Source organism: Methanohalophilus mahii DSM 5219, from assembly GCF_000025865.1.
GTDB lineage: Archaea > Halobacteriota > Methanosarcinia > Methanosarcinales > Methanosarcinaceae > Methanohalophilus > Methanohalophilus mahii.
Map to the genome: position 1 here is coordinate 1,728,416 of NC_014002.1, position 57,157 is coordinate 1,785,572.

Genomic DNA, 57,157 nt, shown 5'->3' on the forward strand with positions numbered 1-57,157 from the left:
CTATCCAGGATGAAATAATAGGGGAATTTGATGGCCTTGAATGGCTTGAAAAATATGACCTCCTAATCCGTTCGGCCAGAGAGCTTGAACCCATGGATGAAGAGTTCAGGACCGATGATAATTCGATAAGCGGCTGCCAATCCAGGGTCTGGATCAGGAGTTATAAAAAGGATGGGAAATTGATCTTTGATCTCGATAGTGATGCCATGATAACCAAGGGTATTATGGCCCTCTTACTCAGGGTGGTAAACAATCGGCATCCTCAGGAAATTGCAAACATTGATCTGTACTTTCTTGAAAAAACCGGATTGAAATCAAATCTCTCACCCGCAAGATCAGACGGACTGCGGGCAATCATCAAGAGGATTAAAGAAATAGCTCAAAATGAGGTTGGCCAGAGCAACTTTCAATAATGACATATAATTTCATAATACCGGTCATACAGAATTTGTATTTACAAAAAGTAGCAATAAAACAGCCAACAAAAATATAAATTATTAATCATTATAGATATCTGCAGACAACAAGAGGTTGAAACAATGGAAGATGACTATGATGAACTCGACGATGTGATTATGCAGAAACAATCAAAAGGTGAATCTGTCAAAAAAGAGCATGATATGTTGAATAAGGCTGCATCGCATCCATTAAGAAGGAAAATCGTCAAAACAATAGGAGCCTTTGGGATCAACACAGATGAATTAGCCGCAAATATCGATGAAGATCCTTCTGTACTGAAATACCACATCGACTTCCTGCTCAACGGGGAACTGGTCAGGATTGAAAATGATGAATACAGGCTGACAGACAAGGGTATTGAGTTACTTTCCGACTGCCAGTCCGGCAAATCAAATCCTAAATGTTAAAATTGGTTTGCAAACTTTCCAGACATAAATTTCCACAAACCTCTTTAACTCAAAAACCAATAGAAAGTATGGAGGAGTATTATGAATTGCGCAATTTGCGGAGCAGAAGCAGACAGTGAATACTGTAAGAAATGTGAGAAAATCCTGGATGAGATCGTCCAGCGTGTCGGTGAAAAGCGCTGGAGTGCAATGGACGATTGCAGCTACATATACCCGATGATCAAAAGGGCTGCAAAGGGGGAGCTCTCGGTCAACGATATAATAAATGCAATGGAAGTAGAAGACTAAATCCTTATGGGGAGTGGAATTTTATGAGAGAATTCACACCGGATGGCCTGGCCAAATACAATGGTAAGGACAGGGATGAAATCTATGTTGCCTATAAAGGCAATGTCTATGATGTTACAAACAGCGAGTTATGGATGGACGGAGATCATCAGGGTATGCATGAAGGGGGTATTGATCTTACAGAAGAAATGGAAGAGGCACCTCATGAGGAAGATGTATTCAATGAATTCGAAGTTATCGGCATACTTGTGAATAACCATTAAAAAGACAGCAGGGATGTTTCCTTTGGAATTATCCCTTACTTTATCCTTAAGCGGAAGTTTTCATGGCTGAAAGGACAAGATATATAAGATCACCATCAAACCCTTTTATATGGACAAATACAGACTCATCTGCCCAAAATGCGGCAAAACTTATGGCAAATATGACATGGTATGTCCCACTGATGGAACTTTTTTGAGATCGGAGTACTCAAAAAGTAAGTTTGAACCATGTGATCTTCCGGGAATATGGAAATTCTACAACTGGCTACCCGTGGAAGGCATAATAAAAAAGGGTACTGGAAAAACATTAACCTATAAAAGTGAGAAACTTGCCGAAAAAGTCGGTCTTGAGAATTTGTATATAAGTTTCAACGGTTACTGGCCGGAAAAAGGGGCTTTTATGAGGACCTGCAGCTTCAAAGACCTTGAATCATATCCTACAATGCAGAGAGTAATCGAGCAGGAAGAAAGAAGTACGATGGTTGTAGCCTCTGCAGGTAATACTGCCCGTGCCTTTGCGCACGTATCCTCTATAACAGACCTTCCTTTGCTTCTGGTAGTTCCTGAAAATGCTATTGAAAAACTCTGGATTCCCGCAGGATCGACATCATCAATCTGTGTTGCAGCAGTACAGGGGGATTACTATGATGCCATATCCATAGCCTCCGAGATTACCGAGAGAGAAGGATTCGTACCCGAAGGCGGTGCCCGGAACGTAGCGCGCAGGGATGGGATGGGAACTGTAATGCTGGATGCAACACTGACCATGAAACATCTGCCTGACCACTATTTTCAGGCAGTGGGCAGTGGTACCGGCGGTATTGCTGCCTGGGAAGCAGCTATGCGCCTGAAGGAGGACGGCAGGTATGGAGATAAATTGCCACAGTTGCACCTTGCCCAGAACCTGCCCTGTGCACCCCTGATCCAGTTACATGGGGGAGTTGCTGTGGACCCTAGATGTCCTGAAGGAATGTACGACACCGTCCTGTTTAACCGCAAACCTCCGTATGCAGTGGGCGGGGGAGTGAGGGATGCCCTTGAAGCCACAGAAGGAGACCTGTACGGGATTACAAATGAAGAGGCAGAGGAAGCCAGGTTGCTATTTGAAGAACTTGAAGGCATCGATATTATGAATTCAGCAGCTGTTGCCACAGCCGCCCTGATAAAAGCTGTCAGGAATGCAAAGGTATCAAGATCAGATCTCATAATGCTCAATATCACAGGCGGGGGAGTAAAAAGGGCTTTAAATGAACTTGCCACCATCATGCTTGTACCTGATCTCGTAGTATCCCCTGATGACAGTGAAGCACCAGCAAATATCATACAAAAAACTGAAGACAAGTTCGAATAAAGGAATGAGACCACATGGACCCGTCTCAGGAAGTATTTAAAGCTATAAAGGAATCAAATATTGATTTTATTGTAAGTGTGCCCTGTGCAAATCTCCAGAAACTCATTCCCATGGTAGACAGTGATCCGGACATCATCCACGTTCCCGCCACCAGAGAGGAGGAAGGCATAGGAATCTGCGCCGGGGCCTACATGGGAGGTAAAAAACCGGCCATAATGATGCAGAATTCCGGGATCGGTAATTCCATCAACGCTCTTGCATCCCTCAATCGTCTATACAATATCCCGTTATTGATAATTATAAGCCACAGGGGAGTTGAAGGAGAGCCAATCTGCGCCCAGGTACCAATGGGTGAAAAAACTCCTCTCTTACTCGAAGTGCTGGATATCCCTGCATACAAACCAAATCTTGTAGAGGCCAAAAAAACTATCGAGAAAGCCACCAGAAAAGCCTTTGAAGAAGGAAAACAAGCAGCTATCCTATTGAGTATAGGTTTCTGGAGGGAATCATGATACGCTATGATGCACTTGAGGTTCTTGCTGAAAAAGAAGGAGATAAAGACACCCTGATTATTGCAAACATCGGATTCCCCTCAAAAGAGTTATACGAAATATGTGACAGAAAGGCAAATTTTTACATGCTTGGTTCAATGGGCCTTTCTTCTTCCATCGGGCTCGGGCTGGCCCTGGCAAGACCGGACAGGAAAGTTATCGCAATTGACGGTGATGGATCGGTCCTTATGAATATGGGAAGCCTGGCAACAATAGCCAACCAGCATCCTGATAATTATCTCCTTGTAATCATCGATAACGGTGCATATGGTTCAACAGGCAATCAAAAAACCGCAACCTCAGGATTGACAGACCTGAAAAAAGTTGCTTTAGGGGCAGGCATACAAAATGTTGCTGTGGTGGCCGATGAGTCAGACCTTAAGAAGAAACTGGATACAATGGAAAATGGTGTCCTCGTAGTAAAGACAAAAGCCCGCAACAAAAAGGTGCCTGTCATCCACCTCTGTCCTGCAGATATCATTGAGCGGTTTATGGAGATATCCTCTCCACCATCCCATTCAGGATGAAACTTCCATTCTTTATACTGTCCCTTAATTTTTCGGCCATTATGAGTGCACGTTTACGATCTGACTGGCGCACAACGATTGGGACATCCATATTTTTCCCTTCATAATCGAATTTAAGACTACCCAGTTCTGCCTTGAATACACTACTGCATAAGGTTGAGCAGAGACCGCAGTTAAAACATGTGTGCCTGTTCAGTACCATTTTGTCACCGTTGAAATAGATTGATTCCATAGGACATCTTTTCATGGGTTCACATACATCACACCCTCGACAATTGCCAGGATTGAAAGCAACTTCAAGGTCTACATCTTTCCAGGCATCTGCATAACTTGTCATTGCAACCTTTATCCTGCGATCAGCATCCATTACAGGCATCGGTACTGCGCTGTCCGTTTGCCTGATCGCATCGAATACTGAATCATCAACTACAGGCACTGCAACTGCCCAGGAAACAATACATTCAGGACCTGCAGAAGTCGCAAAACCTCCCATATGATCAGCCACCATGGAATGCATATCCGCAGTTGCTATAAGATTGGGTTTTTCCGGGCTGCTACGCGTCCCTGAACCCAGGATGAACCCTTCCGCCCCATTGAGAAGAATACGACTTCCCACACCGATACCATGGAGCTGCGGATCATTCTTTACAGGGTTTATTTGCCCACATCCCGACAGGGTGGCTTCAGTGGCATCGGGGGCAAAGGCAGTTGCATGAAAAATAGTGGAAACAGGAGACGGGGAAAAATTCACAAAGGCACTGTAGTTCTTAAATGCATGCCGCGTTGCAAACAGCTGTGCGTATGGCATATCCTCAATGGACACTGTATCTGAATATTTCCTCCCTTCATCGGTAACTACATCCACATCCACAGGATTACCTTCCACAATTTCCCGGAAAAGGTGGCCTCCTCCGTAATTTTCCCTCTCATGGCTGTGTGCTGTACCAAAAACCATCAAGTCCAGTATACCCAGTCTTTCATTGGGACAGGGGCCCACATGGGCATCCACTCCATTTATGGTTACAGTACAAGCGCGGGTGAATTTTTCCACGGTATCTACCGGAAATGAGAGAACCGCATAAGTTCCACTCATAATCGCTCTGGTAGCAGCAGTCACCACCTCTACATCCTCAAAACCAACATTGTCCCCTGCATCGATCATATCACAAAGTTCCTGAGAAGTTAGAACTGTTGCATCTTTACGGTTAATTTTCTCAAGAATGTGCCCTACTGCCCGCTCCATATTATTCCTCAGTATTTTTTGTGTTCTTTTCACTTAGATCCGTGAAAAAGTCCCCTATTTCTTTCATATCTTCATGACTTCCCAGCAACACAAGAATATCTCCCTCCAGAATACGTACATCCCCTCCGGGGTTTGTGATAGTTTCCAGTCCTCTTCTGATTGCCAGGACTGTAATCCCGAATCGTTGCCTGAGGGAAAGTTCTTCAAGGGTCATCCCCACCACATCAGCTCCCAGAGGTACACGGAGGGAGACTATATTCACATCCGGGATATCAAACTGCATCTGTTCAAAATTCAGAGGGTCAGAGGAGACACTGCGAAACATGTCATATCCACCTGCCCTGGCATCTTCAATAAATTTTTTTATCTGGTCCTCCGGAACAAGGTAACGTCTGAGTAGGCGAACAAATATTTCCACAGAAGTTTCAAATTCTTCCGGAATGACCTCATTAGCCCCCTGTTCATAGAGCGGACCCATCTCCTGTAGATAACGTGTTCGTGCAATGATGTGGATATTGGGATTCATTTCCCTTGCAAGCCAGATTACTCTGCGGGTTGCCGTTGCATCAGAAATACCAACAATCATTATTTTTGCTGAATCAATATCCGCCTTTTCAAGTACACTTTCCTGGGTTGCATCTCCATAAAAAATATTTTCTCCTTTTGAAATACCTTCTCTTACACTCTCCGGATTGGTTTCAATAACCAGATAAGGAATACCCGCTGCATTGGCAGCTTTTGCCACTGTTTTACCATTGAAACCAAAACCTACGATGATAAGATGGGAAGACATTTTTTCCTTTTTATCGTACATCTTTGTTACATCTTTACGGGCAAAGCCGCACTTGAGCTTATGTGGCAGAGGAAGTCTGAGAACATTGGCAGCCACAGAGGGAGAATAGGAAATTGAAAAGGAAGTAACTGCCATTGTAAGAATGGAAATATCCAGAAACATTTGATATAAGTAGTTGTCAAGGAGACCATACTCAACCCCGAATTTAGAAAGGACGAAAGAGAATTCACCCACCTGGGCAAGTGCCATACCGGTGAGAATAGAATTGCGAAGGGGATATCCCAGAACCATAGAAACAAAACCACTGACAACTCCCTTGAATAACATAACACCGATGGTCACAAGTAATATCATTAAGGGGTTATCCAGGAAAAATTGTACATTAAGCAACATTCCTATTGATACGAAAAAAATACTCAAAAAAACATCCTTAAAGGGAAGAATATTGTTCAGTGCCTGATGACTGTATTCAGATTCAGATATCACAAGGCCCGCAAGGAAGGCCCCCAGTGCCAGGGACAATCCCGCACTATAAGTGAGCATAGCAACAGACAGGCATATGACAATCACGGAAAGCAGGAACAATTCAGGATTGCGGGTTTTGGCAATATGATATAGGATATGGGGAATCAGCCACCTGGCAAAAAACATTATGAATATAATAATTGCCAGAGATTTCAGAAGGATCATAAAAATTGAGTTTGCATCATTTCCACCAACCCCTGCCAGGAAAGGAGTTGCCACAATCATTGCCACTACAATGACATCCTGGAACAGTAATATAGAAAGGATCGTGCGACCATGCAAACTGTGCAATTCTGCTCTCTTTTGGAGTGTCTTGAGAACAATTGCTGTACTGCTCAGGGATATCAAAAACCCCAGGAAAAGGGATTCACTGAAACCAAAACCAAGATATGTAGCTGCAAAAAGAGTCCCAAGGGTTGTGAAAAGAACCTGAAGGCCTCCTCCCAGTACCACAGAACGCTTCATATCCCAGAGTTCTTTGAGAGATAACTCCACTCCAATGGTAAATAGCAATAGAATAATACCAATCTCGGCAAGAATGTCGATATTATCTGGATTATTAATGAATCCCATTCCATAAGGACCCACTAAGACACCAGTTATCAGGAAACCGACTATAATAGAAATACGAAGTTTGTGACATATATAGAGTACAAAAATGGATATTCCAAAAATAATGATGATATCATTGAGTATAGCCGATTCCATAAAAACGAATTATGTGAAGATATCTAATAAATATATTCATTTCAAGGTGCCTTCTAAACATGGAATCAAAGAAGTCCCGATTATTTCAAAATCACGTGTTTCCAAAAAACAAAAATATCATATAATTTGGAACCATAGATTTGATAGAAGTGTTTTTTATTTATACAACCATGGAGATATGAATGATAGAAGATCTCAAAGAAACTACAAAGGAAGTAATACAGGCAGTGTTGCCTTTAACTGTAGCCGTATTTTTGCTCATGGTCATGATCGAAATGAATCATGACATGTTCCTGTCTTTTTTCGTGGGTTCATTAATGGTCATACTGGGTATGATTCTTTTTCTGCTGGGTGTCAAAATAGGTATGCTCCCTATTGGGGAATCAATTGGTTCTGAATTATCAAAACATAATTCTTTATTGTTCATCCTTGGTTGTGCATTCATCTTATCATTTATGGCAACTGTTGCAGAACCCGATGTGAGGGTACTGAGTTCAATGATAGATTCGGTATCAGAAGATAGTATCCCTCGCAATGTACTGATTCTCTCAATTGCATCAGGTGTTGGGTTTTTTGTGGCCGTATCTATGTTGAGAATCGCCTATGGAGTCCCGATCAAGTACCTATTTACAGCTGGATATCTGATTATTCTGGTACTATCCTTTTTTACAAATCCCGACTATCTGGCCATAGCTTATGATGCAGGGGGGGTAACTACAGGTCCCATGACAGTACCTATAATCCTTGCGCTTGGAATAGGTACCGTGTCTGTACTCGGAGATAAATCTGCACTTACCGAAGGCTTTGGACTGATAGGGCTTGCTTCTATTGGACCCATACTCGCAGTAATGCTTCTGGGGGTACTTGTACCTTGACTGCCGTTGAACACAGCCAGGACCTATTATCCGTGGTCCTTGAAGTTATCGAAGCACTGCTACCACTTGTTATCTTTTTCCTTGTATTCCAGCTATTGTACCTGAAATTTCCCTCCTCATATTTCCTAAAACTTATGACAGGTCTTTCAATAACTGCAATGGGAATGATACTGTTTCTCTATGGAGTTTACAACGGATTTTTCCCGGTTGGCCTGGAAATTGGGAGTTATTTTGGACAAATAAAATCCAATTGGATATTGATACCAATTGGTTTTGTACTGGGATTTCTGGCCACTTTTGCAGAACCCGCTGTTAGAGTATTATGCTATCAGATAGAGGAATCTTCAAGTGGATACATTAAATCAAATTTGATGCTTTATACCTTATCTGTAAGTGTTGCTGCATTTGTTGCCATCGCAATGACCAAACTGGTTTATGGAATACCTTTCCTTTACATAATAGTTCCTGGTTATCTGCTTGTCCTTGTGTTATTATGGTTTTGTGATAAAGATTTTATAGCAATTGCTTTTGACTCAGGAGGTGTGGCAACCGGACCAATGGCTGTGACCTTCCTTATGTCAATGGCTGTAGGCGTGGCCGCGTCCCAACCAGATAGCAATCCCATAGTGGACGGATTTGGAATGATTGCATTGATAGCGCTGGCACCTATTATATTTGTCATGATGTTAGGTGTATATATGAGATACATAGGAGGAACTGACAATGAATAATGATGTGGACGATCTTGTCCTTATAGTAACAATCGTGAAAAAAGGATGGGGAGATACTGTAATAGAGGCATCCCGTAAAGCAGGTTCAAAGGGTGGAACAATTATATTCGGACGGGGCACAGGCGTACATGAAAAGAAACATTTTCTTGGTACTTTAATTGAACCTGAAAAGGAAATAGTATTAACAATTGCCGAGTCCGCAAATGCCGATAATATATTGGAATTTATCAAAAATGATGTGGGTCTCGACAAACCTGGCTGTGGAATGGGATTTGTAGTACCTGTTGACAAAGTCTTTGGAACCGCTCACATATTATGTGAACTGGATCCGGAATGTGAGCATCAATATACAGATACAGAGGATTGAAATATATTTAATAGCAGATCAGTCTGCATTTTATTTTTGCAGCAGCAATAAAGATCATACATAACTGAAAGGAAAATTAATGTGAATCGCTTTTGAAAGACTCAACCCCGAGAATACCCGCAATCTCCAATCCTTCACTGCCAAGTTCAGAAAGCCGGTTGAAAATTTCACTGCGATCCACGTACTTTTCAGTACGTGTTCCGTCTTCTTGCTCGATCTTGATAGTAATTTCACCTTTCACATATCCTCTTTCACGACATTGGGTTATAATGTCTGAATATTGTTCTGCAACGGTTTTTAAGCAGTCAAATATCTCATTACTGTAAATGGCGTTCTCATCACCGCTCATCAGATTGACAAGTTTGCTGGAAGCAATGTTGGAGCGGGCAAATTCCACAAGGTTCTTGACAAGCGAATCAATCTCTTCAAGGGTTATTGATTTAAAAAGCGCAGGGTCTGCAATAATATCAGTATCATCAAAAACCACGGAATACTCATCGCCATCTGAAATGATCTTCAGGGAATGGTCTGCCTTTTTATTGTTGAAAGAGGCTTCCACATGTTCATTGCCATCATACTCAAACGATTTCAGTAAATATTCGGACATATCTTCCATTTTGATCTTTTTTTCCTTGGATATTAATCCGGCCCGTGTCCACGTAGGGATAAAAAGAGTATCAATCAGATCTTTTATCGCAACAGAAGACCTGTTATAACCCAATTCAAAGAAAGATTGCATTGACCCTAAAGTTGAAATCTTCTTGCCGGTTAACTGGCCATTTTCCGCTTCCATGGAATAGCTTTCATGAGAACCGTAAATTCCGCCTTCAAAAAGAGGATTCAACATAGAAAGGACCTGACTGCCAACAGAATTCATAAATTTGTTATAGTCGTTTCTTTCCTTTTCGAGGGAGAGATTTACCTGTTCCAAACCTTCATGTGCAGCTCTGTCACATGCATCCAGGACTGACTTTTTATAATCATTCAGATAGTGCCCGGCGAAATCAGGATCAAGAGATTTGACACATTCCACAACTTTCCCGTTGGAACTGTCCAGTTCCTCCAGTGCCTTTTCAAGAGAATAGATACTTTTCCGATAAAGTTCATTTTTTTCAATAGCTTCCTTCTCTACAGGAAGAACTTTGGAACAGGCATCCACAAAGTTCTTTAAATCCTCAATAAAATCCCGCTGTACAGGCAGATCCGTAGAATCCTGAAATGTATATTTCATGTTTCCCCCAGTTTAATGCTAAATATCTGCCTGCAAACATTATATATGTTATCGTGGGGATTTACAGGAGAACTTCCCTGACAGGTGCAAGTAACAGGCTCATGTATTTTACAGCACCGTTTTTAAGATCCATTGGGTGCAGGGTTCCATCTTCAAAGATTGTTTCAAGTTCTTCGTAGCCATTGCATGTAAGATTGCCCCCAAATTTCTCAGGCCTTTCGAATACGACCTCTTCGTAACGGGGGAATATATGGTAGCGAAAGAGCTGTAACACAGGATTATCAACTATTTCACCAGCAGGACAGAAAGCCTTTTTCATCTTTTTCTTGATGACTGCCTCATCATCATCCACAGAAATATAATTGCCTCTGGAAGATGCCATTTTTTCACCGTCAAGTCCCAGCAGGATGGGAGTATGGAGACATATCGGTGCCCTGTAACCCATTCCAGGCAATCCTTCACGGGCAAGCATGTGTATCTTACGCTGATCAATTCCTCCCACAGCTACATCAACATCAAGCATAGCAATATCAATGGCCTGCATTATCGGATAGACCATCTGGGAAACCCGCGGATCATCCATTGTTCTTCCGACCTCATCCATACTGCGGCGGGCCCTGTTCAGGGAAGTGGTACAGGTGAGTTTGAGTACATTGAGCATGTATTCCTCACCCATCTGGAAATCCGAACCATAAACAAAATTGGTTTTATCAGGATCAAGCCCCAGTGCAAGGAAGCATCTCCTGTTGTAATCAGCAATTTGTTTCACTTCTTCCATAGTACCTTTCTGATTCAGGAAAGCGTGCACATCTGCAAGGAGTACCGTAATATTAAAGCCCGCCTTCTGAAGGTCGATCAATTTGTTGACGGTAAGCACGTGGCCCATATGTATCTTACCGCTTGGTTCGTAACCGGTATACGCAGAAGGCTCTGCTTTTGCTTCCATCAGTTCATCCAGTTCCTTCTCTGTAACAATTTCCTGAGCATTCCTTTTAACAAGATCTATTCTGTCCATGGGGTCACCGCATAAAATAATTAAACTGATAATAAGTCAATAATTGTGCAATCTCTATTCAATCCAGAGATATATGTCTTTTGAGGAAATTATCTCCCTCTGCTGTACTGAAAAGAGGTAAATCCCAATCCTGGGAGATACGTGTACGTGTGGACTGTGTCTTTTCCTCCAGAAGAGGATTATATCCTTCTATTGGATATTTTTCCCTGTATACAGCCACACCTCGCCTTTGCCATGCAGGTTTCTTTGCCAGATTTGTGCCTCTTTCAAACATCATCTCATGTATGTCCTGTGATTTTTTGCCATGCATGACTGAAGCTGCACTCTTTCTGTCAATGCCTTCATCTATAAGAGTGTAATAGCCATAAGAACTGACAAAATTGCGCCAGGCTTCCTGTTGTCGCCAATGCATATATTCAGTAAACTGGTCATTGCATACAGGAATCACACGGCAGTCAAAGGCCACAGGTTCCTCAATTCCTGAAAAAAGGGTAAAAGCACTGCTCAGAAATGAAGGGACAACCGAATCAAGTTTCTCCACTCTTCTGTCAAAGGGCAGATCCGTGAATACAAGGCTTGCCTCATCAGAAAAAGTGTATGCAAAAACCGGGTTCATGTTGCTTTTTTTGAAAAACAACTCTATTGAATCGGCCATACAGGTGGCAAAGAAAATATCATAGGGTTTTTGAAACCCTTCTTTTTTCAGGGCACGCTGGAAGTTCCTGCCATCTACGCGAAGAATTACCGGAGATACACAACGCAAATCTGCATAAATCTCTCGCTCTTTCATGAGATGATCAGTCTTCTACTTGCTCTTTTTTCCTGAATTTGCTGACAACATCCCTGATAAGAACAATGTCCCCGCTTGTGACTACCCAGCGATAGGGAATTATGACACCCTTTGTAGGAACATCGAAAAAATCACGGCTGATGTCAGAAAGAGCAAGACCACTTATTACTCCCTCATCTACGTTCATTACAAGGTCGTCAACTTTACCCACATAAGTACCGAGGTTGGTATATACGTTTAACCCAAAGAGTGATGTAATATCTGCGCGCATGTTATCCCCTGTTATAGTTGTATATTGTATAAGAATTTACGTTGATCATATATATAAATACATTTTCTTAAATGATATATATTCTGGCAAATTTAATTACATGAGCTGAATCCATCATATAAAATATTGGTGACATTAATGCTTACAAGTACTTATATTCACATCCCTGGAATCGGGAAAGAAACCGAGCGGAAGATATGGTCCGGTGGAATTACCACATGGAATGAATTCCTGCAGAATAAAAACGCAATAAACCTCCCGGGTTCCAAAAAAGATAAAATTGCAATGGAAATTGAAAATTCCATGGAAAAACTTGAGATTCGCGATATTCCTTATTTTGCAAAATCGATACCTACATCCGAACACTGGAGAGGATTCCGTAATTTTTCGGACTCTGTAGCCTACGTAGATATTGAAACCACAGGGCTTTCACCTTCATCCTCAAAAATAACTGTCATTGGGGTTTATGATGGCAAAGATGTGAAAAGTTTCGTGCGGGGCATAAATCTGGAAGAAATAGTACAGGAGATGGAGCAATACGACTTCCTGGTGACTTTCAATGGTGCGCGTTTTGACCTGCCCTTTATACAGCGAGAATTCCCCCAGATAACAATGGAGCAAATGCATACCGATCTTATGTATCCTTTAAGGAGAATCGGATTGAAAGGCGGACTCAAAAATATAGAACACCTCCTGGGAATCAACCGCTCCGAAGAAACTGAAGGCATGGACGGTTTTGAAGCCGTGCGCCTGTGGAAGGAATATGAAAAGGGAAATGAAGAAGCCCTTGACCTGCTTCTTGAGTACAACCGGGAAGATATAGTGAATCTGGAAACTATCCTGGATATTACATATGACAGGTTCGTTGAACACTGCTACAAGGGGTGCACACCACAGAAATGAGCGAAAATATTGTGCCGGGAAATCCGGACATATCAGATTTTCCCCATCTGCCTGGTGTATACCTGATGAAGGATGAAAATGAGACCATTATCTACATCGGTAAAGCCAGGGACCTGAAGAAAAGGGTCAGTCAATACTTTCAGGCTGACAAAAACAAGAGTCCAAAAACAAAGGTCCTTGTTAGCAAGATAAGGGATATAGAATACATAGTTACATCCACAGAAGTTGAAGCCCTTATCCTGGAAGCCAACCTTATCAAAAAGAACAGGCCCAGGTACAATATCAGCCTTAAGGATGACAAACGTTATCCCTATGTGAAGGTAACCATCAATTCCAGATACCCGCGCATATATCTGGTCAGACGCAGGATGATGGACGATGCTGTCTATTTTGGACCATACACCAGTGTAAAGCCGGTACGCACCACCCTTGACCTGATATCCCAGATATTCAAAATCCGCAGGTGTCACGGTAATCCTGCACAGAAGAAAAGGCCCTGTCTGAATTACCATATAAATCGCTGTATGGGACCTTGCACAGGAGATGTGGATGCTGAAGAATACAGGGATAATGTGAAGGCCGCAGTAAAGTACCTCAGGGGAGATACCGGTGACCTGCTGGGCAAACTCAAACAGCAAATGCAGGAATACGCAGAAAAACAGCGATATGAGGCAGCTTCGGTTATCCGGGACCAGATAGGAGGTTTAAAGGAACTTGCAAAACAGCAAAAGACAACTGCAGGGATCGATGACCGGGATGTGATCGGTTTGCATGTGGATGAAAAAGACATCTATGTCCAGCTCTTCTATGTGCGAAACGGCAACATGGTTGGGAGAGCGGATTTTGAACTGAACCGGGGGAAAAGTACATCCTCTGAGATCATTGCCGAATTCATTAAGCAATACTACCAGGATTCCCCTGTTCCTCCCGAAATTGTTGTACCAGAGATGCCTCCAGAGGAAGAAGTAATCCTGAAATGGCTGTCTGAAAAGGCTGGCAGGAAAGTCACCCTGAACATTCCCCGGATAGGGGAAAAGAAAAAACTCCTTGATATGGCGATGAAAAATGCCACAATGGCCAAAGAGCGGGCAAATACGGAGAAAGCAAAAATGGAGGGGACACTGCAAGGGCTGGAAACCTTACAGGAAAAACTGGGAATTGGTACACTGCCCCGACACATAGAAGGTTTTGACATATCCAATATATCGGGAAGTGACCCGGTAGCTTCGATGGTAGTATTCAAAAACGGTACACCTTCAAAAGCGGACTACAGGCATTACAATATCAAAAGTGTTGAAGGAATTGATGATTTTGCCATGATGGCCGAAGCTGTTGAAAGGCGATACTCCCACATCAAAGATGATAAACAAGCCATGCCGGACCTTATACTTATCGACGGGGGAGAAGGGCAGGTCAACGCCGCAAGCCGGGAATTACAAAAACTGCAGATAAATATACCTATAATCGGCCTTGCCAAGAAATTTGAGCATATAATTTTTCCAGACACCCATCCCCGTAAACTGCTGATTCTGCCTAAAAAATCACCTGCACTAAAAATGCTCATGCAGGTAAGGGATGAAGCACACAGGTTTGCAGTGGCATCCCACAGAAAAAGGAGATCAGCAAGACTTTCCCATTCCGAGCTTGATGGGATTGAAGGAATCGGGGAAAAGAAAAAGAAAGAACTTCTGCAACATTTCGGATCTGTGGAAAAGGTCAGACAGGCTGAGGAAAAAGAGATCGCAGAAGTTGGGGGAATCGGAAAGGCACTTGCAATGCGTATTGCCGAAAAACTCAGGGAACAAAAATGAGCACGACAGTTATATAAAAAATACTGTCCTAATTTACTGCAAGGGGGATTAGATAATGAGTTACAACAAGATGCTTATTTCCGTTGACGGTTCCGGTTATTCGGAACAGGTGCTTGAAGCAGGGATGGAAATTGCAAAGGATTTGGATAGTCGTATTTACGTTGCTTATGTGATACATCCGGGTTCATCCCTTCTGTCAAACCCTGATTCCTGGAGTCCTTCCCGCCGTGTGCTGGAGGAGATGGGCAAAAACGCATTTCGGAAGGCCATGGTTATTGCAAAAGAGAAAGGTTTGTCCTGCGAGACAAAAATGCTGGAAGGATATCCTGCAGATAAGATCATCGATTTTGCTGAACGAAAGAATGTCGATATGATCGTCATTGGTTCCAGAGGTCAGCAGAGCACCAAAAAATTCCTGCTTGGCGGTGTTGCGGAGAAGGTCATACGCAATTCCAAAAAACCTGTATATGTGGTTCGTTGAAAATATTCTTAAATACTATGCCAGCACGGTTAGTCTCGGGTGATGCAGATAGCTTTGATAAGCAAAGAGCTCGCACAGGCCAGATCAGACCTATCTGACGTAGAGGCATACCCTTTTGAAGAACTGGTTGATATAATCAAAGACGTGGGTTTTGAATGCAGCAGGTGCACACGCTGTTGCACCCGCGATTACAATGATCATGTTTTCCTGCTGGAGAAGGATGTTGAGAGAATCGAGATGATCGATTCCTCAAAAATTACACCTGCACCTTATTTTGATTACTGTGATAACAAGGGCAATTTCTATGTACAGGGGTATGCCCTGACCTACAGGGATGACGGGACCTGTGCTTTCCTGGGGGAAGATGGCCTGTGTACCATATACAAACAGAGGCCCGCCATATGCAGCATATATCCCTATATGCTCAATCGCGAACCCGACACCAGGGGCAAACTTCTGTGGAGACACGTGGCAGGCCTGAATGAACACGGTTACTACCACTGTGAAATGACTGAAAAGGATGCCATGCAGATAGCAAAAGATGTGGTGGAATATGAAACCGGCTTCCTTCAGCACCGAATAGATTTCCTTACTACCCTGCTCTCCTATTTCAGGGAAAATAAACTCAAACCTTCCCAGAGACAGTACGAAAGACAAATGAAAAAATACAATTCAGGAAAAAAAATTCTCGTTAACGTATACCACTGTGGACAATTTCATACTTACCATCTTGCAGATAAAAGTTAAGCCCATTTTCCGGTCAATTTCCCATCCAGTGCCAGTTTGCCCAGAAGCCTATTTACATCCGGTTCGATCGGTGCAGGAACCATATTTTCATAAGGAGTCGAAGGCAGTGGGGTCAGGTAATGAGCCCGCACCTTGCCACCTTTACTGATTATCCAGTTGATCATATCCAGGGTCATTCGCTGGTCCTCTTCGGTCTCACCGGGAAAACCGAATATGAAATCCACCATCGGCACGATAGCTTTGTCCACGCAATGCTCAACGGCATGAGAGATATCTTCACTGCTATGTCCCCTGCGAATTTGCCTGAGTATCCTATCGCTGCCTGATTGGCCACCCAGGCTTATACTTTTGTTTGTGCAGTATTTATTTACCAGTTCCAGAGCATCCTCCGAAACGAATTCAGGACGCACTTCCGATGGGAAAGTGCCAAAGTAGATATTCTTTCCTTCAAACTTTGCAAGGCAGGCAAGTAATTTCTCAACTTTATCCAGCCTCGGATGAATCCCGTCACCCCCGTAGGCAAAAGCATTCGAAGAGGTGAATCTCAGGTCATTGTAGCAGCGTGCATAACGAACAATGGAATCAATACTTCGATGCCGCATTTTGTGCCCGAAAAGTCTGGGTGTCTGGCAATATTTGCAATTCCAGGGGCATCCCCGGCTGATTTCAATTGGTGACCTGGGGCCTTCACAGTCAAAACAGGGATAATCATCGAGGTTTACCGGTTGCCGGGCAGATGTGTGCACTATATTATCGTTTGTTTTGTAGGCGATCCCGGCTACTTTTGAAACATCCCCACCCATTTGCAGGGTATCCACAAGTTGTGGCAGGGTTTCTTCTCCCTCCCCGATAACCACATAATCAAAAAATCCAAGAGTTTCTTCCACTGATCCTGATGGATGCGGCCCTCCTGCTATATAGACAGAATCGGTGTTTGAAGAGGATACTTCCGTAAATATGCTTCTTTTTTGTGCGGTGGAAAAGCTGTACACCATTATGCCGTCAACGGGGTGTCTGACAAAACCTGCATTTTCAAGCAAGGGATAAAGGGTCGCCAGACTGTATGAGTTCTTTCGATTCCAACGGATATTTATATCCATTCAATTCACTTCCTTAAACAGTAACTACAGTGAAAGGAACCGGTGTGAAGCACAGCAGGCCCAGCACAAAGGTAACTATTCCCAGTAGCATCCTTTTACCTCCAAGTTCATGCCTGTCTTCCATTGGACGGGGATGGCCTGCGGCAGCGAAAAGGAAGAGTAAAATCGCCCAGAAAAACCAGATCCCGGCATTCTGGCCCATTACAGTGCCTATATAAATAGCTATCAATCCGAGTATAACAGGCATTGCGGAAGAAATGTATTTCGCTTTTTCACCAAGCATTGCACGCATGGCATGCCCTCCATCCAGCTGGCCCGAAGGTAGCAGGTTGAGCAGGGTCACAAACATGCCCACCCAGCCGGCAAAAGCTACCGGGTGAATGGTTTGGCCACTGGAACCCATCAACCATTGCAGGAAGGCAAATAGGGGAGGCATCTGCAGGTCTATCATAAGGGTCCCGGGTGCCTGAGAGAATTCAACAGGGGGTTGCATCAGACCGATGACAGTTACTATTACTGAAGCCACAAGCCCTACAAGAGGGCCTGAAACTGCCACATCAAACAGGGATTTCCTGTCCGGTATCATTCCTTTGTGTTTGATAACCGCCCCCATTGTTCCGATTATGGAGGGAAAGGGAATGAAATAGGGCAGGGAAGTTTTCATGCCATGCCTGCGAGCTGCGAGGTAGTGTCCCATCTCATGTGAACCCAACACACCCATTATAGCGATAGTAAAGGGCAGACCTTCAAAAACAGAGATCGGATTTGCAATTACATCTGCCCCGAACATGCTTGCACCGGCAAACATGGTTGTAAAAAAAGTGGCTATTGCAAGCACAATATTAATCCAGACCCTGTCTTTTCCTTGTTTGAAAGGAATCGCTGCAATTACCTCTTCCCCTAATTTAGATTCGATAGCAAGGTTGTAACCCCTGGATGCGAACTGTGCCGTGAGGGATTCCTGTATAATCTTTTGGCTAACCCGTGGCATCCCATAGAAATAGACCGAACCAGCATGGTAGTTGACCTCATATACCCTGAAAAAGGGACTTACCTGGAGATACATCCAGTCAATAAGCTGTTTGACCTGAGGGTCTACCGAAGATTTCCGTTTAAAACCCATCTTAATCCTTTATTTCCAGCCAGCCTTCTTTTCCGTCTACATTCACGTTCATACCATCCTTCAGCATCTCAAACGGATTACTTTCCAGACCATCAACCAGAGGGATTTCGGAAATGATCGCTCCCACAGCTACTATCGGTTCACATTCCAGGTTTACCATTGCAACCGGAGCAACACCATTTTTGAAAAGCTGATAAATTACATAGGAACCCACTGTAGAGCCTTTCCCATGAGGAAATACCAATACCTTACCACCTATTTTTTTCCCGAAAAGACAATGATCAGGATCAACGATCTTACCTGTCTGAGGATCTACGTTGCCCAGAAAAGAGATCGGATCTTCAGAAAGCAATACTTCACCGCCAGCACTTCCTTTTGAGATGCCCCTGCCTTTAATCCGAATGGGAACCACCCCCCTTTTCCATGCATTTTTCAATATTTGCAATTGTTGCGGCCACCTTGCACATTCCAGGCAGGTAGGCATAGGCTTTTCCGGAATTTACTGCCATGTGAGATAACTTATCGGTTGCCGGGGAGACCACCATACATGTGTCACAGAGAACCTTTGCACCACTTTTCTCGATACGTTCTACAAGCCTGGGATTGAACTCAGCAACTTCTCTGGAAGTAAATATCCAGACATTGTTATCCACTACTTTACCTTCAAGCTTTGCAGCAACCTCTTCCAGTTCTTCCGGTGAACAGTGAGGACAACCCACAGCAGCGCTGTCACATTCTGTTATTCCATCACCTGATACTGTTTCATAAACTTCATCTATCTGGGTTCTTTCAATCGTCAATTGTTCCGCGGGCAGCTCGAAATCTTTCCTGCAGCTTTCAGGAGTGACACCTTCCACATGATAGAGGGCTACCGCACCCGATGCGGCCATTGCAGCACCCAGCGCTTTGAGCTGGTCCCTGTGAGGTGTGGATCGCATCCTGAACAAGGGCACACGTTTACCTGCTGCTTTGCCTGCGATATAGCCCAGGACTGCATAGTCCGAAGCATCCAGTTCACAGTCCACGGAGATCATAAGTTCAGGTATCCTGTTCTCATCCAGATGATAGCCATAGTTTGCGGTTTTACCCACAAGGGCTGCACAGAGAGCAGAAGGGCCACCCTCACGATTGGTACGGGCTCCAATAACGGAATTGGCGTAGGATACAGCCGAGGATTCACTCCAGGCAAGATGATCACCGTAGGTCGCCGAGAAACTTTGCAGGTAGTAAGGCGTGCATGTACACTGGACCTCTATACCCAGACTGCTATATGCCTGGATGATCTCCTGCTGCTTTTGGGCGAATTCAGCAGATACTCCCATCTCCTGCCATCTTTCAAGATCCATGCCGGCAGGATTGAGGATGGAAGGCACCTGCACCTTGCCGTCAAGATCGGATATCCATTCCAGACCAGCATCACCCATCGTTTTATAGGAAACGCCTGCAATCTGGGCACTTTTAATGGGAATCAGGCGGTCTGCCTCATATATATCACCCAATGCGACCAGGATTTCCATGGCCTTTTGTAGGGTAGGTCCGCTTTCCCCTGACATTATTCGTTCTTCTTCAGGTGTGAGATACATATAAAAACCTTCAAATGTAATCAGTTAATGTTTTTTGGCATCGTGGCTCTTTCGAATTTCTCTTTTTCTGCCAGCACCTTTGTGGCATCAATACCCATTTTAGTAGTTGTACCATCGGATGCCCCGCGGGGATCAAGAGAACTTCCCCGGACGCCGGGAATTATCATAACATCTGAATCCGCCTTCACACGTGTTGCCATGGCAAATTCGATGTCATCACTGTCAAATATATCTATATCCTCATCCACAACAATCACATGTTTGAGACTGGTATGGGCGGCAAACGCTGCCATTATGGCGTTTTTTGCATCTCCCTCTGTCTGCTTTTCAATCTGGACAATGGCATGAAGATAGCAGCAGCCTCCTTCGGTCAGAATTACGTTTCTTACTTTTGTAACTTCCCCGACAGCCTCGTAAATACGGGGTTCATAGGGTACACCCATCATCAGCAGGTGTTCAGGACCTGCGGGCAATATTCCGTGGTATATGGGGTCTTTACGATGCCATATTTTTGTAACAGTTATGACCGGCTCCTGGCGTACAAGATCATAGGTACCCGTGATATCCACAAATGGGCCTTCATCTGTCCTTTCTTCGGGATAGATGTAACCTTCCATGACAATTTCAGAATGTGGGGTCTTTATACCATTGTCACATTCAAAAAGTTCCACGGGATTGCCCATCAGGGCAGCCGCATAATTAAATTCCTTGCCTTCCCCCACCCGTGTTGTGGATGCAAAAGCAATCGCAGGGTGCGGGCCCAGTACTATGGAAACAGGCAATGGATCACCATTATTTTCAGCCTCTTTTTGCAGAAGATATGTATGTCTTGGAGGCACGAGGCGCCCGGCCAGTTTATTTTTCCCCACAACCATCAGGCGATGGATAGAGGCATTTGTCACACCTTCATATTCGGAAACAACTATTCCTGCCGTGATATAGGGACCACCGTCTTTCTCAAAATGAGTCATAATAGGAAGAGAATAGAGGTCCACTTCCTCTACACAAACTTCTTTTGTAGGAGAAGAATCCACAACCCTTATTTCCCCATCCGGCTGTATCCCGGAAAGACTCTGGATAATATCACTTCTATTGACATTAAGCATTGCTCCCAGCTCATCCCTGCTTCCCAGTACGTTCATAATCGCCCGGTAGCCATTAATATTTTCGAAAAGGACCGGTCCGGAGGTATTTTTTGCAATCATTGGTGCCTCGTACTCGGCATTCACCTTTTCTTTGATTACAGTAAGCCTGCCGGAAGTACGGATCCTGTCAAGAAAATCTCTGAGGGTCATTGGTTACTAGTATAAAAGGGGATGATAAATACATATTGCCAATAAAAAGTTGTAAGCTCCCATCAAATAATTGTGGGAAACAGGATAATGGAAAGGAGGTTGACAGGAGCCCACAGATATTCGGCAATTGAGAGAATGATATGACATTATAAATACCATCTATTTTGCATCACATGTGTAATCCAGATAGCTAACAACATCAGTACTCAAATCCATCTGCTTCATTGATATTTTTGAGGACCTGGGCTATCAATAGCTGCACTTCCTCTGAATGAGATTCGGATAATTCCCCGCCTTCAATCTTGAGCAACTCTCCTATATCCCCTATCATGCTATGGATCATGGCAAGCATTTCTTCCTGGCCTATCAGTCCTGCATAATATGCATAAAAAAATGTTGTGCCACTACGCCTGACTTTTTTCTTGAAGGTGGAATGGGCATTGGATACTTCCTGCCTGGAATACGGACCCTCTGCAAATGGTACAATATCCGGCAGGTTTTCACCTATCCAGGTCATTTCAGAATGGTCGGATACATTTTTGAAATCTGCACAGAGGCGGGCTATCATCCATTCACGCGCTGTCAAATGAGTTGTAGATTTAAGGTACCTGTTAACTTCAGAGTATGTCTTGTTTTCCATTTTCTTGAATTTCTCATACCTATTCATGCTGATACCTTCTTTGTATTGCAACCAACATAATACGCATTGCTGTGATGTTTTAATAATTTATTCATAAGAAAAATGAAGCAGAGGTAAAAACTCCCAGCTCTGCACAAAAGGACCCACAGATCAAATCATAAAAAAATTAAAGGAAACGTCTACAGGGAAGGCCCGCATCCCGTAAACTCAGGGAAACATTTCATCCAGTTTATCCCTTCCTGCAATGACATCATCCAGAGAAAAGACTTCAAGATTGAATATTCCGTCAAATCCTGACAATTCTTCGAGTACGGTATAATCGATACAACCCGAACCTGGCCCAAGGTGTGCATCTCCGAAATAATCACCCTTGCATTCCCCGTAATTATCGTGAACGTGTACATGGACAACATGTTCTGCAAAAAGCCGGGCAAAGTGCCTGAGCAGGCCACAGTCTCCCCTGCAGGTCAGGTTGGCATGACCAACATCAAAAGTGATACCAAGAGAGGGAGAATCAACTTCAAGCACTGCCCTTATAACTTCCTCTGCACCACAGCAGAGATTATCAGGAGCTGTATTTTCCTTATTTTCAAGTCCCAGTACCACACCTCTGTCTGAAGCAAAGGCTGCCAGTTCTTTCAGGTTTGCAATCATTTTACTGAAAGATTTTTCATAATCTGCTCTCTGGATACCAGGATGAATGACAACAACATGGGAACCAATCTCTGCGGCAAGATCAATGGACTCTTCCATGAGTCTGAAATCCTGTTTGCCCATGGCTGCTGTATCAACCACAAGATCAGAAGGATAGGTTGGTACATCGGCAAAATAAGGAGCGTGGATCGATGTCTCCAGATCACAGGTGGACAATTCATCAAGTATTGAAAAGAGCCTCTCCCTGTCCAGTGTTTTCCCATTATATACACCAAGCTTGGGAATATAGAGTTCAACAGAATCAACATACTCATCGAGTTCAGGCAGCGGGGCTGCAAAGGAAGATGCACCAATCATATAGAATACTGTTCTGCAAGCAATAAATAATCCTTTTGGTAAGGCAAAGAGACACTGTTCCCAAACTCGAAAAGAATAAATAAATCGATTCCGGGAGACAAATCCGAAAGGTTTATGAATTATATTAAATAATCCAAACCCACCTTAGATGAGTCTATGTTATAATTCATAACATACAGAACAAACCCCTAAAAGTTGTTCTACAACAATACATGGATTTATTATAATTAATTAAAAAAGGAGGATAAAAGACATGGAACCACTCATAGGAATGGGTGTGTTGGCACTAATGGGTGCAGCGGCAACTATCGCCGGTGCATCGGAAGATCTGGAATCCGATGTCGGTTCTCAGAGTAACCCGAACTCCCAGGTACAGCTGGCACCCCAGATGATGTATCCACACAGGATTTTTAACAAAGCCATTTCAGGTGAACCACCCTCCAATGCATTAATTGCAGCGGTCGGAGGTGCATCTGCATCGGTGCTTATGAGCGCCTACAGTATGTCAGTGGTCTTTGCCATAGCAGTTGGAGCTCTCATTGCAGCCGGTATACACGGCACTTACGCAACAACTGCATATTTGGGAAGGAGCGCAAGCCAGAAAAGATTCAGACAGCCCATATATCTTGACATGGTTCGTTCACACGTACCTGTTATGATGGGATTTGCCTATATTACCACATTTTGTATCCTTGTTGTGTCATATCTCATGACATCAGTCCTGGCACATCCCTTCCCGCTTACCCTGCTTGCATTCATATGGGGTATCACTATAGGAGCAGTAGGCTCTTCCACCGGGGATGTGCACTATGGTGCAGAACGTGAATTCCAGAATGTGGAATTCGGATCCGGGCTTAACGCTGCAAACTCTGGTAACATCGTGAGGAAGGCAGAATGCGGACTGAGAAACGGTATTGACAACTCCTGGTTCTGCGCCAAATTCGGAGGACCTCTGACAGGCCTTGCTTTTGGTATGGTAGTATTCCTTAGTGGATGGATCACTACAATATTTGACCCTTCAATGGGAGCCAATATTGGCTGGCTGGCAATTGTTGCCGGACTTGCAATCATACTTATTTTGGTCTTAGGAAACCGCAGACTGGAAGTTTTCGCACGTAAACAGTACGGTCCGTACAAAGAAGATGAAGAGGTGACTGCATGATAGATATTGCAGGAGTACTGGCAGCCAATTTCCTATACGTGATCCTCATCACACTTGGAGGAGTGCTAGTATCCGGAAGTGTCCACTTCGTACCTGTGGGTGGTGCACCCGCAGCAATGGCACAGGCTACCGGAATTGGAACCGGTACAGTACAGCTGGCTGCAGGTGCGGGTCTTACAGGACTTGTAACAGCAGGCGCAATGCTGAACGTGACAGACAGTATCGCCCTGATCCTTGCAGCCGGTATGGTCGGTGCAATGATTATGATCGGCGTAACTATGATGGTCGGAAACCTTGTGTACGTCTACGGTGTCGGTGTCCCCCCGGCTTCAGCAAAGGTAGACTATGATCCGATCACAAAGGACAGACAGGATATCTATGTATCACAGGGTACTGAAGGACACGGTCTTCCAACTGTATCATTTGTAAGTGGTATTATCGGAGGAGGTCTGGGTGGTATCGGCGGTGCACTTGTCTATTATTCCCTGATGAGTATTGCAAACGGTATGGCCTCTGCAGACTTTATAGGTCTTGCAGCTATCTTTGCAGTGGGAATTTTCTTTGTCAACGCTGTGATTCCATCTTACAACATAGGCGGTACAATCGAAGGATTCCATGATCCTAAGTTTAAGAAATGGCCAAAAGCAGTAGTAACATCTTTAATTGTTACATTTATGTGCGCAATTGTAAGTGTAATTACAATAGGAGGTCTGTAACATGTCTGCAGGAGGAAGTGGCGGAGGTGCCGCAGAGGCAATTCCCCAGAATAAACTTATCGCTTTCGGAGCAGCAGGCGGACTTATCGCAATCTACCTGAGTTATTTCATGGTACAACTTGCGGGACCTGCATTTTCATTCATAGGTGCCCTCGGCGCGATTTGCGCTATTGTATGGGGCGCCGCTGCAGTACGCAGGGTGGCCAATTATGGTTTGGGCACAGGTGTACCATCAATCGGTATGCTGTCACTCGGTATGGGTATAGTGGCCGCAATGTTCGGTCTTGCAGTAGGAGGTATTGCCGGACCAGTAGTTGCTTTTGTAACTGCAATGATCATTGGCCTTGTAATCGGTATCCTGGCAAACAGAGTTATAGGAATGGGCATACCGATCATGGAACAGTCCACAACTGAAATAGCAGGTGCAGGTACCCTGGCGATTATAGGACTCAGTACAGCCATGACAGGCACTTTCATGTTTGATGTGATTCTGACCGAGATAGTCGCTACAGGTTACATCGCACTGATTTTCATCGTTGCAGGTATTGCAATTCTTCATCCTTTCAACGCAAACCTCGGACCCGATGAAAAACAGGACAGGACCCTTTCCACTGGATTTGAAAAAGGTGCTATTGCAATGGTGATGGCCGGTATCGTCTCTGCAGTTTCAGCCGGTGCATCCGCTGCCCCCACGATCGTTATCGGACTGGCCATATGGTATGTTTCTTTCAGCCAGTACTGGAACTATGTTCTCAGGGACGCATATGATGTGGTTGGAACAGGTCTCCTGCCAAAGGAAGAGGAGGAATCGGAATGAGCATGGTACATGTTGCCCCTGAAGTACACTTAGTACTGGACCCGATGTCATCCCTGCTTGCCGCAGAACGTGATGATGTCATTGCATATTCCATGGATCCAGTAATGGAAAGAATAGATGACCTTGATAAGATCGCAGATGACCTTGTGAATTCCCTCGCCCCGGACAGGCCCCTTCTCAGTTCCTTCCCGGGAAGAGAAAACACATCATACAGTGCCGGCATATACAGCAATGTGTTCTATGGTGTCATTGTAGGACTGGTATTCTCAGGAATTCTGGCAATTGTGATCTACATGCTTAGCATGACGGGAGGATTGTAAAATGGCAGAAAAAAGAGAACCAGCAGCCGGATGGCCAATCCTCAAGGGAGAATATGATGTAGGAGATCCGGAAAACTGTGTTGCAGTAATTACTCTGGGTTCACACCTGGATGGCGGACCCATGCTGGAAGCAGGAGCTTCAATTACAGGCCCCTGTAAAACAGAGAATCTGGGTCTGGAAAAAGTTGTATCCCACATTATTGCAAACCCAAATATCAGGTATCTGGTCGTAACCGGATCTGAAGTAAAAGGACACATAACCGGTGAAGCATTCATTATGCTGCACAAAAATGGTGTCAGTGATAACAGAATCGTGAATGCCAGCGGTGCTATTCCATATGTGGAAAACCTGACCGAAGAAGCTGTACAGAGGTATCAGGAACAGATCGAATGTATCGATCTTATCGGTACCGAGGACATGGGAACTATCAGCAGCAAGATAAAAGAACTTGCAGCCAAGGACCCTGATGCTTTTGATGCAGATCCCCTTGTGATAGAAGTCGGCGGTGAAGCAGAAGAGGAAGAAGAAGTCGGTGGCCTAAAGCCGATGGCATCCGAGATCTCTGTAATTCGTGGCAGGATTCTTGATATCGAGAGGGAAATGGCCAGGATTGGAGAGTTCAATAAATTCCATGCCGGTGTCCACGCAGGCAAGTTTGAAGGAATAATGATCGGACTTGCCATTACATTATCCCTACTTGGCCTGATATTATTCGGGAGGTGAATGATATGGCGGAAGAAGAATATGGAAAAGGCGTGCCAATGGTCATTGAACCAAAGATGGGCGCCATTGATCGAGTGGTCGAAGATATCCGTTACAGGGCCCAGCTGATATCCAGGAGCCAAAAGCTTGATTCGGGTGTATCAGCCGCAGGAATAGTCGGTTTCACAATCGGATTTCTTTTTGCACTGATAATGGTTATCATACTACCACTATTGGTATGGCAGGTGATTTAAGATGGCTGACGAACAAGCGAATAACAATATTCCAGCCGTAGTGGTGGACTCGGAAGATTTTGACAAAATACTCAAGAAACTCAATGATATCGACGAGAAAATTGAGTTTGCCAACAGTGAAATCACACAGAAGATAGGCAAGAAAGTAGGAAGGGATATAGGAATACTCTATGGAGCAGTTGCAGGCATATTGATGTTCTTGCTCTATATCTCGATATCACCTATACTTTTCTAAAATAGAGGTAATAACATGTTCAAATTTGATAAGAAACAGGAAGTATTCGAGGTCGGAAATGTCAAGTTCGGCGGACAGCCCGGCCAATACCCAACCATTCTCGTCGGTTCAATGTTCTACAACAGGCACAACATTGTAACTGACGAAGATACTGGCGAATTCGACAGACCAGCAGCAGAAAAACTCTGGGACAACATGCTCGAGATGGCAGAAACTACAGGAAACCCCTGTGTCAACCAGATCGTGGGTGAAACCCCCGAAGCTATCAAAAAGTACATAGACTGGTTTGTTGAGTACGATGAAAAGACCCCGTTCCTGATAGATTCTTCAGCAGGGGACGTCCGTGCTGCAGCAGCTGATTATGTTACAGAGATCGGTGTTGCTGACAGGGCGATCTACAACTCCATTAACGCCAGTATCCACGAAGAAGAGATCGAAGCGGTCAAGAGAAGTGACATTGAAGCATCCATCGTACTCGCATTCAATGCGGTTGACCCAACCCTTAAGGGTAAGATTGAAGTACTCGAAAAGGGTGCATCCGGTCAGACACAGGGTATGCTTGATATCGCCAAGGATTGTGGAATCACAAAACCCCTGGTTGATGTTGCAGCAACTCCCCTTGGTGCCGGTGCCGGTTCATCCATCCGTGCAGTAATTGCTGTAAAGGGCCACTTTGGCCTGCCTGTAGGTGGAGGTTACCACAACATGGCATCCGCATGGGACTGGATGAAGACCTACAAGAAACAGTTCGAAACAAAGGAGCAGCGTAAGGCAATCTACATGCCTACTGATATCGGTACAAACCTCATACCACAGATCCTGGGATCCAACTTCCAGCTCTTCGGTCCAATCGAGAACACAAACACCGTGTTCCCGGCAACCGCAATGACCGATATCATCCTTGCAGAAAATGCCAAGGAACTCGGCCTTGAGATCGAAGACGAAAACCATCCAATCAACAAACTGGTCTGATATTTCAGATCGGTTTTACTTTTTCTTTTCTTTTTTAGCACACAAATCTTCTATTGCACAAACCTCACAAGCAGGAGACAGTGGTTTGCATACCGTTTTGCCAAACTGGACAAACAACTCGTTAACTTCTCTCCAGTAAGATACCGGAACCTGTTTTTGTAACTCAATTTCGGTCTGGTCAGGAGTCACGGTATCCACAAGACCCAGCCTGTTTGATATCCTGTGTACATGAGTGTCCACTGCAATTGCTTTTTCCAAAAAAGCATAGGAAAGCACACAATTTGCGGTCTTCCTTCCAACGCCTGGAAGTTTAAGTAACTCAACCATGGAAGCAGGGACCTGTGAATCATATTCATCTATAAGTATCTGAGAAATCTCTTTAATCCTGCCGGCTTTCACCCTGTAAAAACCCACATCCTTGATAAGAATTTCAATCTTTTCTACATCTGCCTCCACCATCTGTACAGGAGTAGAATATTGATCAAAAAGTCTCCGGGAGGCAACTTCTGTAACTTCATCCCTGGTGCGCTGGGAAAGAACAGTTGATATCAGTATATAGAAGGGGTCCCTTTCGGTGGAAAAGTATTCATGAGGATAAAGGGGTTTCAACCTGTCGAATATTTCTTCCGTGTCCATGGATAATTCAATGTTATGCAAAATAATAAGGTTTACCTGATGGAAAGGCTTCAAACGAATTCGAAGTTAAAGGCAATTACTTATAACTGTCATGGCTATTATCTTTTATGAAGCAGAACAAGATGTTACTCTATGCTTTAATGGCAATTGTTGTGCTGTCTGTCGTTTTTTCGGTGGCAACATACAATACACCCGGAAATGGTGATAAGGAACAGTCTGTAAAGCCTTCCGTGGCATCCACTTCAGGTTCCTTTAAAGACCTGATGGAAATGACAGCTATGGAAAATACAAACAATGCTCTCCAGCTGACAATCTACTCCGGCAACTTTGCCCTTGTCAAGGAAAAAAGGCAGGCACAGCTGGAAGAGGGTTATAATAATCTCAGGTATTCGGATGTACCGACCAGGATAGAACCATCATCCGTCATTCTGGAAGATACCGGTGACAATGGCATTTCGATAATCGAGCAGACATACCGCTATGACGTAGCCAGTAGGTCCGGCCTGCTGGAAACTTATACAGGCAAGGAAATAATGGCATATGACACCGATGGAAAACAGTACACAGGAACCCTTCTGAGTTACCGGGACGGGCTGGTCCTGCAGACTACAGAAGGTGTCATAAGCCTGTCCGAGACTTCAAAGATTGAATACCCGGATTCAGCAGACCTGCTCACAAATCCGACTCTCATCTGGCAACTGTATTCTCCCATTTCCGGTAATGTGGAGATGCTCACATCCTATATCACAAATGGAATTGGCTGGGACATGGGCTATGTTATCAAGACTGATGCTGAAGAAAAAACGGCTGATATCGAGGGATGGGTCAATATAGATAACAATGCAGGTACATCATTTGAGGATGCAACAATAAAACTAATGGCAGGCGATATTAACAGGCAGTCTGCACAAAAAGCCTATGATTCTGTGAGATACGAAGTTCCCGCTGAAGAAGCTGCTGCGGGTTCCTTTGACCGGGAAAGTTTTTCGGAATACCACATGTACACCTTGAAACGCCAGTCCAGCCTGCCGGATAAACAATCCAAGCAGATCTCCCTGTTCTCAAAGGACAATGTGCCTGTGGAGAAGGAACTGGTTTACGACAGCTGGAATGGTGACAGGGTCAGTATCAGTCTCACTCTGGACAATTCAGAGGAAGAAGGGCCTGGAGTTCCGTTACCTGCAGGGGTTGCAAAACTCTACCAGCCTGACAGTGCAGGCCATCTCCAGTTTGCAGGTGAGGACAGGATCGATCATACACCGGTAGGGGACAGCATCCGCCTTACAGCTGGATATGCATTCGATGTGACCGGTGAAAGAGAACAGGTCGAATATGAGAGAATTGGTACAAACAGATACAGGACCACAAACAGGATCACAATTTCCAACTACAAGGAAACAAATGAAGAAGTTGTGATAGTGGAACGCCTCTATGGAGATTGGGAAATCACCAAATCATCCCACCCATACACCAAGCAGGATGCAAATACCATCGAATTCAAGGTAGAAGTGCCTGCTGAGGGAGATGTGGAAGTTACCTATACATCCCTCTACAATTACTGAGCACCCTGCGCTCAGTCTTTTTTTAATTCATTAAGTAAATTGCAGAAATCCGAACAGTCCATTTCATTGAGATTTATCCCAACATCTTCTGGAGAATATCCCAGTGAAAGGGCCAGTAACTGGGAATAGTGAATTACCGGGATGCCAAACTCCCTGCCTTTTTCTGCAAGGGATACCTGACCCGCATCGAACTGCATGTGACAGAAAGGACACGCTTCCACGATGCAATCTACATCTGCCCCTTCAATCTTGCCTAGTTTGTGTTCGGTGATTGCAAGAGCCGTTTCACCCAGGGCTGACCTGACACCTCCACCTGCACCGCAGCATTCCATCTTATCGGGATAATCCACACTTGTGCAGCCCAGCACCTCCACCAGTTCATCAAAAACAGAAGGATGCTCCACACTGGCAGTAGCCCTGTTTGATGAGGGTTTGAGCATGTGGCAGCCGTAATGTAAGGCCACTTTCAGATCCAGTTGTCTGACAATTGTTTCTTTTATTTTTTGCACACCTATTTCTGAATACAGGAATTCGATAATATGACGTACATCAATGGTACCATCAAAATGGCGCCCGATTTGTGACAGGTGACTGTTGGTCTGCTCTTTCAGGACAGGGTTGTTTTTCAGTTTGAGATTGGCATCCGCCAGGGATCCATAACAGCCGTTACAGATTGTCAGAACATCTCTCTCATCTGTTTCTGACAATGTGATGTTCCTAGAAGCCAGGGCCAGCCAGGTGGGTTCATCAAAGGAACGAAACACGCCGGGTGCAGGACAGCAGGATGCACCTTCAAGCTCTTTCCAGTCAATACCCAGGCTTTCAAGGCAAATACCTGTGGCTTTTTCAATCCCGGGATAACGGTTGGGCACAAGACAGCCCAAGAAAAGGGATATTTTCATCATTCCTTCCCCCCTGTAATATCCCCGAAACCACAACTTGCAAGCAGGAGCTTTACATCTTTCAGGTCATCAGGATGGCTGTGGACCGTGGATGGCAGGGAATTCAGGCCCAGTTGCATGCGTTTTTCTTTGTGAGCGTCATCAATAGGGACAGCGTGGCCATGTTCCTGAAGCAGATTGGCCACTTGCCTGTGTCGCTCCAGAATCAACCCCTCATGGGCGGCAATACTGCGCACAGCAAGTATGGCATCCACAATTGCAATACCCCGGGGACATCTCTCCTGACAGTTGTAGCAGGTCGTGCACATCCAAAGAGATTCATCAGAGATGGCTGCATGATCCCTGCCTATCTTGCGCACAAGCCGCCTGACATTCAGACTGGCCTGTCTGCCAGAGGGGCAACTACCACTGCATACGCCACACTGCATACATTTCAGGACATTGAAATCCTCTATAACCTCCTCAATTGAAGGAGCACCTGCCATGATTATATTCACCTACCCGAAAGTAGATTTTCATTTGTTATAAAGATGAGGCATGTCCTGTATTTTTGGTTTAATTTATATGAGGAAAATACCCTGGCCAAATGTTTTATATAATACTAATACGGTATATGGTTACTGCCTTCCTATAAAGGGTGAGCGAAATGAAACATAAGCCAGAGATACAGACCAAAGAAGACGTACTTGAAGCGGTCGTCGAAAATGATGTAAAGTTTATACGTACCCAGTTCACCGACACAATGGGAATTATCAAGAGCTGGGCAATTCCTTCTGAGGACCTTGATGAGGCATTCGATGAAGGAGTGATGTTCGATGGATCCTCGATCGAAGGATTCACCCGCATTGAGGAATCAGACATGATGCTCATGCCCGACCCTTCAACATTCCGTATCCTGCCCTGGAGACCAACCGAAGGAGCCGTCGCCCGAATAATAGGTGATGTAAAATTGCCGAATGGCAAACCCTTCGAAGGTGATCCACGTTACATTCTCAAAAAGGCTCTCAGGGAAGCCGATGACATGGGATATTCCATGAATGTGGGACCGGAACTTGAGTTCTTCCTGTTCAAACTGGATGGTCAAGGCAATCCCACAACCGAGCTTACCGATAAAGGAGGTTACTTCGACTTTGCACCCCTGGACATGGCCCAGGACGTGCGCAGGGAAATTGACTATGCCCTGGAACACATGGGATTCAAGATAGAGGCATCACACCACGAAGTTGCCCCTTCACAGCACGAGATCGATTTCAGGTTCTCGGATGCCCTTACCACCGCAGATAATGTAATCACGTTCAGGTATGTGGTCAAATCCATAGCAAACCACCATGGTTACTATGCAACCTTCATGCCAAAACCACTCTACGGTGTAAACGGCTCAGGAATGCATGCCAACCAATCTTTGATGTCACAGGAGGGGGAAAATGTATTCTTTGATCCGAATACTCCAAACCAGCTCTCCGACATAGCCAGGTATTACACCGGCGGACTGCTGGAACATATAAGGGAATTTGCGGCAATAACCAACCCAACTGTCAACTCTTATAAAAGACTCGTACCAGGATATGAAGCTCCCATCTACATAACCTGGTCCGACAGTAACCGCAGTTCCCTGATACGTATCCCGTCAACCAGAGGCAAGGGCACAAGGGTAGAACTCAGATGTCCGGATCCGGCATGCAATCCATATCTTGCCTTTGCAACCATGCTTTCTGCAGGCCTGGATGGAATCAAGAACAAAACCGATCCTGGAGAAGCAGTAACCCACAATATATTCAACCTTTCCGGAAAGGATAGGGAAGACATGGGAATCAATTCGCTGCCCGGAAGTCTCAAAGAAGCGATCGATGAGATGGCAGGCAGCGAATTTGTTAAAAAGACCGTGGGTGACCACCTTTTCAACAATTATCTCTGTGCCAAGAACAAGGAATGGGATGATTATAAGGCGCGGGTACACCAGTGGGAACTGGATACCTACCTTAGCGTACTTTAAGCAGGGATTTCACAGGAAATCCCGCCCCCAAATCTTTTCTATACATACACTTTATACACACTTTTACATATCATAACAGGGTGATGCCGATGTGCGGGATAATAGGAGTTATTGACAGACATAAACAAAAAATGAATGGTTCGGGAATCAAGGAAGCCCTCAGCCTTATGAATGAGCGTGGCAGTGGTGAAGGCGCAGGTTATGCCGCATATGGCATATACCCCGATTTTGAGGACTGTTATGCCCTGCACATATTCTTTGATAACCTTGTGGAACCAAAATCAAAAGTTGATGATATCATCCAGAAGTGGGGACGCATCGTCCATCAGGAAGAAATTCCTACAAAGGAACAACCCAACCTGAAAAGGAATCATGTTCCCTGGAGATACTTCTTCAAACCCTACACAGACCTTATGCCCGGAAGTCTCACACCGGATGAAGATATTGTCAAATATCTGGTCATGGAAATAAATTCTTCCGCTATAGAAGGGGCCCTGGTTTTTTCCTCCGGGAAAAATATGGGAGTATTCAAGGCCGCTGGATGGCCTGAAGATGTGGCTAATTTTTACAAAATAGATGAATATGAAGGCTATATCTGGCTGGCACATAACCGTTATCCTACCAACACACCCGGATGGTGGGGAGGAGCGCATCCGTTTAACCTGCTTAACTGGTCGGTTGTGCATAACGGGGAAATCACTTCCTACGGGACAAACCAGAGATACGTGGAAAGTAATGGTTACCAGTGTACAATGTTTACCGATACCGAAGTTGTTGCATACCTGTTTGATCTTCTCGGCAGACATCACGAATTGCCATCAGAGATTATTGTAAAAGCAATGGCTCCACCCTTCTGGGATGAGATTGATGAAATGGATGATCACGAGCGTGCACTCAACAAGGCAATCCGCCTGACCTACGGCCCAGCTCTCATGAACGGTCCCTTCGCAATAGTTGTGGCCACCCATAACGGTATAGTGGGGTTCACTGACAGGATAAAACTCCGGCCACTGGTAGTTGGGGAACACGGCTCACGATTATACATCTCCAGCGAGGAAGCCGCAATCAGAACCATGGATCCCCAGGTGGAGGACATCCACATGCCGGGTGCAGGAGAACCTGTAATCGGGAGGGTTGTAACATGAGCCTGGGAAGCGTACCCCTGAAATACCGCATCCAGATAGACAGACAGCAATGCATGCAATGTATGAGGTGTGTGGATAATTGTTCCTATGGTGTATTTCGGGAAGAGGATGATGGCAATATCCTTATCGATTCCCGCAAGTGCACAGCATGCCACCGTTGCATTTCAATGTGTCCGCGGGATGCCATCAATCTCAGTGAAAGACCAGTAGACTACCGCAGCCACCCCCTGTGGACTCCTGAGGCCCGAGAGGATGTCATAAACCAATCACGAAGTGGCAGGATCGTGCTGGCAGGGATGGGAAATGCCAAGGATTATCCTATTATCTACGACAGGTTGGTACTGGATGCCTGCCAGGTAACAAATCCGAGTATAGATCCCCTGCGAGAGCCTATGGAATTACGTACCTACCTGGGACAAAAACCTTCAAAACTTGATATACGGAAGCAGGAAAATGGGGACTTTGAACTCAATACCAAACTATCCCCTAACCTGGAATTGCAGACCCCGATAATGATCGGACATATGAGTTATGGTGCTATCAGCCTCAATGCCCAGTTAAGTCTTGCAAAGGCAGCAGCCAAAACCGGCACATATATGGGAACCGGGGAAGGTGGCCTGCATAAGGACATTTACCCATATCAGGATAATATGATCGTGCAGGTTGCCTCAGGAAGGTTTGGTGTGGATATTAACTATCTCGAGAGAGGAGCAGCTATCGAGATCAAGATTGGACAGGGTGCAAAACCCGGCATCGGCGGACATCTGCCCGGGGAGAAGGTGTGCACAGATGTTTCCTGTACACGAATGATACCCGCAGGCAGCGATGCGATTAGCCCCGCCCCTCACCATGACATCTACAGCATAGAGGACCTGGCACAGCTGGTAAGAGGGCTCAAGGAAGCAACCGAATGGAAGAAACCGGTTTTCGTAAAAATTGCAGCTGTACATAATGTCGCAGCTGTGGCGGCTGGTATTGCAAGATCCTCGGCAGATGCGGTAGTAATAGACGGTTTCCGTGGAGGTACCGGAGCTTCTCCAAAGGTATTCAGGGACAATGTGGGCATTCCCATCGAGGCAGCAGTTGCCAGTGTTGATCAGAAACTCAATGACCAGGGCATCCGTAACAAGGTTTCGGTAATTGCCAGTGGAGGGATTCGCAACAGTGCCGATATTGCCAAGTCCATAGCCCTTGGTGCAGACGCCGTTTATATCGGAACCGCAGCCCTGATTTCAATGGGATGCCGGGTTTGTGGGAACTGTTACCGTGGTTTGTGCCCCTGGGGCATTGCCACCCAGAGGGAGGATCTTGTCAGCCGGCTTGATCCGGAAGTTGAGTCCGAACATGTTGCAAATCTAATTAACTCCTGGACCCTGGAACTCAGTGAACTCATGGGGGCAGCCGGAATCAATAGTATCGAAAGTCTGAGAGGTAACCGTAGCAGGCTGCGTGGTTATATGCTGGATGAAGGCACCCTGGATGTGCTGCAGGTAAAACCTGTGGGGGCCTGAGAATATGGAACCAGTACGCATAGATGCAAAAGGACTCCATTACACACCCCTGAATCAGCAGATACGCAAAGCTGTTTCAGAGGGAGCCACTGATATTATCGTGGATAATGTGCTTGGCCAGCGATTCATAGCAGATGGGTTGAAAGGAGAAGTAACAATCCGAATCAACGGTGTTCCAGGGGGCGACCTTGGAATGTTTATGAACGGCCCCACCTGTATCGTGAAAGGCAACTGCGACCACGCACCCGGCAATACCATGGACAGTGGAAAGCTAGTTATCCACGGAAGTGCAGGAGATGCCGTAGCTCACAGCATGAGAGGCGGCAAGGTCTTCGTGAGGGACGATATCGGTTACAGAGGAGGTATCCATATGAAGGAATATGGAGAAGGGCACAAACCCATCCTGATTATTGGAGACAATGCCTGTTCTTTTCTGGGAGAATACATAGCCGGGGGAGTAATAATTGCCCTTGGCAGGAGTGGAAAGGTTTTTGGAGGCAGAGGTGTTGGCAGCGGAATTCACGGTGGCGAGATCATCCTGCGAGGGGAATTAAAAGAAAGACAGCTTGGCGTGGGTGCCAAAATAACTGAATTCACAGAAGAAGATCTGGAAAAGATAAGGCCTTATATTGAAGAATTCTGTGAATATTTTGGAATTGACCCGGAAAAATATCTGGATACCAAATACACAAAAATAGTCGCGGCAAGCAGCAGGCCTTTTGCGGGCAAATATGTCTGGGAGTGATATAATGACCAATTACCTCGATCTTAAGGAAAAAGTCTGGGACACCAACCGTTGCAGCGGATGCGGAGGGTGTGTGGCAGTATGTCCTGCAGATGCCCTGTATTTCAAGAAGGGAGAAGAATCCATAAATCCCTCCAGCAATGGCTACTGCAAGGATGCCACTGATGGTGTTCCCTGTGGAGCATGTTATGATATATGCCCCCGCATAGAAGGAGAAATGCCCGAAAGTAGCAGCTGCAGGGAAGAATACATGGCTGCAAAGGCAGGTTTTGAAATCCCCGGAAAACAGAGTGGAGGAGCGGTTTCTGCGATTCTGTATGACAGTCTGGAAAGGGGCATTATTGATGCCGTTGTAACTGTAACAGAAGATCCATGGACCCTGAAACCAAAATCCTCAGTCATCATGTCCAGTGAGGCATTGATAAGCAGTGCAGGAAGCCGTTATAACTGGTGGGTTCCGCTGCTTGCAGCCCTGAAGGAAGCCGTAATCAGGAAGAAATGCAAGAATATAGCAATCGTTGCCTTGCCCTGTGCTGCCCGGGCAGTGGAGAAACTGCGCAAGAGTGACAATGAATTGCTTGGACCCTTTGCAAAATCGATAAAATATGTAATCGGCCTGTTCTGTACAGAAAGTTTCGATTATGAAAAACTCATGGAAGGCAAACTCAAATCAGAACTGCAGATCAACCCACATGACATCGAACGCATGGATGTAAGAGGAAAACTCGTTGTCAAACTCAAGAATGAGGAAATCAGCATTCCTTTGAAAGATATCGAAGATACTATTCGCCCAGGTTGTCACATATGCAAGGATTTCGATGCCCTGTATGCTGATATTGCTGCAGGTTCTGTGGGAAGCCCGCAAGGATATACAACGTTAATTGTGCGCAGCGATACGGGAAAAGTAGCAGTCGACAGAGCTCTTGAAAGCGGCAGGCTCGTTGCAACAGATGAAGCCGATCCTGCAGTTGTCACAAAATACAGGGATAAAAAGGCAGAAAAATGAATGAAAAAGCAGTTAATCACTGCTTTATTTTACTTTTTTATTTCTATTGTAGATATTCAAATACTTTCATCCCGCCTGCACCAATTTATAATAGCATGATTTGCATATACAAACCGGGAGAATATGATGGGCATCTATACTGTAACCGGGCTGAACAAATATATCAAAAACGTGTTAACTTCTGAAATGGCCCTGCAGCACATCTGGGTGGAAGGGGAAATATCCAACCTCACAAAACACCGATCCGGCCATTATTATTTTTCCATAAAGGACGGATCAAGTCAGCTAAGCTGTGTCAGTTTTCGCTCCACAAACCGCAAATTGAAATTTGAACCTGAAAAGGACATGAAAGTGCTGGTTTTTGGATCGGTAAATGTTTACACCGTCCGTGGACAGTACCAGCTGCAGGTGCTGGACATCCGCCCGGATGGCGTGGGCGAATTGTATAAAGCATTCGAACAACTCAAAAAAAGACTTGAAGCAGAAGGGTTGTTTGCTCCCGAACATAAAAGACCCCTTCCCCGTTATCCACGCAAGATAGGAGTTGCCACATCTGCCACAGGCGCAGCTATACACGACATATTGCATGTGCTACAAAGACGCTATCCTGTAGATATCCTGCTCTGCCCGACAATTGTCCAGGGAGAGACTTCCGCAGATAGTATTATAAGATCCCTGGAATTGCTTAATCGTACAGATGCAGACCTCATTATCACCGGCAGAGGAGGAGGTTCCTTTGAAGACCTGTGGTCATTCAATGAGGAAAAGGTCGCACGTGCTATCTACAATTCCAGACTTCCAGTTATAGCGGCGATAGGGCATGAAACTGATTTCACAATATCAGATTTTGCAGCAGATGTGCGTGCACCCACCCCCTCAGCAGCCGCAGAAATTGCAGTGCCCGACAGGACAGAAATGGCAAGACACATCGATGTCCTCAGGCAGAGAATGGAATCTGCACTCAAAACTCAGATTCAGAACCAGAAAAAACATCTTGAATACCTTTCAGGCCGAATTAGTCCTGATAGGTACAGGGAACTGCTCAACCAGCGCACCCAACATCTGGATGAGGTTACATATCGCCTGGCATCCAGAACGGAATATATGATGCAAACTAAAGTTGCAGAACTCGGTGCCCTTGCAGGGCGATTGAATGCCGTAAGTCCCCTTAATACTTTTGAACGTGGATACTGTGTGGCGCAGTCCGATCAAGGAGGGACCATAACCGGTGTTATTGATATTGAGAAGGGACAGAGTTTACAATTGAAATTCAGGGATGGGTGTTGCAGAGTGGAGCATAAAGAAAATTTGGATGAGGGATGCTAAATGTCATCAAACACTGAAAACAGGAACTTTGAGGATAGCCTGCTCGAACTCGAGGATATTGTGGAAAAACTTGAAAACGGACAGATTTCCCTCCAGGAAAGCATGGAAATGTTCGAGAGAGGAATAAAACTTGCAGGCATCTGCAATAACATTTTGCAAGAATCTGAACAACGCATAGAGCAACTCATAGAAAGAAATGAAGAAATTGAAACATGGGATTTTGAGCAGGAATCCTGAAACAAGTCTGTTTAACTTCTATGCATAACGAAATCAAGAAAGTATAAGTAATTCTTTATTCATAAGAACTTACGATGAGTGAATTGAGGGAAATCCCCTGTCATATTGATGGCATGGACGAAATCGTGGGTGGTTTCAAGTCCCCTTCGATCATTCTTATTGCGGGGACGGCTGGTGTAGGTAAGACAACCATGGCACTGCAGATGCTGTCAAATGCAGCAAAAGACGGCGAAAAAACCCTGTACATACCAATTACCACGGAAAATTCCGATCGGCTGAAGATGTACCTGTCTACTTTTGAATTTCTGGATGAATCTGTGGAAGTACATGAGATTAACAGGCCGATTGCAGAAAAAGACCCACTAAGTACCCTTATCGAAATGGACAATACCATATCATCCACAAAACCAGACAGGCTTGTAATAGATCCTATCACACCTATAGGATTTGGATTTGTGGAGCAGGAAAGAAGACGTTTCTTCTACACGCTGGACTCAATGGTGCGTGAATCCAACTCCCTGGTGTTTCTGACAGGCGAACTAATGAAAGATGAAATTCACAATTATGTGGTCAGCCATCTTGCAGATGGAATAATTTATCTGTCCAGAACCAACCAGGGCATGCAAACCTCCAACCAGATGGAAGTTCTCAAGATGACAGGAGTTCAGCCCCCCTACAGCAATGAGTGCATGACCCAGAAATTCAATTATATGGTGAGCACACAGGGATTCAGGGCATACCCCAATCTGAAGTATGAAGAACAGGCTCCTGAGAATGGAAAGGTGGAAACGGGCATCGATGAAGTTGACAAAATGTTAAATGGAGGCATCCCGGCAGGTAGTTCTATTCTTGTAGGGGGAGAACCCGGCACCGGGAAAACAATAATGGGATGGCAATTTATTCAGCAGGGACTCGAAAACGGGGAAAACTGTGCTATAATCACCTTTTATGAAAGTGTAGACCAGATAATAAAGGCCACAGGTGATCTTGGGTGGGACCTGCAACCATATATTGACGAAGAAAAACTTAGTATAATCACTTATGAAACCGAAAAGATCTGTTATGCAGAATATTCCAACCGTATAAGTAATATTGTTGAGGAAAAAAAACCTTCCAGACTTCTAATCGATGGCCTTGTGAATGTAGAAATCACAATAATAGACCCTGTTAAGAGAAGAGGTTTTTTGCATTCCCTTGTAGGTTACCTGAAAAGCCATAGTGTTACGACGCTGTTTACCACAGAACTTTTTGGCGGGGCTGAAAAGATAAGAAGCAAGGAGTCGTCTTTCATAATGGATAATGTAATCCTGCTTAAACAGACAGATACTGAAAAGGGAATGAAGAGGCAGTTCCAGATCATCAAATCAAGAGGAACTGCCAGTGAACCCCTTATAAAGGAATATAGGATAAAAGAAGGCGGAATTGAGATAATGTGAACTACACCTGAGCTAAATACTCAGGTGCTTCCTGCTTCATTCTTTGAACTTATGTTCACAAGTCCACAGGCTCTCCCCGTAGTTCCTACGGTGCTTCAAATACCTATCAAGTTCTGTGTATTTAAGGCAAACTTCTTAATGTTGACTGCAGCATTGACATCTCTGTCATGTGATGTACCACAATCATGACATTGCCATTTACGGTCTGCAAGTGTAATGTTTTTGTTATGATACCCACATACATTACAGATTTTCGTACTTGGCTCGAACTGTCCGATACGAAGAATTGTTTTTCCGTACCATTCGGCTTTGTATTCGAGTTTTGTTACAAAGGAAGACCACGATGCATCGGATATATGTTGGGCAAGATTGTGGTTTTTGAGCATACCGGACACATTAAGAGTTTCTAATACTACTGCTTGGTTCTCACTAATGAGCTTTGTCGAAACCTTATGCTGGAAATCGTGTCTTTGGTTGCTTATTTTTTCATGGATTTTGGCTATTTTTTGACGTGCTTTTTTTCTATTTTTTGACCCTTTCTGTTTTCGAGAGAGGCGTTTTGATAGAACTTTAAGACGCTTCATTGAGTTTCTAAGATGTTTTGGATTATCGATTTTGTTACCATTTGACGTGATGGCAAAGTCCTTGATACCTACATCTATACCCACAGTATCGTTTTCCGAAAATTCCGATTTTTTCGGGGTTTCCAGACCATTATCTACAAGAATACTAATGTAGTATTTTCCGGTAGATGTGCGTGATACTGTAGCGGTTTTTAGGTCTCCATCTCCATAGTGACGATGTAAAATAGTCTTGACGTTACCTATTTTCGGAAGGTATATCTTATTATTCTCAAAATCAACCTTGTAATTCTGAGGTACATTATATGCCTGTACTGGATTTTTCTTTGATTTAAACTTAGGAAAACTCCTTTTCTCTCTGAAAAATCGTGTAAAGGCATTATCGAGATTGAGAGTAGCACCCTGCAATGACTGAGAATTAACGTCTTTGAGCCATTCGTGCTCTCCGTCTCTCTTTAATATTGTAATCCCTTTGTTCAGGTCAAACCTTGAGATTGATTTTCCATCCTGTTCATAGGATTTGATTTTTTGTTCTAAAGCCCAATTATAGATGAATCTACATGCACCGAAGTGTTGAAAGAACTTCTCTTCCTGCTCTTTTGTAGGATACATTCTATATTTGTAGGCTTTTAACATACAAATATATATTAGAGTTAACAATATTTATAATTTAAGTTAATGGGATATGGCATGGAATGTTGGATATTTTGTAGTACCATTGGAAATATTAGCACGGAAACGGCATTAGAGATAAATACGGAATCAGGGATAATGGACGCTTACATCCCCTATGTTTCATTTTAAAGAAATGAAACTCCAATTAAATCTTCAATTTAATGCGATGCTAAAGACATAGGGTTTTACGCTCTGTTTATAAATCAGAGGTTTTGCACTTTCCTCTCAATTGTTGTCCCAAGTTCTGTAAGACTGCACTTACCCGCCTTTTCAACTATCAGATTCTTTTCCACCAGCTCTTCTACCAGTCTTTTGACAGAAGGCTGTGCAAGATGCATATTCTTTGCAATACTGGATGTCTCAAGATCACCTTTGGACGCCAGCATTTCAAGAAGTTTTTGTCGATTCGTGTTCCCTGTCACAAAACCCATCATTTCTTCCATAAAATCACCATTTAATATTAAGTTTACAGCTATAACTAACTTTCTTCAACATTGAAGAAGACATATGAATAGGAATAATTTTATAAGCATCAACCCCCATTTAGGGGGTGGCAGGCTAGTCTGGGTAGGCCGGCGTTACCTGTAACTCGAAATCGCCGATATGCGGGAGACGAAGCTGAAGGAAGCCACCAGGATCATTTTCAAGCCTGTGATCTCAACTAAGAAACTCCGTCCTGTTTGGATGATGTTGCTAGAGAGGTTGGTTGGAGAATCGGCCCTCTATCTTTACCGCGGAAACCGGTCGAGGCCCGGAAGGGAGCAGACTTACCGCGAACATACATCGCTCTCAGGGTTGCGGGGTGGAGGCGAGGCCGCAGTCCACTGGAAAATGAGAATGGTGGCAACCTGAAGCATGCCTGCCACCTTATACAAGGAAAAAGTTATATACATGACTGGCTTATGGACTGCTTACCCGGGACGAGATAGCCAAGCCCGGTATGGCGCAGGATTGCTAATCCTGTGGTGCTCGCCACCTCGGGGGTTCGAATCCCCCTCTCGTCGTTAATTACTTTTTAATTGTCATATCAATGAAAACATAGAAAGTTAATACATGTCAGATAACATGAAAAAACTCCCGGTTATCCAGAGACCAGACCCTGAAGAAAAAGAAAAAGTGTCTACCTGTGGTGGTTGTGATTCAAAGGGAAATTGCAATCACTGGGGGATTCGGCCAGGTTCTGAAAAAGAGGAAGTATATCGTAATGTATTAATTTATCTTACAATGGGAATTGTCATCATAATTACAGCTCTACTTATAAAGGCTTTAATTTCATCATTTTAAAAAAGGATTATTTGTATGGAATACACATTTTCCTGCCACATGACAGACAGGTTATACACACTGTTCCTTTTTTCAGCCGTACACTGGAACTGCTACCCGGTACAAGATAAGAATTACAACTGCGACACACCCTTCTGCGAAGGGATGCAGGCAAACGGATCCTGTATCGCATACCGATACTGCGTGCAAGTGTAACATATCTGTCACTTCTGCAAGGATGTGCACTGTATGATGCTTCTGCAAGCTTGAAGAGGCGTTCAATTCTCTGTCTTGCCAGATCTTTCATGAGATTTTTCTGCTTTTTTCGGGATTTAGACACACAAACTACCTCAAATATTCAGGAATCCGTATTGTTTTCAAGAATAATTACCTTTGCTTTACTTCTTTTTTCTACAAGTGTTTTAAAGAGATTCACATCGGCGTCCGTTCCCTCAACACTTCCATAATGCATCGGTATGACATAGGCGGGCCCTATACATGAAACTGCTTCTGCAGCTTGCTTTTCATCCATAGTATAATTTCCCCCAATAGGAAGCAGAACTACATCAGCTTCAATGACAGACATTTCATCGATCAAATCCGTATCCCCGGAATGATATATACGCAAACCTTCCAAATCAACAACATAACCCACACCTTCACCGGGCGGATGGAAGGATTTGCCTATATTATAAGCTGCAACTACCTCTATATTCAACCCCTTTATTGCAAGTTCATCTCTGAGAACATCCCCAGCTTCAATTCTTCTTGCATCGCCACGAAACTGCAGGCTGCAATTTGACGGAATCAGGGTAGTAGCCGTACTTTTTCTGACCTTCTGAATATCCTGAGGGGAACAATGGTCGAAATGTTCATGAGTTATAAGCAGTACATCGGCCTGGTCTTCGTAGTCGATATAACCACCCACTTCATAGGGGTCAATATATACCACCAGATTATCCCCACGCAACCTGAATCCTGCGTGCCCCAGCCAATCAATGTGCACTTTTCCTATATCTATACCTTTCAGTCTATAACCTCCTGTGAATATTTAATTTAATGCCGGAAAGTTGATTAATATTTCTTTTTATCAAATAATACAAGAAAACATCCTTTATATCCTATAATTCAACTTTTTCCAGTCAAATTTAATCAGAGATTAAATGGGAGTTTCATTTTAAAAATGAAACATCAAGAAATATTAATACAAACCGCCTTGAATTTAAATTAAATCCGACCTAACAAAATTTATATAGAATAACTAATGTATATACAATTAGAAGTCAGTTTTGAAAGGATTTTATACGGCTTGGAAAATTGACACCAAAGAAGAAGGGACCTAAAATGAAAATAAGAGTTGTCAGTTCTAAAGAAGAAATCGAGACCCTGGATGAAAATGAGGAAATTATTCACCTCGCATTCAGGCCATCTAATACGGATATTTTTTCCCTTGTGATGAAATGTCCCAACGTAAAGGCCCTGCACATCCCCAGCTCCTATAAAAGAACAATATCCAGCTCAGCAAGAATGTATCTTGAAATGCAGGATATTGACTTACTTGAAGGCGATGTATGGGGACACAGGAAAGACATAAACGAGTATTCCGAAGTTTCCAGAAGTGTGTATGACCGTATCGAAGAATACAGGAAAGAAGGGCTTGGCGAAAATGAAATTACAGACAAAATGGTCAAAGAAACCCGCCTAAGCCCGGATTTCATAACGTTCTTAATGAAACAAAATTCCTGATTCTACAAAAAAGTCATGATCCCTTCAAGGGATCTTCAGCTTTCTCTTTTTAATCTGTCTTATAGTAATTATTCCAGTGAAGGAAGTTTAAGCCCTACCACCGAAACTACAATTATAAATATCATCAGTGAGACCACATAACCGTATCCCTCGTTTGCCATTCCCAGGGAATGTACAAGAATAAGCATAACGGCGAAAAGGGTTACTGAGCCCACAGCCAGCAGAATTTCAATGCTCTTTTTACTCATGAAAACTTACATGTTCAACTTCATACATGAAATTAACGCAAATAAAGACAAGCTATAAAAATAATACCGAAGGAATGTATCAGAAAAGGTGGTAAAGAGCTGTTATGACAGAATTTGAAAGGAAACTTGTGCAGTCTTTCAACGATTATTTTGAAAACTGCAATATAAAAGCGATAGCCCACCGCATAAAACAACATCGTTTCACCCCCCAGTTCCTGGATGTAATGGTAGATTCTTTAAACCCGGATTTTTATTTAGGGATAGAGTGCAAGAGTATTTCAATTGAAAAGGGGGCCAATGCACTTTATTTCAGCCAGCATTTCACAATAGACAAAAATGGGGCGCATCAGGTAATACGCATATCGGAATACCTGAGAAGGTCCGGAAGAGCCGGTTTTCTGGTTGTTGAATTGAGACAGGGATCAGGAAAATCCCGGGAAGCCTATATAATACCCTGGAAAGACATCGAGGAAAAATACGGATCCGGAGAACTGAAATACACAATTGATGAAATTAAACTTCATTCAAAACTTGAAAGAAAGGGAAACGCATATCATATCGAACCTGAGAAATGGTCCAAGCAAAATAACTGGATGTATACGGGGGAATGACATATAGAAAAAGTACTCAGATCAATGAAAGAACATGCAAGAGAATGTAATACAGAAATACAGAAACACGATTCTGTATATGTGGTATCCCATATCGACGCAGACGGGCTGACTTCTGCCGGAATCATATGTAAAGCCCTGCAACGTGCAGGTATCAATTATGAAATGAGGTTTGTAAAACAGCTGGATGACAATATCATAGAAGACATCGCAAACATAAATCCGGAACTTGCAATCTTCACAGATCTGGGAAGCGGCATGCTGGACAGCATAAATGCAAAGGGGATCAATGCTATAGTTTCAGATCATCACCAGCCCCGCGGAGAAGGGAAATATCACCTCAACCCCCATCTTTTCGGTGCTAACGGATCATACCAGTTAAGCGGCTCCGGAACAACCTACATCCTTGCAAATGAAATAGGCCAGAATACAGACCTGGTTGATATAGCCATGGTTGGTGCTATAGGAGACATGCAACATCTCAAAAAGGGGCATTTGACCGGAGTTAACCGCCTGTTGCTTGAAGAAGGAGTGAAAAATGGCCACCTAAGTTACGAAAAAGATATCACTCTTTTTGGTAAACAAACCCGCCCCGTCTATAAACTGTTGCAATTTTCTTCCGATCCATTCCTGCCAGGTCTTTCGGGTGATGAGGATGCATGCATAGGCTTTCTCCATGACATGAATGTCCGTTTTGGAGGAGATGAACGGTGGAGACGCTGGATTGATCTTGAATCTGCAGAAAAACAGAGAATAATCTCCGGGGTCATGCAACATTGTATCAAATCCGGACTCCAACCCTTCAAGGTTGAGAGATTGGTAGGGGAAGTTTATGTCCTGCTCAATGAACGTGAAGGAACAGAAATGCGGGATGCTTCCGAATTTTCCACCCTGCTCAATGCCACAGCACGTTATGACCGCGCAGAAACCGGACTGGCCGTATGCATGGGAGAACGAGGAAAATCTTACGAGGACGCAAAGAAACTTCTTGGGGAACACAGGCAAAATCTTGTCAACGGCTTAAAGCTTGTGAAAGAAAATGGCATTACACAACTGGACCATATACAGTATTTTGATGCAGGAAACAAGATCAAAGAAACTATTGTAGGCATTATCGCCGGCATGAGCATTACTTCTGCCGGAAGGCGAGACAAGCCTATAATTGCCTTTGCAGATTCAGATGATGGTGTAAAAGTATCCGCCAGGGGGACACAGGACCTTATTCGGAAAGGACTCAACCTATCACAGGCAATTTCAGATGCTGCCGGCTACGTAAACGGCGCAGGAGGAGGACATGACATCGCAGCAGGAGCAACAATACCTGCAACGGGCAGAAACGAGTTCCTCAATAAACTGGATGAAATAATAGGAACCCAGTTCCAGAAAAGCTGAAGTTAGAAATAGTCCTCGATTTTGTTCATGGAATTGATATCCATCAGTGTAGACATTGCATTGGTACGGATATTGATTCCCTGTTCTTTCATAATAGCCATCGGATTGGTGCCCCCGATAACCACCACCCCAAGATGGTCACGTTCCACAGGAACATCAAGTACACGGCTGTTGGGATCTCCGACCTCCAGAATACCATTAATACCAATATCCATCATTCCCGAAAGGACACTGTTGATCTCATCCCTTTTTGCAAGATGGACTTCCCTTAAGTTTGCAAGAATCTTACCAGAACCGGTCTGAAGCATCCGGGTTACAGAGGTAATGTCCTGCGACATGAGGACTTCAAGAGGATCTATTGTGGTGCTGGCATAGGTCAGGACATCAGTGAATCTGACGGGCAAACCGTTGCGGATCTGCACAACTCCCCCAAATTTGGGATTTGTCATAATTCCCGATTTTAGCAAGACCCCGTCTATGGTCATGCTGCACATTGTAGCAATACCTACCTTACCCTCAGGAATGGTTAGATCACCTATAACGTCTCCGCTTTCCAGGATCTTTAAGAAAGGACTTACTGAAAGGCCACTGTTGAAAGTAAGCTTCAAAAACTCCAGTACATCGACAAAATCATCCGCATCAGCAATGGAGAGGTTGACAATTATATCTCCCTGCATACTTTTTAAGTCCAGTGTGGTCCTGAACATAAGGTCTTCGATCTTTGAAGACGTGAACTGCACAACACCATGTTTATCCTGCATTGATACACCTTTAAATCGTTTTTATGAAAAATGTGCACAATAACTTATATGTTTACTCATTGAGAATGTGACTGAAAATATCAGTATACTTTTCAGGAGCTGTCAAGAATTCCAGCCTGGAAAGGTCTTCAACCAATCCGTACATGTCTTCTCCCCTGAAAAGGCCAAATTCAGGCACATCCATGGGTTTAATGTGACGTATTTCGGGCACCTTAGAATATGCGGAATTCTGTATAAAACCATCTTCAAGTAAATAATAGGCACCGCCTTTTTTATCTCTTACAGGCTCATACACCGATGAAAAATTACGACATACCCAGTTGGCCATTTTGAGGGTTGAATCCGATGCATTGATCGTAATATGACCGTATCCGGGAGGTACAACCACCACATCCATTGCGTTAGCTTTTACAACCACAACATCTTCGACCATGCCATCATTAACTTTCTGGAGAAGATAGGTAGCACTGCCTTCATGTACCTGATAAACCTCTGCATAGGAAAGATTGCTGCCCGGCACCTGCGGATGATAATGACCGGCTGTTTTTACATATTCCACTCCCAACATTGCCGGAGGTATTATTGTGATATCATACCGCAGATTATATGATTTTATTTTTTCAAGATCCTGGGAATCCTGGGACAGGTCCCTGTACATATAATAGAGCTCTTCATTTTCCCTGCCCTCGAGCCATTTTTTGTCATAAATAACTTCAGCCATATCATAAAGCATACGTACATCTGGTACCCTTTCAATCCCACCGAACATAATTTCATTTGACATGATAATACTCCTTCAAGACTTATTCCCCATTTTCAGCTGTCAGCGGCAATATTAATAAACAAAAGAATTTAAAACTTTCCTCCAGTGCCTTTTTAAATATAGGCTGACATTATGTTGAACGGGATGCTGAAATGGATAGAGAAATCAGGTTAATACATACTGCTGATACACATATTGGTTACCGGCAATATCACAGCGATGTACGCCGCCGGGATTTTCTGGAAGCCTTTGAAAAGGTCATTGATGATGCCATTGACATGAAGGTCGATGCTGTAATTCATGCCGGGGACCTGTTCGATTCCCGCAATCCCACCCTGGAAGACATTCTCGAAACAATTCAGATAATGTCTAAATTAAAAATGGCCGAAATTCCCCTGCTGGGAATAGTGGGTAACCATGAAAGCAAACAGCAAACCCAGTGGCTCGATCTGCTGGAAAACATGCGCCTGGTAAGACGTCTGGGAAACAGTCCTTATATGGCAGGCAAGGTTGCGATTTATGGTATAGACAGTATACCCCGACCGAAGATACAATCTTTTGACTACTCCGTTTTTGAAACCGCTGAAGAAGCTACACATAATATCCTTGTAATGCATCAGCTAATGAAACCGTTTCCTTTCGGGGAATGGGATGTGGCTGAAGTAATCCATTCATTCCCCTGTGCACTGGATGCAATATTGCTCGGGGACTACCACAAGTATGAAAAAACAATGGTGGAAGATACATGGGTTACCTACTGTGGAAGCACGGAAAGAAACAGTGCTGCAGAAAAAGAACCCAGAGGATACAATATAATCACTGTTTCTCAAAAGGGTATTGATATAGGCAGGCGACAGATAAATACGAGAGAATTTTTGCACATCGCCGTGGACATAAAGGATGAGAATGATGCATACCGCGACATTTTCAATACTATCCGCGAATATGATGTGAAAGAGAAAGTTGTTTTTATTGAACTAAAAGGTAATTCACAGGCGGATATTGCATACAGTGAGATAGAAGAGTTTCTTGATAAGCAGGGAGTACTGGTCAGTCGCATATCCGATTTGCGAAGCAATGCTACTGATGAGAATGAAAACCAGCCCGAAATTATATTCTCAGATCCCGACATTGCTGCCCGGGAAGAAATCAAGAAAATGGACCTTACAGATGCAGGCCTGTTGATTGATGAGATTATAAGGGACCTGTCCGTACCTAAAACCACCATTGACCACAAGACAGAGGCTTCTATAGCAACAATGATAGAAGAAATGGATTTCAGCCAGGAGATCCCCTTAAACATTCACCGGCAAAAACAAGTTGAAAGTACCAGCAAGGAAGAGCCACCCCGATCGGAAGAGCCTGTTTTCGTTGAAAAGGGAGAGGACAAAAAAACCCAACCTTCAGGGAAGAAGAAAAAGGAACCCGATACAGGGGATAAGGATGTTGAGCAAAAACCACAGAAAGCAAAAGTTCCACGACAATACAATCTGGGGGATTATCTTTGAGATTCAAACGGCTTAAAGTGAAGAACATACGCAGTTACAATGATCTTGAGATTGATTTCAACGATGGGGTAACTGTGGTTTCAGGGGTCAACGGAAGTGGGAAATCCAGTCTTCTTGAAGCCTGTTTTGTGGGACTTTTCGGACACAGGGGCATACCAAAAGATTTCGTACTTGCAGACCTGGTGCGCAAGGGATGTGAAGATGCTGCAATTCATCTCGAATTCGAACACATGGGACAGGAGTATGCTGCAATTCAGGAGTTTCGCAACAATCCTGAAACAGGCAAAGCCTCAACCACCAGATCTTATCTGGAGATAGACGGCGAAGTCGTTGTAAACCAGGCCACACAGACGTATGAGTCCATTCGAAATCTGCTGCGCATGGATGAAGAAGCCTACAAGAACTGTGTATATATCAGGCAGGGAGATATTGACGTTCTCATCAATGCCCGTAAAAAGGACAGGCAGAGGATGATAGATGACCTTTTGCAAATCGGCAGGCTGGAAGAATACCGGGAAAGGGCAAAAAGTGCCAGGACCGGTGTGGGGAGACATATTACTGAAACTCATGCCCGGATTAAGGACCAGCAGGAAGAAATTGAAACAATTGATGCAACCAAACCCGTTGCCAGGAAAAATCAATTGAATACGGATTTAAAACAATTGCAACAGGAAGTTGCGAATCTGGAAACGATGCGAGACAGAACCAGCACTCGTATAGAAAAGGACCGCCAGCATATCGAACAGTATACAAAAACCCAAAAGCAGATCGATGAACTGGACAGGGGGATAAGCGGGCTGGAAACACGAAAAAAAGAAGCTCTCACTTCACTGGAAAGCAAAAGGAAGGAGGCAGACAGGCTCCAAAAATCCATTCTGGAAATTGAAAACAAAATTCAGGAGTTATATGATTATTTCGGGCTTGACGAAACCACAGATGTGGATAATTTCACAGCCCTTACAGAAAAGGAAGAGCGGGATGCCTATGAAAAAATCAGTCGAGTAAAAACAAAACAGGGACTGAAACTGCAGGAAAAGGAAAATTCACAAAAAGTCCTGACAGAAACAAAACAAAATCTCAGGGCACTGGAAGAGGCGATTGAAAAAAGGTCCACCCAGGAAAAGAATAGGCTAAAGGAAATAGAGGAAATCAATAAAGAGTATTCGGTGCTGGAAGGCGAGATTGGGAAACTCCTTGAAAGGGCCCAATCAATGGGTTTTGACCAGAAGAAACTGGACAATCTGGAGGAATTGGAAGACCTGCTTTTGAACAAGCAGCGTCATCTCCATGGAAAAGAACAAGAAGTCAGAACCCGGATTGACCAGATCTCAAAAACACTCACAGAACATAGAAACCTGCTGGAAAAAGGAGCATGTCCCACATGTGGACAGGACCTGCAGGGCTCGACCATTGCCAATGATACAAAGGAGGAAGAAGTACAGAAAAAGGAACTTAAAGAGCAACTGGAGAAACTCATCCAGGACACTCAAAGGGCCGAAGAGAAAATTGCCACCCTAAAAGAGGCAGACAAAATAAAAAAACAGGTCGATGAAAAAAGACAGAAGCAACTGCTTATAAAACAAAAACAGGAAAACATGTCCTCCTACAATGAGGAGTTGAAGAAACAAAACCAGGAGGATGAAAAGAAAAAACAGGAACTTACAGAAAAGATAGAGGAACTGGAAAAACACATTAAAGGAGCCGAAGATGAAATAAAAGAAATACAGCAAACTGTAAACACTGCCACCGAGCATCATGCAAAAATGAAGGACAAACTTGAAAATGCAAAATACCTGATAAAAATAAGGCATGATCATACACAGATGCAGAGCGATCAGCAGCACCTGAAAGCAGGTATTGCGGACATCCAGGAAAATATGCGCTTCATTGATGAACAGATAGCAGAGAAAAAAAAGAATAAAAAGCAACTTGAAAAAGAACTTGGCAAGGAAAATATTGAGGAACTGGAAAAGAAATTACACGATTTCCGACAAGCTTACGAAAAAATTATAGGGGATATTGAGGAAAAGAACAATCAAAAAACGAGTCTTCTAAAGGAAATAGGGCAAATCGAAACCAACCTCAAAAGGAAAAAAGCGTTACAGGAAAAACTAAAAACGTTCAATAACCGGGAAAAGTACCTAAAAGCTGTAAAAAGTGATGTAGAAAGCCTGGAAGATATGTATATGAGATTGCGTGCAGACCTGCGTACACGTAATATTGATGCACTGGACAGGCTGCTCAATGAAATCTTTTCCTTTATGTACACCAACAATGCCTACTCACATATCCAGCTGGATACTGATTATGAGCTTACCATCTATGAGAAGGATGGGACTCCCCTTGAACCCAAATTGTTGAGCGGAGGAGAGCGGGCAATCTTTAACCTCGTTTTAAGATGTGCTATTTACAGGTTGCTTTCAGAAGGACTGGCCGGAGGGGAATACCGTAATGAAATGCCCCCTCTGATTATGGATGAACCCACCGTATTCCTGGACAGGGGGCATGTGCACCAGCTTTTAAAGTTAATAGACCTTATGAGGGACATGGGAGTCGGCCAGATACTGATAGTATCCCACGATGAAACCCTTATAGATTCTGCGGATAATGTATTTGAAGTCCAGAAAGACCCCACGACAAATATATCTTCCATTATCGCACAGTGAAATCATATAAGAATAATTTAAATAGAATATTTATAAGAATAAATAAATCATATTCATATTGAGGGAATGAACGTTTTGCGAGGAATTGGATGGAATCCGGGCAGAGAGATTTAATAATTGAGCGTCTTGAAAAGCAGATCAGGAACAAAGAAGAGGAAATATCCGATATCAAAACAAATCTCAAGAGTTCTATCATAACGGAACTGCGAGAAGAATTGAGAAATGATATGGATATAAATAAGAGGCTGCTTGAACTTGAGCAACAGGTGAAAGAAATTTCTACAAATATAAATGGAATCCTTGAGGAACTCCTGGACCAGAAATCACGTATCCGTGAAATGGAACAGGAGAACAAACCTCAAGTCGTGGAAAAGGGGGCTGACGCATGGAGCAAATATGAAGAAGAAACAGCCAGCCCGGATACGTATGCAGAGGAAAGGGAGCCTGTAGCCCAGCATGCAGAAACCAGCAACAATACCCCTGAAAAATCCCGGCCTTCTCCCGAGCAAAAAAGAAAACCGCGTATGCACTTCCAGGTAAGGGATGTAGACAAGATGATACCCTCTGAGAAAAACCAGGAAAATGAGGTTTCTGAAGAGGAAAAAGATGAGTACATAGTTGCTGAAAGTGAGAATCGCAAAGTGGAAAAGACCATCAAGCCAGAACCCCAGAACGAAAACTGTGAATACATAATTGCTGGTGACAAGGGACCTCTGGAAAACAAAAAAGAGTGCGAATACGAAACTGTCGAAAACAAGGACGAGGACTCTGAAATAATCGTCAGGAAGAAGAAATAATTCTAAAGTCCAAAGAGGATTGGCGTGTATATTAAAAAGATAGAATTTATGAATTTCAAATCATTCGGGAAAAAAGTAAAAATCCCTTTTTTTGATGATTTCACAACTATTTCAGGCCCCAACGGGAGTGGAAAATCCAATATAATCGATGGTATTCTTTTTGTACTGGGATTGTCCAGCTCCCGGACCCTGAGGGCGGAAAAACTTACCGACCTCATATATAACGGGGAAAAAAGCAAAAACCCGGACAATGCCCAGGTTACCATCTATTTTGATAACAAGGACAGGGAACTTCCTGTTGATAATGATGAAGTCGTGATCAGCCGGAAGGTGCGTAGCACAGACAATGGTTACTACAGCTATTTTTACTTCAATGGCAAATCGGTAAGTCTTGGTGATGTACACAATTATCTTGCAAAGGCGAGGGTCACACCCGAAGGATACAATGTCGTAATGCAGGGGGATGTCACACGAATCATCACAATGACCGCCGGGGAGCGCCGCAAGATCATAGATGAGATTGCCGGGGTAGCAGAGTTTGACAATAAGAAGGAGAGAGCCCTCAATGAACTGGAAGTTGTAAGGGAGCGTATCGAACGGGCAGATATCCTGATAGATGAAGTGGATAAGCAAAAAGAAAAACTCCAGGGAGAGCGCGACCAGGCTGTCAAGTATCAGTCCCTCAAGGAAGAGAAGATGAAGTTTGAGGGTTTCGTGCTGCTCTCCAAACTTAAGGATGCCAAAACCGAACTTGAAGGAGTCGGGCAGGAATACGACACCCAGCAGGAAAAATTGGAAAAAATCTCCTCTGAACTTAAACAGAAAAAAGAGGTCCTTGAACAAAGGGAAGAAGAATTACGCTTACTTAACCAGCGCATCCAGAAGATGGGTGAAGATGAGCAGATCGAGGTCAAAAGGCGAATTGAAGAGATCCGCGGAGAAATATCAGGATGCAGTGACCGTATCGATTATGCAGGCCAGGAAATCGATGAGATCGATGCCGCAAGACGGAGGTTTTTCCTGGAAATCGATGAATCAAAGGGCAAGGTAGACGATATTGAAGAAAAGGTAGGAGAACACAATTTCCAGAAGGAAACCCTGCAATCGGAAATTTCTGAAAAACGTACCCAGAGAATGTTACTGCAGAGCAGGATTGCCGATGTGGACGAAAAGTTTGCCCGTACAAGGGACGAACTTTCTGCAAATAAGGACGAACTGGAACAACTGAAAACCCAGAAAAATGAGCTCATGCGTAACGAGGACAGGCTGCTGGATTCCCTGCGTCGCAAATCCGCAGACGTAGCAGAAATCGAAGATGAGATCAGGCAGGCAAAGGAAAAGGCCAAGTCCTCTGAAAGTGATACCAAATCCGTCCAGTATGATATTGACAAACTCAACGAAAAAATAGAAGGCCTGACAAAAGACCTGGATGATCTGGAAAGCAATCGCCACCAGATAAAAAAAGTTGTCAGCGATCTGGAAAATGACATACGCCGCAAGCAGCAGGATTATGCAATGCTTGAAGCCCGTGTGAGGGCGGCAGAGGATACCAGCAGGTATTCCCGGGCAGTAGATGCAGTAATCAAGGAAAAGGACAAACATGGCCTGCCCGGTATTTATGGCACCATAGCAGAGCTGGGAAAAGTCAACCAGAAATATTCAACCGCGCTGGGAATCGCTGCAGGAGGACGAATGCAGGCTGTTGTGGTGGATACGGACGAAGACGCTTCCCGGGCGATTGCTTACCTGAAACGCCAGAGATCGGGCAGGGCAACCTTCCTCCCACTGAATAAGATGGAAGCACGCAGGCCCTACAAAAACCTCTCCGACAGGGAAGGTGTAATCGGGTATGCCATCGATCTTATCGATTTTGATCCGAAATTCGAAGCAGCCTTCTGGTATGTATTCCGGGACACCCTTGTTGTCGATACCCTTGAAAACGCCCGAAAACTGATGGGCGGGCTGCGCATGGTGACCCTGGAAGGCGAGATCGTTGAAAAAAGCGGGGCAATGAGCGGTGGCTCACAGCGCAAGTCCGGCCTGTCATTTGCAGCCTCTGAAAAAGATAAACTTGTCAGGATATCCGAGGAACTTACCAAACTGGAATCACGCAGAAGCAATGCGATCAACAAACTGGATACTACCGAAGGACATATTTCAAGCACCAACAAGGAGATCCAGCAGTATGAGAACGAGGTCTCGCGCAAACAGATGCAATTCGAGGAGATCGGCAATCGCGGAGAAACACTTGAAAAGCTGCTCAATAGCAAGGACGAGGAACTCAAGCAGATCGAGGAAGAACGCCAGCAGATGCGAACTGAGATGAACGAGACCGTTGAGAAGAAGGAGCATCTGGAAGAAAGAGAACAATCCCTGCAACAAAACATACTGCAGATCGAAGAAAAACTCGCCGATTCAGAAATTCCCGAGCTCAATAAGCAGGCAGAAGACCTGGATGAGGAACTGCGCCGCCTGGACGGAAGGATAAGGGATATTGACGGACAGATCAACGCTCTTGAACTAGATAAAAAATATGCGACCGAGAAAATGGAACAAAATCGGGAACAAATAGCCCAGATGGATGAGAAAAAGCGTACACTAAAAGAGCGCATAGAAGAGCTCAAGAATAAGATCACGTCCCTTGAAAGTGAACTGGAAGAAAAGAAACAACGTGAAGAAGAACTCACAGGTGAACTGCGCCAGCTTCAGGGAGAAAGAGAGAATAAGGAAACAGCCTACTCAACCCAGCGTGATGAAGTTGATAGGGTCAAGAGCCGCTATGAGAAGGCAGAGAACCAGAAAATGGCACTTGAGGCCACACTGGATGCCGTGAAGGAACAGATTGAACAGCTCCGCGAAGAGGTCACACGTCGTGGCCTTGAAGAGACTGATGAAGTGCCGGGTTATGAAACCGTGCGTACAAGGATAACCTCAATTGAAAAGGCAATGGAAGCCCTGGAACCTGTGAATATGCGGGCAATAGATGAATATGAGGAAGTGGAGCAGAGAATTGTAGATCTCAAAAGCCGCAGGGCAATCCTTTTCAATGAAAGAGAGCAGATTCTGGATCGTATCGACCAGTATGATAACCTTAAAAAAGAGACATTCATGGAGACCTACAATGGTATCAATGATGCTTTCAAGGAAATCTTCAATGAACTTTCCGATGGTGCAGGGGAACTTGTACTGGACAATGAGGAAGACCCTTTCTCCGGAGGCATGACCCTCAAAGCCCAGCCCCGGGACAAAACCCTGCAACGACTGGAAGCAATGTCCGGAGGAGAAAAGAGTCTCACAGCACTTGCATTTTTATTTGCTATCCAGCAATATCGTCCCGCTCCATTCTATGCTTTTGATGAGATCGATATGTTCCTTGACG

General features: G+C 44.2%; 62 protein-coding genes, 1 tRNA gene and 1 other RNA gene (2 of these 64 cut by a window edge). 41 read left to right on the top strand and 23 right to left on the bottom strand.

Annotation, left to right across the window (positions count from 1 at the left end):
• The 7 genes from MMAH_RS08720 to comE form a co-directional block, all read left to right on the top strand.
• On the top strand, positions 1-413 hold the 3' portion of the coding sequence (locus MMAH_RS08720; RefSeq protein ID WP_013038186.1) for a SufE family protein. 10 nt of this gene lie to the left of the window's left edge; only the last 413 of its 423 coding nucleotides appear in the window; its start codon lies off the left edge, out of view; the stop codon is at positions 411-413.
• A 126-nt stretch (positions 414-539) separates the two neighbouring features.
• A complete protein-coding gene (locus MMAH_RS08725; RefSeq protein ID WP_013038187.1) occupies positions 540-866 on the top strand; it encodes a winged helix-turn-helix domain-containing protein in 327 nt (108 codons plus the stop codon).
• Positions 867-947: 81 nt separating this feature from the next.
• Positions 948-1,154, top strand: a complete 207-nt coding sequence (locus MMAH_RS08730) for a hypothetical protein (RefSeq protein ID WP_013038188.1) — start codon at positions 948-950, stop codon at positions 1,152-1,154.
• A 23-nt stretch (positions 1,155-1,177) separates the two neighbouring features.
• Positions 1,178-1,417, top strand: a complete 240-nt coding sequence (locus MMAH_RS08735) for a cytochrome b5 domain-containing protein (RefSeq protein WP_013038189.1) — start codon at positions 1,178-1,180, stop codon at positions 1,415-1,417.
• A 109-nt stretch (positions 1,418-1,526) separates the two neighbouring features.
• On the top strand, positions 1,527-2,768 hold the full coding sequence (locus MMAH_RS08740; RefSeq protein WP_013038190.1) for a cysteate synthase: 1,242 nt from the start codon (positions 1,527-1,529) through the stop codon (positions 2,766-2,768).
• 14 nt (positions 2,769-2,782) lie between these two features.
• The gene (comD, locus tag MMAH_RS08745) at positions 2,783-3,280 is read left to right on the top strand and encodes a sulfopyruvate decarboxylase subunit alpha (protein ID WP_013038191.1); all 498 of its coding nucleotides are present in this window, start codon (positions 2,783-2,785) and stop codon (positions 3,278-3,280) included.
• On the top strand, positions 3,277-3,846 hold the full coding sequence (gene comE / locus MMAH_RS08750) for a sulfopyruvate decarboxylase subunit beta (protein ID WP_013038192.1): 570 nt from the start codon (positions 3,277-3,279) through the stop codon (positions 3,844-3,846). The genes comD and comE overlap by 4 nt, the downstream gene beginning before the upstream one ends.
• Here comE and MMAH_RS08755 read toward each other — a convergent pair.
• Both MMAH_RS08755 and MMAH_RS08760 read right to left on the bottom strand, forming a co-directional pair.
• Complete coding sequence (locus tag MMAH_RS08755) at positions 3,809-5,089, bottom strand: methanogenesis marker 16 metalloprotein (protein ID WP_013038193.1); 1,281 nt, start codon at positions 5,087-5,089, stop codon at positions 3,809-3,811. The genes comE and MMAH_RS08755 overlap by 38 nt on opposite strands.
• 1 nt (position 5,090) lies before the next feature.
• Positions 5,091-7,115 carry a cation:proton antiporter domain-containing protein gene (locus MMAH_RS08760; RefSeq protein WP_013038194.1) on the bottom strand — a complete coding sequence of 675 codons (2,025 nt, stop codon included), beginning with the start codon at positions 7,113-7,115 and terminating at the stop codon, positions 5,091-5,093.
• 182 nt (positions 7,116-7,297) lie between these two features.
• Here MMAH_RS08760 and MMAH_RS08765 point away from each other — a divergent pair, with 182 nt between their 5' ends.
• The 3 genes from MMAH_RS08765 to MMAH_RS08775 are packed head-to-tail and all read left to right on the top strand — an operon-like array spanning position 7,298 to position 9,088.
• Positions 7,298-7,990 (top strand): DUF1538 domain-containing protein, encoded by a 693-nt coding sequence (locus MMAH_RS08765; RefSeq protein ID WP_013038195.1) that lies wholly within the window; start codon positions 7,298-7,300, stop codon positions 7,988-7,990.
• On the top strand, positions 7,987-8,721 hold the full coding sequence (locus MMAH_RS08770) for a DUF1538 domain-containing protein (protein ID WP_013038196.1): 735 nt from the start codon (positions 7,987-7,989) through the stop codon (positions 8,719-8,721). The genes MMAH_RS08765 and MMAH_RS08770 overlap by 4 nt, the downstream gene beginning before the upstream one ends.
• Positions 8,714-9,088: a P-II family nitrogen regulator gene (locus tag MMAH_RS08775; RefSeq protein WP_013038197.1), complete on the top strand. Its 375-nt coding sequence runs from the start codon at positions 8,714-8,716 to the stop codon at positions 9,086-9,088. The genes MMAH_RS08770 and MMAH_RS08775 overlap by 8 nt, the downstream gene beginning before the upstream one ends.
• Positions 9,089-9,164: 76 nt before the next feature.
• Here MMAH_RS08775 and MMAH_RS08780 read toward each other — a convergent pair whose 3' ends face one another.
• The 4 genes from MMAH_RS08780 to MMAH_RS08795 all read right to left on the bottom strand — a co-directional run bounded on the left by MMAH_RS08780 (position 9,165) and on the right by MMAH_RS08795 (position 12,395).
• Positions 9,165-10,319, bottom strand: coding sequence for a hypothetical protein (locus tag MMAH_RS08780; protein WP_013038198.1), 1,155 nt, complete (start codon positions 10,317-10,319; stop codon positions 9,165-9,167).
• A 61-nt stretch (positions 10,320-10,380) separates the two neighbouring features.
• Complete coding sequence (locus tag MMAH_RS08785) at positions 10,381-11,334, bottom strand: tyrosine--tRNA ligase (protein WP_013038199.1); 954 nt, start codon at positions 11,332-11,334, stop codon at positions 10,381-10,383.
• Between the two features lie 58 nt (positions 11,335-11,392).
• A complete protein-coding gene (locus MMAH_RS08790; protein ID WP_013038200.1) occupies positions 11,393-12,124 on the bottom strand; it encodes a tRNA(His) guanylyltransferase Thg1 family protein in 732 nt (243 codons plus the stop codon).
• A gap of 7 nt (positions 12,125-12,131) precedes the next feature.
• Complete coding sequence (locus MMAH_RS08795; protein ID WP_013038201.1) at positions 12,132-12,395, bottom strand: PRC-barrel domain-containing protein; 264 nt, start codon at positions 12,393-12,395, stop codon at positions 12,132-12,134.
• Positions 12,396-12,533: 138 nt separating this feature from the next.
• Here MMAH_RS08795 and MMAH_RS08800 point away from each other — a divergent pair, with 138 nt between their 5' ends.
• The 4 genes from MMAH_RS08800 to MMAH_RS08815 are packed head-to-tail and all read left to right on the top strand — an operon-like array spanning position 12,534 to position 16,337.
• Positions 12,534-13,298, top strand: a complete 765-nt coding sequence (locus MMAH_RS08800) for a ribonuclease H-like domain-containing protein (RefSeq protein WP_013038202.1) — start codon at positions 12,534-12,536, stop codon at positions 13,296-13,298.
• On the top strand, positions 13,295-15,109 hold the full coding sequence (gene uvrC / locus MMAH_RS08805; protein ID WP_013038203.1) for an excinuclease ABC subunit UvrC: 1,815 nt from the start codon (positions 13,295-13,297) through the stop codon (positions 15,107-15,109). Before MMAH_RS08800 ends, uvrC begins: the two co-directional genes overlap by 4 nt.
• Before the next feature lie 55 nt (positions 15,110-15,164).
• Positions 15,165-15,590 carry a universal stress protein gene (locus MMAH_RS08810; protein ID WP_013038204.1) on the top strand — a complete coding sequence of 142 codons (426 nt, stop codon included), beginning with the start codon at positions 15,165-15,167 and terminating at the stop codon, positions 15,588-15,590.
• A 42-nt stretch (positions 15,591-15,632) separates the two neighbouring features.
• Positions 15,633-16,337, top strand: coding sequence for a YkgJ family cysteine cluster protein (locus tag MMAH_RS08815; protein WP_013038205.1), 705 nt, complete (start codon positions 15,633-15,635; stop codon positions 16,335-16,337).
• On the opposite strand, the gene MMAH_RS08820 is transcribed toward MMAH_RS08815, so the two are convergent.
• The 7 genes from MMAH_RS08820 to MMAH_RS08850 all read right to left on the bottom strand — a co-directional run bounded on the left by MMAH_RS08820 (position 16,334) and on the right by MMAH_RS08850 (position 23,089).
• Positions 16,334-17,437: a TIGR04013 family B12-binding domain/radical SAM domain-containing protein gene (locus MMAH_RS08820; protein ID WP_013038206.1), complete on the bottom strand. Its 1,104-nt coding sequence runs from the start codon at positions 17,435-17,437 to the stop codon at positions 16,334-16,336. The genes MMAH_RS08815 and MMAH_RS08820 overlap by 4 nt on opposite strands.
• Positions 17,438-17,450: 13 nt before the next feature.
• The gene (locus MMAH_RS08825) at positions 17,451-18,560 is read right to left on the bottom strand and encodes a site-2 protease family protein (protein ID WP_013038207.1); all 1,110 of its coding nucleotides are present in this window, start codon (positions 18,558-18,560) and stop codon (positions 17,451-17,453) included.
• Between the two features lies 1 nt (position 18,561).
• On the bottom strand, positions 18,562-18,972 hold the full coding sequence (locus tag MMAH_RS08830) for a DUF126 domain-containing protein (RefSeq protein WP_013038208.1): 411 nt from the start codon (positions 18,970-18,972) through the stop codon (positions 18,562-18,564).
• A complete protein-coding gene (locus tag MMAH_RS08835; protein WP_013038209.1) occupies positions 18,953-20,143 on the bottom strand; it encodes an aconitase X in 1,191 nt (396 codons plus the stop codon). Before MMAH_RS08835 ends, MMAH_RS08830 begins: the two co-directional genes overlap by 20 nt.
• A gap of 20 nt (positions 20,144-20,163) precedes the next feature.
• Positions 20,164-21,438 (bottom strand): UbiD family decarboxylase, encoded by a 1,275-nt coding sequence (locus tag MMAH_RS08840; protein WP_013038210.1) that lies wholly within the window; start codon positions 21,436-21,438, stop codon positions 20,164-20,166.
• 199 nt (positions 21,439-21,637) lie between these two features.
• Positions 21,638-22,105: a DUF5806 family protein gene (locus MMAH_RS08845; protein ID WP_013038211.1), complete on the bottom strand. Its 468-nt coding sequence runs from the start codon at positions 22,103-22,105 to the stop codon at positions 21,638-21,640.
• 180 nt (positions 22,106-22,285) lie between these two features.
• A complete protein-coding gene (locus tag MMAH_RS08850) occupies positions 22,286-23,089 on the bottom strand; it encodes a sugar phosphate isomerase/epimerase family protein (RefSeq protein ID WP_013038212.1) in 804 nt (267 codons plus the stop codon).
• A gap of 253 nt (positions 23,090-23,342) precedes the next feature.
• On the opposite strand from MMAH_RS08850, the gene mtrE reads away from it, so the two are divergent.
• Genes mtrE through mtrH form a run of 8 tightly spaced genes read left to right on the top strand, consistent with a single transcriptional unit; the run spans position 23,343 to position 28,268 of the window.
• Positions 23,343-24,251: a tetrahydromethanopterin S-methyltransferase subunit E gene (mtrE, locus tag MMAH_RS08855; RefSeq protein ID WP_013038213.1), complete on the top strand. Its 909-nt coding sequence runs from the start codon at positions 23,343-23,345 to the stop codon at positions 24,249-24,251.
• The gene (gene mtrD, locus MMAH_RS08860) at positions 24,248-24,967 is read left to right on the top strand and encodes a tetrahydromethanopterin S-methyltransferase subunit D (RefSeq protein WP_013038214.1); all 720 of its coding nucleotides are present in this window, start codon (positions 24,248-24,250) and stop codon (positions 24,965-24,967) included. Before mtrE ends, mtrD begins: the two co-directional genes overlap by 4 nt.
• A gap of 1 nt (position 24,968) precedes the next feature.
• Positions 24,969-25,784 (top strand): tetrahydromethanopterin S-methyltransferase subunit MtrC, encoded by an 816-nt coding sequence (gene mtrC, locus MMAH_RS08865; protein ID WP_013038215.1) that lies wholly within the window; start codon positions 24,969-24,971, stop codon positions 25,782-25,784.
• Positions 25,781-26,104 carry a tetrahydromethanopterin S-methyltransferase subunit B gene (locus tag MMAH_RS08870; RefSeq protein WP_013038216.1) on the top strand — a complete coding sequence of 108 codons (324 nt, stop codon included), beginning with the start codon at positions 25,781-25,783 and terminating at the stop codon, positions 26,102-26,104. The genes mtrC and MMAH_RS08870 overlap by 4 nt, the downstream gene beginning before the upstream one ends.
• Before the next feature lies 1 nt (position 26,105).
• On the top strand, positions 26,106-26,828 hold the full coding sequence (mtrA, locus tag MMAH_RS08875; RefSeq protein WP_013038217.1) for a tetrahydromethanopterin S-methyltransferase subunit A: 723 nt from the start codon (positions 26,106-26,108) through the stop codon (positions 26,826-26,828).
• Between the two features lie 5 nt (positions 26,829-26,833).
• Complete coding sequence (locus tag MMAH_RS08880; RefSeq protein ID WP_013038218.1) at positions 26,834-27,061, top strand: tetrahydromethanopterin S-methyltransferase subunit F; 228 nt, start codon at positions 26,834-26,836, stop codon at positions 27,059-27,061.
• Position 27,062: 1 nt separating this feature from the next.
• Positions 27,063-27,296 (top strand): tetrahydromethanopterin S-methyltransferase subunit MtrG, encoded by a 234-nt coding sequence (gene mtrG, locus MMAH_RS08885; RefSeq protein ID WP_013038219.1) that lies wholly within the window; start codon positions 27,063-27,065, stop codon positions 27,294-27,296.
• Between the two features lie 15 nt (positions 27,297-27,311).
• Positions 27,312-28,268 carry a tetrahydromethanopterin S-methyltransferase subunit H gene (gene mtrH / locus MMAH_RS08890; protein WP_013038220.1) on the top strand — a complete coding sequence of 319 codons (957 nt, stop codon included), beginning with the start codon at positions 27,312-27,314 and terminating at the stop codon, positions 28,266-28,268.
• A 15-nt stretch (positions 28,269-28,283) separates the two neighbouring features.
• Here mtrH and MMAH_RS08895 read toward each other — a convergent pair whose 3' ends face one another.
• Positions 28,284-28,904, bottom strand: a complete 621-nt coding sequence (locus MMAH_RS08895) for an endonuclease III domain-containing protein (RefSeq protein ID WP_013038221.1) — start codon at positions 28,902-28,904, stop codon at positions 28,284-28,286.
• Positions 28,905-29,011: 107 nt separating this feature from the next.
• Here MMAH_RS08895 and MMAH_RS08900 point away from each other — a divergent pair, with 107 nt between their 5' ends.
• Complete coding sequence (locus tag MMAH_RS08900) at positions 29,012-30,466, top strand: DUF4139 domain-containing protein (protein ID WP_157198725.1); 1,455 nt, start codon at positions 29,012-29,014, stop codon at positions 30,464-30,466.
• A gap of 11 nt (positions 30,467-30,477) precedes the next feature.
• Here the strand turns inward: MMAH_RS08900 and hdrB are convergent, their stop codons facing one another.
• On the bottom strand, positions 30,478-31,371 hold the full coding sequence (gene hdrB / locus MMAH_RS08905) for a CoB--CoM heterodisulfide reductase subunit B (RefSeq protein ID WP_013038223.1): 894 nt from the start codon (positions 31,369-31,371) through the stop codon (positions 30,478-30,480).
• Complete coding sequence (gene hdrC / locus MMAH_RS08910; RefSeq protein ID WP_013038224.1) at positions 31,368-31,853, bottom strand: CoB--CoM heterodisulfide reductase subunit C; 486 nt, start codon at positions 31,851-31,853, stop codon at positions 31,368-31,370. Before hdrC ends, hdrB begins: the two co-directional genes overlap by 4 nt.
• A 161-nt stretch (positions 31,854-32,014) precedes the next feature.
• Here hdrC and glnA point away from each other — a divergent pair, with 161 nt between their 5' ends.
• From glnA to MMAH_RS08950, 8 genes are all read left to right on the top strand, one after another.
• Positions 32,015-33,361 carry a type I glutamate--ammonia ligase gene (gene glnA / locus MMAH_RS08915; protein WP_013038225.1) on the top strand — a complete coding sequence of 449 codons (1,347 nt, stop codon included), beginning with the start codon at positions 32,015-32,017 and terminating at the stop codon, positions 33,359-33,361.
• A gap of 89 nt (positions 33,362-33,450) precedes the next feature.
• Positions 33,451-34,506 carry a class II glutamine amidotransferase gene (locus MMAH_RS08920; RefSeq protein WP_013038226.1) on the top strand — a complete coding sequence of 352 codons (1,056 nt, stop codon included), beginning with the start codon at positions 33,451-33,453 and terminating at the stop codon, positions 34,504-34,506.
• Entirely contained in the window at positions 34,503-36,017 is a 1,515-nt protein-coding gene (locus MMAH_RS08925; protein WP_013038227.1) for a glutamate synthase-related protein, read from the top strand. The genes MMAH_RS08920 and MMAH_RS08925 overlap by 4 nt, the downstream gene beginning before the upstream one ends.
• Before the next feature lie 4 nt (positions 36,018-36,021).
• Complete coding sequence (locus MMAH_RS08930) at positions 36,022-36,762, top strand: GltB/FmdC/FwdC-like GXGXG domain-containing protein (protein ID WP_013038228.1); 741 nt, start codon at positions 36,022-36,024, stop codon at positions 36,760-36,762.
• Between the two features lie 4 nt (positions 36,763-36,766).
• Positions 36,767-37,768 carry a Coenzyme F420 hydrogenase/dehydrogenase, beta subunit C-terminal domain gene (locus MMAH_RS08935; protein WP_013038229.1) on the top strand — a complete coding sequence of 334 codons (1,002 nt, stop codon included), beginning with the start codon at positions 36,767-36,769 and terminating at the stop codon, positions 37,766-37,768.
• Positions 37,769-37,891: 123 nt separating this feature from the next.
• Positions 37,892-39,094, top strand: a complete 1,203-nt coding sequence (gene xseA, locus MMAH_RS08940; RefSeq protein ID WP_245526220.1) for an exodeoxyribonuclease VII large subunit — start codon at positions 37,892-37,894, stop codon at positions 39,092-39,094.
• Positions 39,095-39,331, top strand: a complete 237-nt coding sequence (locus MMAH_RS08945) for an exodeoxyribonuclease VII small subunit (protein ID WP_013038231.1) — start codon at positions 39,095-39,097, stop codon at positions 39,329-39,331. It abuts the gene before it with no gap.
• 74 nt (positions 39,332-39,405) lie between these two features.
• Positions 39,406-40,767, top strand: coding sequence for an ATPase domain-containing protein (locus tag MMAH_RS08950; protein WP_013038232.1), 1,362 nt, complete (start codon positions 39,406-39,408; stop codon positions 40,765-40,767).
• 95 nt (positions 40,768-40,862) lie between these two features.
• On the opposite strand, the gene tnpB is transcribed toward MMAH_RS08950, so the two are convergent.
• Together tnpB and MMAH_RS08960 are read right to left on the bottom strand one after the other, a co-directional pair.
• Positions 40,863-41,984 (bottom strand): IS200/IS605 family element RNA-guided endonuclease TnpB, encoded by a 1,122-nt coding sequence (gene tnpB, locus MMAH_RS08955; RefSeq protein WP_013038233.1) that lies wholly within the window; start codon positions 41,982-41,984, stop codon positions 40,863-40,865.
• A 242-nt stretch (positions 41,985-42,226) separates the two neighbouring features.
• Complete coding sequence (locus MMAH_RS08960) at positions 42,227-42,466, bottom strand: MarR family transcriptional regulator (RefSeq protein WP_048902187.1); 240 nt, start codon at positions 42,464-42,466, stop codon at positions 42,227-42,229.
• Positions 42,467-42,574: 108 nt separating this feature from the next.
• Here MMAH_RS08960 and ffs point away from each other — a divergent pair.
• The 3 genes from ffs (at position 42,575) to MMAH_RS08975 (ending at position 43,307) form a co-directional block, all read left to right on the top strand.
• An RNA gene (gene ffs / locus MMAH_RS08965) (signal recognition particle sRNA) lies at positions 42,575-42,888 on the top strand.
• A gap of 54 nt (positions 42,889-42,942) precedes the next feature.
• Positions 42,943-43,027, top strand: a tRNA-Ser gene (locus MMAH_RS08970).
• A 61-nt stretch (positions 43,028-43,088) separates the two neighbouring features.
• Entirely contained in the window at positions 43,089-43,307 is a 219-nt protein-coding gene (locus tag MMAH_RS08975; RefSeq protein ID WP_157198726.1) for a hypothetical protein, read from the top strand.
• Positions 43,308-43,314: 7 nt separating this feature from the next.
• On the opposite strand, the gene MMAH_RS08980 is transcribed toward MMAH_RS08975, so the two are convergent.
• The gene (locus tag MMAH_RS08980; RefSeq protein WP_157198727.1) at positions 43,315-43,593 is read right to left on the bottom strand and encodes a ribonuclease P protein component 4; all 279 of its coding nucleotides are present in this window, start codon (positions 43,591-43,593) and stop codon (positions 43,315-43,317) included.
• Positions 43,594-43,644: 51 nt separating this feature from the next.
• On the bottom strand, positions 43,645-44,316 hold the full coding sequence (locus tag MMAH_RS08985; RefSeq protein ID WP_048902189.1) for an MBL fold metallo-hydrolase: 672 nt from the start codon (positions 44,314-44,316) through the stop codon (positions 43,645-43,647).
• Between the two features lie 314 nt (positions 44,317-44,630).
• Between MMAH_RS08985 and MMAH_RS08990 the strand changes: the two genes are divergently transcribed.
• On the top strand, positions 44,631-45,032 hold the full coding sequence (locus MMAH_RS08990) for a DUF1699 family protein (RefSeq protein ID WP_013038238.1): 402 nt from the start codon (positions 44,631-44,633) through the stop codon (positions 45,030-45,032).
• 68 nt (positions 45,033-45,100) lie between these two features.
• On the opposite strand, the gene MMAH_RS08995 is transcribed toward MMAH_RS08990, so the two are convergent.
• Positions 45,101-45,280: a hypothetical protein gene (locus MMAH_RS08995; RefSeq protein ID WP_013038239.1), complete on the bottom strand. Its 180-nt coding sequence runs from the start codon at positions 45,278-45,280 to the stop codon at positions 45,101-45,103.
• A gap of 104 nt (positions 45,281-45,384) precedes the next feature.
• Between MMAH_RS08995 and MMAH_RS09000 the strand changes: the two genes are divergently transcribed.
• Positions 45,385-45,891, top strand: coding sequence for a hypothetical protein (locus tag MMAH_RS09000; RefSeq protein ID WP_013038240.1), 507 nt, complete (start codon positions 45,385-45,387; stop codon positions 45,889-45,891).
• Between the two features lie 24 nt (positions 45,892-45,915).
• Positions 45,916-47,283 (top strand): single-stranded-DNA-specific exonuclease RecJ, encoded by a 1,368-nt coding sequence (locus MMAH_RS09005; RefSeq protein ID WP_013038241.1) that lies wholly within the window; start codon positions 45,916-45,918, stop codon positions 47,281-47,283.
• A 2-nt stretch (positions 47,284-47,285) separates the two neighbouring features.
• Here MMAH_RS09005 and MMAH_RS09010 read toward each other — a convergent pair whose 3' ends face one another.
• Together MMAH_RS09010 and MMAH_RS09015 are read right to left on the bottom strand one after the other, a co-directional pair.
• Positions 47,286-48,044, bottom strand: a complete 759-nt coding sequence (locus tag MMAH_RS09010; protein WP_013038242.1) for a DUF128 domain-containing protein — start codon at positions 48,042-48,044, stop codon at positions 47,286-47,288.
• Between the two features lie 52 nt (positions 48,045-48,096).
• Entirely contained in the window at positions 48,097-48,828 is a 732-nt protein-coding gene (locus tag MMAH_RS09015) for a glucose-6-phosphate isomerase family protein (RefSeq protein WP_013038243.1), read from the bottom strand.
• A gap of 131 nt (positions 48,829-48,959) precedes the next feature.
• Between MMAH_RS09015 and MMAH_RS09020 the strand changes: the two genes are divergently transcribed.
• The 4 genes from MMAH_RS09020 to smc all read left to right on the top strand — a co-directional run.
• On the top strand, positions 48,960-50,315 hold the full coding sequence (locus tag MMAH_RS09020; RefSeq protein WP_013038244.1) for a metallophosphoesterase family protein: 1,356 nt from the start codon (positions 48,960-48,962) through the stop codon (positions 50,313-50,315).
• A complete protein-coding gene (locus MMAH_RS09025) occupies positions 50,312-52,981 on the top strand; it encodes an AAA family ATPase (protein ID WP_013038245.1) in 2,670 nt (889 codons plus the stop codon). The genes MMAH_RS09020 and MMAH_RS09025 overlap by 4 nt, the downstream gene beginning before the upstream one ends.
• Before the next feature lie 89 nt (positions 52,982-53,070).
• Positions 53,071-53,778 carry a DUF7518 family protein gene (locus MMAH_RS09030; RefSeq protein WP_013038246.1) on the top strand — a complete coding sequence of 236 codons (708 nt, stop codon included), beginning with the start codon at positions 53,071-53,073 and terminating at the stop codon, positions 53,776-53,778.
• A gap of 24 nt (positions 53,779-53,802) precedes the next feature.
• Positions 53,803-57,157 carry the 5' portion of a chromosome segregation protein SMC gene (gene smc, locus MMAH_RS09035; protein ID WP_013038247.1) on the top strand. Its footprint extends 167 nt past the window's final position, so only the first 3,355 of its 3,522 coding nucleotides appear in the window; its start codon is at positions 53,803-53,805; the stop codon falls past the right edge of the window.

Bases quoted from the DNA above. Each gene is read 5' to 3' on its own strand.
- MMAH_RS08725 (WP_013038187.1), top strand. From the start codon at position 540: ATGGAAGATGACTATGATGAACTCGACGATGTGATTATGCAGAAACAA.
- MMAH_RS08730 (WP_013038188.1), top strand. From the start codon at position 948: ATGAATTGCGCAATTTGCGGAGCAGAAGCAGACAGTGAATACTGTAAG.
- MMAH_RS08735 (WP_013038189.1), top strand. From the start codon at position 1,178: ATGAGAGAATTCACACCGGATGGCCTGGCCAAATACAATGGTAAGGAC.
- MMAH_RS08740 (WP_013038190.1), top strand. From the start codon at position 1,527: ATGGACAAATACAGACTCATCTGCCCAAAATGCGGCAAAACTTATGGC.
- comD (WP_013038191.1), top strand. From the start codon at position 2,783: ATGGACCCGTCTCAGGAAGTATTTAAAGCTATAAAGGAATCAAATATT.
- comE (WP_013038192.1), top strand. From the start codon at position 3,277: ATGATACGCTATGATGCACTTGAGGTTCTTGCTGAAAAAGAAGGAGAT.
- MMAH_RS08755 (WP_013038193.1), bottom strand. From the start codon at position 5,089: ATGGAGCGGGCAGTAGGGCACATTCTTGAGAAAATTAACCGTAAAGAT.
- MMAH_RS08760 (WP_013038194.1), bottom strand. From the start codon at position 7,115: ATGGAATCGGCTATACTCAATGATATCATCATTATTTTTGGAATATCC.
- MMAH_RS08765 (WP_013038195.1), top strand. From the start codon at position 7,298: ATGATAGAAGATCTCAAAGAAACTACAAAGGAAGTAATACAGGCAGTG.
- MMAH_RS08775 (WP_013038197.1), top strand. From the start codon at position 8,714: ATGAATAATGATGTGGACGATCTTGTCCTTATAGTAACAATCGTGAAA.
- MMAH_RS08780 (WP_013038198.1), bottom strand. From the start codon at position 10,319: ATGAAATATACATTTCAGGATTCTACGGATCTGCCTGTACAGCGGGAT.
- MMAH_RS08785 (WP_013038199.1), bottom strand. From the start codon at position 11,334: ATGGACAGAATAGATCTTGTTAAAAGGAATGCTCAGGAAATTGTTACA.
- MMAH_RS08790 (WP_013038200.1), bottom strand. From the start codon at position 12,124: ATGAAAGAGCGAGAGATTTATGCAGATTTGCGTTGTGTATCTCCGGTA.
- MMAH_RS08795 (WP_013038201.1), bottom strand. From the start codon at position 12,395: ATGCGCGCAGATATTACATCACTCTTTGGGTTAAACGTATATACCAAC.
- MMAH_RS08800 (WP_013038202.1), top strand. From the start codon at position 12,534: ATGCTTACAAGTACTTATATTCACATCCCTGGAATCGGGAAAGAAACC.
- uvrC (WP_013038203.1), top strand. From the start codon at position 13,295: ATGAGCGAAAATATTGTGCCGGGAAATCCGGACATATCAGATTTTCCC.
- MMAH_RS08810 (WP_013038204.1), top strand. From the start codon at position 15,165: ATGAGTTACAACAAGATGCTTATTTCCGTTGACGGTTCCGGTTATTCG.
- MMAH_RS08815 (WP_013038205.1), top strand. From the start codon at position 15,633: ATGCAGATAGCTTTGATAAGCAAAGAGCTCGCACAGGCCAGATCAGAC.
- MMAH_RS08820 (WP_013038206.1), bottom strand. From the start codon at position 17,437: ATGGATATAAATATCCGTTGGAATCGAAAGAACTCATACAGTCTGGCG.
- MMAH_RS08825 (WP_013038207.1), bottom strand. From the start codon at position 18,560: ATGGGTTTTAAACGGAAATCTTCGGTAGACCCTCAGGTCAAACAGCTT.
- MMAH_RS08835 (WP_013038209.1), bottom strand. From the start codon at position 20,143: ATGTATCTCACACCTGAAGAAGAACGAATAATGTCAGGGGAAAGCGGA.
- MMAH_RS08840 (WP_013038210.1), bottom strand. From the start codon at position 21,438: ATGACCCTCAGAGATTTTCTTGACAGGATCCGTACTTCCGGCAGGCTT.
- MMAH_RS08845 (WP_013038211.1), bottom strand. From the start codon at position 22,105: ATGAATAGGTATGAGAAATTCAAGAAAATGGAAAACAAGACATACTCT.
- MMAH_RS08850 (WP_013038212.1), bottom strand. From the start codon at position 23,089: ATGATTGGTGCATCTTCCTTTGCAGCCCCGCTGCCTGAACTCGATGAG.
- mtrE (WP_013038213.1), top strand. From the start codon at position 23,343: ATGGAACCACTCATAGGAATGGGTGTGTTGGCACTAATGGGTGCAGCG.
- mtrD (WP_013038214.1), top strand. From the start codon at position 24,248: ATGATAGATATTGCAGGAGTACTGGCAGCCAATTTCCTATACGTGATC.
- mtrC (WP_013038215.1), top strand. From the start codon at position 24,969: ATGTCTGCAGGAGGAAGTGGCGGAGGTGCCGCAGAGGCAATTCCCCAG.
- MMAH_RS08870 (WP_013038216.1), top strand. From the start codon at position 25,781: ATGAGCATGGTACATGTTGCCCCTGAAGTACACTTAGTACTGGACCCG.
- mtrA (WP_013038217.1), top strand. From the start codon at position 26,106: ATGGCAGAAAAAAGAGAACCAGCAGCCGGATGGCCAATCCTCAAGGGA.
- MMAH_RS08880 (WP_013038218.1), top strand. From the start codon at position 26,834: ATGGCGGAAGAAGAATATGGAAAAGGCGTGCCAATGGTCATTGAACCA.
- mtrG (WP_013038219.1), top strand. From the start codon at position 27,063: ATGGCTGACGAACAAGCGAATAACAATATTCCAGCCGTAGTGGTGGAC.
- mtrH (WP_013038220.1), top strand. From the start codon at position 27,312: ATGTTCAAATTTGATAAGAAACAGGAAGTATTCGAGGTCGGAAATGTC.
- MMAH_RS08895 (WP_013038221.1), bottom strand. From the start codon at position 28,904: ATGGACACGGAAGAAATATTCGACAGGTTGAAACCCCTTTATCCTCAT.
- MMAH_RS08900 (WP_157198725.1), top strand. From the start codon at position 29,012: ATGAAGCAGAACAAGATGTTACTCTATGCTTTAATGGCAATTGTTGTG.
- hdrB (WP_013038223.1), bottom strand. From the start codon at position 31,371: ATGATGAAAATATCCCTTTTCTTGGGCTGTCTTGTGCCCAACCGTTAT.
- hdrC (WP_013038224.1), bottom strand. From the start codon at position 31,853: ATGGCAGGTGCTCCTTCAATTGAGGAGGTTATAGAGGATTTCAATGTC.
- glnA (WP_013038225.1), top strand. From the start codon at position 32,015: ATGAAACATAAGCCAGAGATACAGACCAAAGAAGACGTACTTGAAGCG.
- MMAH_RS08920 (WP_013038226.1), top strand. From the start codon at position 33,451: ATGTGCGGGATAATAGGAGTTATTGACAGACATAAACAAAAAATGAAT.
- MMAH_RS08925 (WP_013038227.1), top strand. From the start codon at position 34,503: ATGAGCCTGGGAAGCGTACCCCTGAAATACCGCATCCAGATAGACAGA.
- MMAH_RS08930 (WP_013038228.1), top strand. From the start codon at position 36,022: ATGGAACCAGTACGCATAGATGCAAAAGGACTCCATTACACACCCCTG.
- MMAH_RS08935 (WP_013038229.1), top strand. From the start codon at position 36,767: ATGACCAATTACCTCGATCTTAAGGAAAAAGTCTGGGACACCAACCGT.
- xseA (WP_245526220.1), top strand. From the start codon at position 37,892: ATGATGGGCATCTATACTGTAACCGGGCTGAACAAATATATCAAAAAC.
- MMAH_RS08945 (WP_013038231.1), top strand. From the start codon at position 39,095: ATGTCATCAAACACTGAAAACAGGAACTTTGAGGATAGCCTGCTCGAA.
- MMAH_RS08950 (WP_013038232.1), top strand. From the start codon at position 39,406: ATGAGTGAATTGAGGGAAATCCCCTGTCATATTGATGGCATGGACGAA.
- tnpB (WP_013038233.1), bottom strand. From the start codon at position 41,984: ATGTTAAAAGCCTACAAATATAGAATGTATCCTACAAAAGAGCAGGAA.
- MMAH_RS08960 (WP_048902187.1), bottom strand. From the start codon at position 42,466: ATGGAAGAAATGATGGGTTTTGTGACAGGGAACACGAATCGACAAAAA.
- MMAH_RS08975 (WP_157198726.1), top strand. From the start codon at position 43,089: ATGAAAAAACTCCCGGTTATCCAGAGACCAGACCCTGAAGAAAAAGAA.
- MMAH_RS08980 (WP_157198727.1), bottom strand. From the start codon at position 43,593: ATGAAAGATCTGGCAAGACAGAGAATTGAACGCCTCTTCAAGCTTGCA.
- MMAH_RS08990 (WP_013038238.1), top strand. From the start codon at position 44,631: ATGAAAATAAGAGTTGTCAGTTCTAAAGAAGAAATCGAGACCCTGGAT.
- MMAH_RS08995 (WP_013038239.1), bottom strand. From the start codon at position 45,280: ATGAGTAAAAAGAGCATTGAAATTCTGCTGGCTGTGGGCTCAGTAACC.
- MMAH_RS09000 (WP_013038240.1), top strand. From the start codon at position 45,385: ATGACAGAATTTGAAAGGAAACTTGTGCAGTCTTTCAACGATTATTTT.
- MMAH_RS09005 (WP_013038241.1), top strand. From the start codon at position 45,916: ATGAAAGAACATGCAAGAGAATGTAATACAGAAATACAGAAACACGAT.
- MMAH_RS09010 (WP_013038242.1), bottom strand. From the start codon at position 48,044: ATGCAGGATAAACATGGTGTTGTGCAGTTCACGTCTTCAAAGATCGAA.
- MMAH_RS09015 (WP_013038243.1), bottom strand. From the start codon at position 48,828: ATGTCAAATGAAATTATGTTCGGTGGGATTGAAAGGGTACCAGATGTA.
- MMAH_RS09020 (WP_013038244.1), top strand. From the start codon at position 48,960: ATGGATAGAGAAATCAGGTTAATACATACTGCTGATACACATATTGGT.
- MMAH_RS09030 (WP_013038246.1), top strand. From the start codon at position 53,071: ATGGAATCCGGGCAGAGAGATTTAATAATTGAGCGTCTTGAAAAGCAG.